Genomic DNA, 57,671 nt, shown 5'->3' on the forward strand with positions numbered 1-57,671 from the left:
GGCCAGGTCTATCATCGTGGAATTGGCCAGGCAGCGGAGTTTCTCCTGGGCCAGTTCCTTCTTCAGGCGCTTCAGTTCTGCTTCATGCGCCTTGCGCTCCTCGAGCAGCTGGGCGCGAAGCTCGTCGAGCGTGGTTGGCAGTTCTTCGTGTTTCATAAGCAAGGGAATTGATGAGTTGTCGGGGTGGCCGTACGCGCGGAGGTATCCGAAGAATGTCGCCACGGGAATGCCGGCACTCGCGGAAAAGGCGCGTATCGACAGGCCACTCGTGAGGTACCGACGTAATAACTCTAATTTTTCGATTTCATTGTACTGTTTCATGACTTTTTACTTCTTTGGGTTGATGTAAACTGTCAACTTATTCAGTACAGGTCAAGGTCAGGCGGGGCTAACGGCAAGGCCGGAGCGGAGGCGGAGGCTTCTGTAACGGAAATGAGAAGAAAAAACATATAGGAAATTACGTGCCGTCCGAAAAAAATCCGTAACTTTGCTTTCAGTAAACATGCAACTGCGGCGGCTGCCTTGGCTGCCAACGGGATGAGTATCGGGCTTTGGAAACAGCAGCTGCGAGGCTTTTGGCCGCTGCTGCAGGCAGGTCGGCAACGCCCGTTTAACACTGCATGGAGAGTGATAACCCACAATGGCAACAAACGATTCTGACAACCTGAAGCCCCAGACGGATATTGACGATGCTGCTTGTTTCGACAATATCTACCGTGCTCACGTACAGGATATGTACAGCTACGGCATCAGGCTCGGCATACCTGCCGACACGGCGGAGGACTTTATCCAGGACATCTTTGTGAGACTGCTGCTCAACCCAGGCCGCATCAGCGAGGTAAAGAACATGAAGGCCTACCTGATGTTTGCCATGAAGAACCACTGGCAGAACCACCTGCGCGACTCGAAGCACCTTGTTGACATTACGGACAAGGGCGCCGACTTCAGCGTAGAGGAAAGTGCGCTTGACTGCATCATCGACAACGAGGAGCGCGCGAGGGTGTCGAAGCGGCTGAACCGCATGCTCACGGCACTTACCCCGCGGCAACGCGAGGCCGTGTTCCTGCGCTACATCTACGGTTTGCCTTACGAGGACGTGGCCCAGTTGCTGGAGATGTCGATACCCTCGGCCCGCAACATCGTCTCACGTGCACTCCGCCAGATGAGGAACTGCGACAGTGAGGCGCTGATGTTTTTCTACTTTTTCTTTCATTTTTTCATGCGCGGATGATGATGTTTCTGTTTTCCGGTGTCTTTATAGTAGTATACCATTATTTCTACTACGCCGATGCCAAGAGAAAACAAAGACCAACATACGTCCGTATTCGGATTGCTCCGTGACGGGAAACTGCGGCAATCCATCCGTAAAAGCAAGAACATGGACAGCCGCGAGGCCGAAGAACTGCTGGCGCGTATCAAGCGTCAGTACGCCGAACGGCGGCACAGGCGCACGCTGCTGCGGCGCTGGATTTCGGCTGCAGCCGTAGTCATAGTCGTACTTGTGGGCGGTGCAGGGCTTTACCTTACGCGTTTAAACACGCCGTTGCCCCTTACGAGCATGGCCGGACTGCTGCCCGGATCGCCCGATGTGCAGCTCATTGTGGGCACACAGCGCTACCTCTTCGCCCGGAATACTGACTTCAGCATCAGCGGCAACACCATCATAGCCCGTTCGGCACAGCAGAGCAAGACCATAGAGATGGACCCCAGGCTGGCCATGAACAGGGTGTACGCGCCGCGCGGACGCAAGTCGAACCTCGTACTGGCCGACGGCACGACGGTAAACATCAACTCCGAGTCATCGTTCACCTTCCCTTCCTCATTCCCGGACGTACGCCGCGACGTGAGCCTCGCCGGCGAGGCCTTCTTCAAGGTGGCCAAGAACGCCGCGAAACCGTTCACCGTGAGCACCGCCTCCTTCAACGTGCAGGTTACGGGAACGCAGTTCAACGTGAACGCCTACACGGCCGACAAGGTAAAGACGGTTGTGCTGGCGGAGGGCGGCGTGCGCATAACATCGAAGGACCTGCGCCGCACGGTGAACATGAAACCTGACGAGTTGCTGACCATGCAGGTCGGCGAGTGGAGCATCAGCCACGTATCGGCCCAGGACTACACATGCTGGAAGGACGGCTACATGCTGCTGCAGGACATGACGCTCTCGGAAGTTCTGCACCATCTCTCGCGCCACTACGGCACCAACATCAGCTGCAGCAGCAAGATAGAGCGACTGAAATGCTCGGGCAAGCTCATGCTCTTTGACAACGAGGAAAGCACCGTGGCCTCACTGGCCACCATCTTCAACCTTAAATACACAAAGAAACAAGGAAAGATAATCATTTATATGTGAAAAACAAAACAAAGCCATGAATGAAAAAATCAGATTCTTAGCGCAATCCATGAGATGCAGAGAGAGTTTTAAGTTCGCCAAGGTGCTTCTTGTGCTGTTGCTCATGGCCAGTGCCATCCAGGCCCGGCCCAACGACAAGCCCGAAACCTTTACCCTGAAATTCACCAACACCGCCATCATTGACGTGCTGAAGAACATCGAGAAAAACAGCGACTACGTGTTCCTCTACTCCTCGAGCCTGAAGAGTGCACTGCAGGAGAAGGTAAGCCTGAACGTAAAGAACGCAAGCATCAGGGAACTGATGAACCGCGTGCTGGGCGGCACGGCACTGAGGTACCGCATAGACCAGCGACAGATAACCATCACCCGCACGGAGCACGCCCAGGCCACCCAGCAGCACCCCACGCTGAAGGTTACGGGCGTGGTGACCGACGAGAACGGGGACCCTGCCGTAGGAGCAACTATCAAGGAAAAGGGAACTATCAATGGTACCGTGACGGATGCTCAGGGTACATTCTCCTTGAATGTGCCTGGTGATGCAATCTTGACTATTACGTATGTTGGATATCAAGAAAAAGAAATTCGCTTGAAAGGGAGAACTTTGATAGCTATCTCCATGATACCAGACAACAAAGTCTTGGACGAAGTAGTTGTCGTAGGATTTGGAAAACAGAAAAAGGAGTCTCTAGTAGGAGCTGTACAGGCTGTAAAGCCGGAGGATTTGAAGATAACCTCCAGCAATCTCTCAACTTTTTTTGCAGGTAATGTTCCCGGTATCATTGCAAGGCAGACCACTGGAGAGCCTGGATATGATAATGCCGAATTCTATATCCGAGGCGTATCTACTTTTGGTAGTAACAAAAGTCCGCTGATAATTCTCGATGGTGTAGAAATCAGCACTGAGATGCTGAATAACATTCCGCCTGAATCAATAGAGTCTTTTTCTGTCCTGAAAGATGCCACAGCTACATCACTATACGGTTCGAGAGGTGCAAACGGTGTCATTATCGTTAATACCAAACATGGCACGTTATCTGAGAAAATGAAGATAGATGTCCGTTTGGATAACACTTTCTCTTCGCCAACAAAGATACAGGATATGGCAAACGGGTTAACCTTTATGCAAATGTATAATGAAGCTATCTACAATGAGGCCAAATTTACAGGCCAAGATTACGTGCCCTATTATAGCAATGACAAAATAGAAAACACTCGAAAGAAAGCAAATCCCTATCTGTTTCCGAACAACGATTGGTATAGCAAGCTGTTCAAGGATGTGGCGATTAGTCAAAACTTGAATCTTAGTATTAGAGGAGGTAGTAAACTCATAACCTATTTCCTGAATGCGGGTATCTTTTATGAGAATGGCATAGTCCGTCAACCTACAGAGAACACTGCATTAGATGTGACTATGCGAAGCAAAAAGTACCTGTTCCAAAGCAACGTGTCAGCTCATATCACGCCAACTACGAAGATAGAACTGAATATGAATACGCAACTATTCTATTACCATGCGCCGAAAGAGAATATTACAAATCTCTTTTACTATACCATGCGTGTGAATCCCGTTGGTTTTCCGGTTACACTTCCAACACAAGATGGTGACACTTTTACACGCTATGGAATGAATACGCGACAGGGTGTGGGCGGATTACAGACAAACCCTTATGCTCTTTTAAGTTCGGGTTATACAGAGCGTAATTATGTGTATTCCACAACAGCCTTGAACATTGACCAGGATTTGAAGTTCATTACACCGGGACTGAAAGCGAATGCTTTAGCCTCGTTCTATAACTATAGTTATAACTGGCTTGACCATTGGATGGTACCATTCTATTATAAGGTCGCTGATGAATACCAAAATGGCGAGAATGGAGATTACATATACGACACAGAGTCCATCGGAGCACCCGGACAGCCCTACTTACAGTCAAACTCAGGTCGTGACCCTACGCAGACCGTATGGTCTCTACAAGCCAAACTGGACTATGCCCATACCTTTGGCAAGCATAATATCGGAGCTGCTTTGGTTTACCACATGAAAGAAATTAAAAAAGTAAAGGATAGTGGTAATGAGTATGATTTGCTTCCATATCGTGAACAGGGACTTGCCGGCCGCCTGACTTATGACTATGCTCATCGTTATTTAATGGAAGCGACATTTGGTTACAATGGTTCTGAAAATTTCAAGAGAGGAAATAGATTTGGCTTCTTTCCTGCTTTGGCATTGGGATGGACAATATCCAATGAGTCTTTCTTTAGGACTTTAAAGAATGTAATTCACAATTTCAAGATACGTGGTTCTTATGGACTGGTTGGTAATGATGCCCTGGCTACACGCTTTCCGTACATAACAACTATAGACATGTCTTCAGAAGGCGGATGGTGGATAGGCGATAACTATTCAAATATAAGAGTTCCTTGGGTAACGACTTACGGTAATGAGAATGCCACATGGGAAAAATCAAAGAAGTTTAATATCGGAGCAGATGTAAATGTATTGGGTAGCATAGATATCTCTTTCGATTATTTCACTGAACATCGTACTGGGATATTCATGCAACGCCAGTCAATCTTGTCAACTGCAGGCTATGGCGGGAATCGTCCCTTTGCCAATATAGGAGCTGTAAAGAACAAGGGTGTTGACATGAGTGCTGTTTATACGAAAGTATATTCTAAAGATTTCACCATGAAATTTAATGGTAGCTTTACTTATGCGCATAATGAGATGACGGAAGTAGACGAACCTAAGAATGTTGAGACATATTATTCGCGGATAGGACATCCCATCAACAGCATTCGTGGACTTGTGGCTGATGGTCTTTTTACATCTCAGGAAGAAATAGATAAATCACCAAGGCAAGAACTGGGAACCTATACCCTAGGAGATATCAAGTATAAAGACCTTAACGGTGACAATAAGATTGACTTGAATGATGTAACAACTATAGGAAATCCGGAAATTCCGGAAATTATCTATGGTTTTGGTGGCACGGTCAAGTATAAGAAGTTTGATTGTTCGTTCATGTTCCAAGGAGCAGGAAAGGTTAGTTTAATGATGACAGACATCCACCCGTTTGTTGATAAATCGGGTGACGGCTATGGCATTTCGCAATACATTGTCGACAATCATTGGTCAGAGACTAACAACAATGCTCGTGCTGCCTACCCACGATTGTCTTCCACTTTCGTAAACAATGATGTACAAACCAGCTCTTTTTACTTACGTAACGGGAGCTACATGCGCCTTAAAAATGCAGAATTCGGCTATACGCCACTCTCTTGGATGCGTATATACCTCGCAGCTACCAACATTTTTACCATTTCTCCTTTCAAGACATGGGATCCCGAAATGGGTAGTGGCAACGGATTGAGATATCCGTTGCAACGTACATTCAAGATAGGAGTGCAATTTCATTATTAATTTATGGCAAACAATATTCAATCATGATGAAAAGTATATATATTCAAATATTGGAAACAACGGCAATGGGACTGATACTTGTTTCTTGCAACTTTCTGGATGTTGTGCCAGAAGGCAGTGCCACTACGGAAGACATTTACAAGACACAAGCTCAGGCAGAGAAAATGGTAATAGGTTGTTATAGTGAAATACCCAATTACTTCCATCCTCAAAATTTTCCTGATGTAACGGGCTCAGATGAGATGGTTATGGGACACCGTGCAACAACGAGATGGTTCCATTATAAAAGCCTGATGAACGGAGATGAGTCGTCAAGTACAACTTATTATGGGCTGTGGAGTAATACGGCAAGTTCCTATCCTACGGGTGCTGTTAAGAAAGATATATGGAATGCCGTCCGTTACTGCTATAATGTAATTAATAATTTGGACAAGGTGCCTGATATTACAGAGGAGAACAAGAAAACCTGGAAAGGAGAAGCTCTCTTCCTAATAGCTTACTATCATCAGATTATGTTGGAATACTATGGTCCCATATTTATGGTAAAAGAAGAAAAAGCATCCGACATGCCTTCTAATCTCATGCGTTCACCTTATGATGAATGTGTAGATTTTATAGCTGACAAATATGATGAGTCTGCCAAACTTTTACCTGCAGTACGGGCGAGCGGAGAGAAAAACAGAGCAACTTCAGCTGCAGCCTTAGGCTATAAAGCTCGTCTCCTGCTATATGCCGCTTCGCCACTGGTCAATGGTAATGCTGAGTTCTATACGGATTTTAAAAATCCAGATGGGAAATCGCTTATGAATCTTAATTATGACAGGGAGAAGTGGAAAAAAGCCATGGATGCATCAGAGGAAGCTATTAAGTTGAGTGAAGCTAATGGATACAAGCTCTATGGAGGCGACGCTGCAAATGCCGAGCGGGGTAGGAAAAACTATCATGAGGCTTTTGTCGGTGGTAATTCTGGAGCTTTCAACAACTGGGATGAAATTCTTTTTGGCCTTGCCGATCAAGGCACCATTTCTTATTGTATCAAAAACATGGCTCCTCGTATTGGTTTCAGCTCATACAGTTCCAAGGGATTCAGGGGATATATGTTCCCTACATGGAGCTGCGCCACACGGTATTTTACGGACAAGGGGCTCCCTTGGACCGATGATCCCGATACAAAAAACCTAAAGCCGGAGATGCTTGTTTCTTCTCCCGATTATCCTGCCGAGAAGACTTCATGCTTCTATCTGCACAGAGAACCACGTTTCTATGCTTCTATTGGTTTTGACCGCGGTAAGTTCGAAATACAGAATGGTACCATAATGTTGAAATGTCGGAGAGGAGAAACGCAACAGGATGACGGTGTAGAAAGCCACGAATACCAGTGCGATAACGGACTTTATTGTCAGAAATGGATTTCAAGCAAAGACTCCTATAACGCAACACAGGATAAAATAACCTATAATAGCTGGGTGTTCCCTTATCTGCGGTTGGCAGAGTTGTATCTTGATTATGTCGAGGCCGACTTCGAATATAACAAGGAGCTGAGTGCTAAAAGCCTGTCTTATTTAAACAAAATCCGGAGTCGCTGCGGACTCCCAAGTTTTCAGGATTCATGGAGTTATGTTGGTGGCATTCCTACTGATGAAGCTAAATTGCGGAATGTCATTCATGACGAGCGCTCTAACGAACTGGCTATGGAGGGAAGAAGATTCCACGATATACGCAGGTGGAAGATTATGGAAAAGGTGCTATGCCGAAAAGAGAAATCCTGGAACATTGCCGGAAAGACCGCGGAGGATTATTACAAATTAACGGAAATGAATGATGGCTCCTACATAGACCGATCCAAGATAATGGCTCCTAAGAGTTATTGGCTTGCTATACCTATAGACCAGATGCAGATTGACTATAATTTAGTACAAAACCCTGGCTATTGATGAATATTCGCATTTTTATTGAGTAGATAGTAATTACATATTTTGTATTATTACTGTCAGCTATAACTCTTTTAGCTTAAAATAAATTAGGGTTGAACTCCATGCATGGAATTCAACCCTATTAATTATTGTTTTTACAGCCTCCGCCAAGTGGCGCTGCAGGGTGTGAGAAAAAACTTTCTTGCCGCAAAGCGACTGGCAATCGTCAGTTTTGTGTATCTTTGTCGCAGAGATATATTTGAGGCTGACAGTACAGCCGGAACAAGAAAACGAACCAAACGAACTGAAAGATGAAACTGCAGAACATCAAGTACGCGGGCTGTGTGGCAGCCATTGCCGGAGGTTGGGCCATCCTGCTTAATACCGTTCTGGGCTATATCAAATACGTTAATTCATACGGAATTCTTTTAATCCTTACGCTGATGGCTGCAGCTTTCCTGTCGGCCTGGGCAAGCGTGGTTTATACGCCAAAGGCCACCAAAATGCAGCGCATCGTGAACCTACTGATGCTATCGGTGGTTGTTTCGTTCGTACTCATGGTGTGCTTTCTCAAGTTCAGTTTTGTAGATGTGCTGTTCATCTTGCCCTACTTCGTTCCGATATGGCTATGCCTCAGCGTGCCGCCCGCTATCCTCACGGCCTTCATTCTGAAAGCACCACCCGAAAAGGAGGATGAAGACAACGGGAGCGAATAAGGCCGCAGCAACGAAAAAACGGGCATCCGCGTGGTGGCGGATGCCCGTTCAGAGTTTGGTGGCGGTGATGTTTTACTCGTACCGGATGGCCTCTATCGGGTCCAACTGTGCGGCTTTCTTGGCCGGATACCAGCCGAAGAACACGCCCGTAAACGTGCACACAGCAAAGCTCATGATGAATGTCGATGCCGCGGGCGACCACGCCGTCGAAATTCGATTAAAAATCGCGTCCCGTTAACCGAGGTTAAAGCCCAAAGGAAAGAAGCCTTGACATAGCTCATTTACACAACCTTTTATCTATTCCTTCCGGGTTCAGATTTGGTCCACCTCCAGCTGTATAGCCACAGCTTTCGCCCGTTATCCAGGGAGAAACCCAAAATGAGTATAATTCTCCTTGTTTAAGATAAAACTTAAAATGGACATTCTTCTTATTAATTGATGCAAGATTCTTCTTGTTTTTCCAAGTAATGAGCCATTTTGTACTATTACGCCCTTTCATTGCAATGCAATCTTTATGAGAGAATCCAGGAATTATATTGCCTTCTTCGTCGAGAATTTCAATTTTAAGTACTCCTTCTCTCATATCAGCGTTTACAAAAAGATATTCTCCGTTGAATGTAATAGTTTCTGTCTCAAGAAATCCTTCTTGATTTCCTGATTGCATAGAAACAAATCCATCTCTACGCAGAGTGGCAAGTCCTGTAGAACTATATCCATCCCAAAATATCTTATTTAGTCTTCTACCACTTGAATAAAAATAGAGCGAGTCTCCAACGATTAAAGGAACGCCATTGATGCTTTGCATATTTCCCCAGTTCCAAGCTCCTTTTTTTTCATTTACGTTCATAAAAGGAGCATGGGTAGGACGTGAAAAATGGAATCCGTCTCGACTATATCCTAAAGATATAACATTTCTCTTTTGTATACTATCTCTAGCACATATATTATTCTCAGGTCCTTGCCATGCAGAGTAGAATCCTAACATAATACTTTCATAGGGGATACAATCAAAATTATATATACCAGGTTTGGTCTCTGTATACTTTTCATGATGTAATTCCTTATCGTCTGGAGTAAACCAAAAAACTATATTTTTGTCTTGTACATCTTTTCGGGTTCTATGTGCGATACTGACCAGCATCTCAGGGTCAGGATGTTCTACGTAAGCTCGTGAGCGTGATGATATGTCGGTGCTATAACGCATACTCAATCCCCATTTGTTTGTAAATGGATTATAGAAGGCTGTTGTCCTATCAAAAAGGTCTCCACTTTGGGCCACGCCTTTACTCCAATGAATACCATCAGATGAGTACTTTAAGACCATTTGCCATCGTCCATCGGTAGCCCTTCTTTCGATGTTAAAGAACTTCCAGCGTTTATTGAAGTCTTTTTCATTTCTATCTAACCATATTGTTGCAGCGTCTCGATTGCAAGTATCCACAATATTTGTATTGCCGTATAGCCCTAGATTAGGTTTTATCCATTTTTTTCCGTCGTTTGATTCAGCATAACATGTATGGAAAGTTTGGCGTCCATTATCGTACTCGTTATTTGCTCCGGCCAAATACCACATTTTGTATTTATTATCAAGCTCGTCATACCAGATACCATCGCTGAAAGGAGCTGCGTATGGTACTCCATTTCTTGTTTTTTCCCATTCCTTATCTGGCTCTAAAACAGGATTTCCCTCATAAAAGTGAGGAGTATGGAATATTCTTTTTAAGTTAGTGGAACTAATGAGAAAATCATCGACAAATAATTGCCGGCCGACATTAATAGGTATAACTCGTGGTTTTGTTTGCAGATATGGAACAGGCATTTCTACTCTTTTTGTCGGGATTTCTATTCTAGGAGGCCATTGTTTAGGCAATTCTATTCCATTGCTTAAAGTTTGCGCATACGCACTTTCAAGCGTTGATAATAATAAGAAACTTATGAATACTAATTTCATTTTTCAAAATTTAATAGAGAGGAAATTTTATAAAAAAAACTCTCTTACTTTATATTTAATTCCAACCAGGATTATTTGAGGTGATGTATGGATTTCCTTCTACTTCATCGACTGGTATAGGTAACCATTCATCTTTATTTTCTTGGAAACCTAGATACTTTGATGTTGTATACTGTTTAAAGTTAGGATCATTAGCCTCTAAATAGTGGAAACGTGATACGACCTTTCCCCAACGAAGCAAATCAAAGAACCGATGACCTTCACCCGTCAACTCTAGTATACGTTCATTTTCAATATCATCCATATTCAGGCTCGTAAGAGCAGGAAGATTTACACTTTTCCTTGCGCGTACTCGATTAACAGCTTCTAATGCGCTTATAGACCCTTGTTTTCCTCCAGAGAGTACGGCCTCGGCATACATAAGAAGTACGTCTGCATAACGGATATATACATAATTCAGACCATTTGCCCGGAGATTCCACAGATACATGTTGTTACCGGGATTTACAGTAGGTAGAGTCCAGTCGATACCCTTGCGACATGCACTTTTATATTTCCCGGCTTGGGTATTGACAGATGCGAAGCCGTTGTTTCCATAGAAATCCCTGAACTTCTTACCGTCAAAAATGCGGACTGTATCTCCGGATTTAGCATTGATGGCACTGTTTGTATCATCAAAGATTAAAGTGCCGAACATTCGAGAATCTGTCTTGCCATTTGCATCTTTGGATGCAACGAACGTATTATAAACCCAATCATGTATTACATGATCTGCTGTTGTTTTGTTTGATGGTGGATTCCATCCTCTAGGGTCTCTCCATACACCAGAGCTTGTTGTTCCTGGATTGAATCCGGTATTTACAGCATCCCCCATAAATTGAAGTTCGAAGATGGATTCATCGTTGTTTTCTGTGGCAACTTTGAAGTTATCATTATAATCATCCATTAATTTATATGTCCCATGCTTACCACTTATTATTTCATCGAAGCATTCAGCGGCTTCATTATAATATGTCTTCTCTGAATGGCCATAGTATTTCTCAATACCACTCCTATATAGGTATGCCTTACCCAACAGCGATGTAGCAGAACCACTAGTTACTCTGCCAATATTGTCGCCAGTCCAGTAACCCTTTTTAGGTAATAATTCTTTTGCCTTTTTCAGGTCACTGATAATAAAATCCCAAGTTTCCTCAGGTTTAGCCTGTGGTCTGTAATCTTTTGTTGAAGATGGGAATCGGTCCATTAGTGGAATATTACGGTATTCTAGAAATAGAAACCAATGAGCAAAGGCCCTTAGGAAATACGCCTCACCCAGATAGGCTTTTTTAAGTTCCTGATTAGTAAAATCCACCTTGTCTACAGTCTCTATTATCTGGCATGCCTGCGATGCTGCCGTATAGAAAAGGCTATATGGCTGTACGATGGTATAGTATGAAGATGTCAGACTGGCATTATACTGGCCTGGCAATCCGTAGTCAGATCTGTCACTACTTTCGTCACTACGATTTGCTAAAATCCTTGTACCTGAAGCTCCCATACATCTAGGAGTGGTGATATACGAATATATTCCTAGGACTCCTTTATTCACACTTTCTGGAGATGTATAGTATGAGGTAACATCTTGTTGGTTGGGATTTATAGCTAAATTATCAAATGTGGATTCGCAGCTTATGAGTGCTAAACTTACAACTACTGTTATAATATATATTATATGTTTCATAATGATGTCGTTATTAAAGGGTTATGTTAATACCGAAATTCCATGATCTGGCATTGATGCGCGGTGCATTTCTGTACAAGCCGTCGATACCTCTGTCAAAAAGAGTATTACTACTTACTTCTGGATCGTAAAGAGGATATGATGTTATGGTAAAGAGATTTAGTACCCCTACATATATTCGGCATGCAGAAATAAAGTTAGTTTTTTGAAGAAGTTTCTCATTGAAGTTATATCCTAATTGAATATTCTTGCAACGGAGATAAGAGCCATTTTCTACGTAGAAGCTACTAGGCAGTGAATTACCACCATAGTAATTATCTGTTTTGGCTATCGGTAGATTGCTGCTGCTATTTGTTGTGCTCCAGGACTTTAGCGCATCAACTAAGCAGTTATTATCATAGTTGAAGTAGAAATTATACTTCGCTGCTGCGAAAATATCATTGCCATGTGAACCTTGGAAAAACATTGTTAAGTCCCAGTTCTTATATCCTAAATTGATATTCAAGCCATAGGTAAAGTCTGGAGTAGGATTACCAATAACCTGCTTATCATTTTCAGCAACATCTTTGGCTGTTTTAGATGTTTCATCTGCGGATTCATATAGGAAATCGCCATTCTCATTGATGCCTGTAACCTTGTATCCCCAAAACGAACCGATGGGTAATCCTTCTTTCGTTATAGTCGGACGATCGTTGAATTTGGAACTCATCAAAGAGCCTCGGATAGGTTGTACTCCTTCGCCAAGTTTGATAACCTTGTTTTTCATGAATGTAATATTCCCTAGTATGTCAAACGACCAGTCTTTCCAGTGGTTTCTGTAGCCTAAGGTAAATTCCCATCCTTTATTTTCAACCGAAGCTGAATTATAGTAAGGCACATCAGGATTGTTTATTACAATCATTTGTCCGGATGACGGTAACGCCTCTAATGGGGCAAGTAAGTCATTATTGCGCTTGTAATAGTACTCTCCTGTGAATGTCAAGGTGTTGTTCAAGAATCCCATCTCAATACCCATATTCGAAGAGATAGCCTTCTCCCACTTTAAGTCTGATTGTGCGAATCTTGTTACATATCCAAATTGACGCTTGTTGTTGAGTATAGTGGGAACAGGACCGTAGGCTGTAGACACGAAAGAATAGGGGGTTATAAAATTCGCTCCCAGAACACCATAACTTGCACGTAATTTCATTTTTGAAATCCATGGGATGTTAAAGAACTTCTCTTCACTGACATTCCATCCAGCAGATACTGAGGGAAACCAGCCTGTACGATGGTTTTTCGCGAATTTAGAACTCTTATCACTACGTACACTTAACGACAGCATGTAACGATCCATATAGTCATAGTTCAGTCGTGCGAAGAAAGAGAGCAGTGCTGCGTCATATTCGTCAGACCCTACTACACCTACTCCATTATAAGTGGTAACACTTGCAGCCCCAAGGTCGTTAGTACCCGAATTAATCGACATTGTCCTATTCCATTCTTGCATCCAGCTTGTACCTAGCAGGGCATCAAAGGTGTGTCCGCTCATTTCTTTGTTATAGGTCAACAAGTTATCAATGGTGTAATTGAACTGCTCATTACGCGATTCTGCCAATGAAGTATATGGTTGACTGAACCTTGAATCGGCAACACCATTAGCATCCCAGTATGATGCGTATGCCGGAGTGTGGGTATAACCATGTGCATTAAGATAGCTTCCGGCAAACCCTATCTTATAAGCGAGTCCTTTAAAAATATCATACTTTACACTTACACTTCCTGTTATATCAGTTTTTTTCGTCCACTGATTTCGGTTATATATTTGTGCTAAACTATTGTCAATATCAATGTTTGTAGTTGCATAACCAAGTTCTGCCGGTGTAGAGATATACCGTCCATAGCTGTCTGTTACGGGGACTGTAGGTATTTCGATGGGGCGTGCAGTCGGAGGAGTTTGTTTCTTTGTAAATGCAACGGCAAGATTCTCAGCTACTGTGAAACGACCTTTCTGGTATGTACCATTGACACGTCCATTATATTTCTTGTAGTCTGATTGGATGATGATTCCTGTTTGATCTTGATACCCTAAGCTGGTGCTGAATGTAGAATATTCTCCTCCACCAGATACAGAAGCCCCAAAAGAATACATGGACGCATTACGATAATACAGGTCTTGCCAGTCTGTATCGGCATTGGGATTTGTAGGACTTGCATTTTCCTTAGCCACTTCGTATGCGGGGCTGTTGTTTGCCACGGTGGTGGCAAATTGTCTCCATTGGCTGGAATTCATGAAATCCAGCATGTGCATGGGAGTCTGGTAAGAGAAGTCAGAACTTAGTTCTACCTTTGTTTTACCAGCTCGTCCTGATTTTGTCGTAATTAGTACCACACCGTTGGCTGCACGTGAACCGTAGATTGCAGCAGCAGAACCATCTTTAAGAATCTCTATAGATTCAATATCCTTTGAATTCAAAGAGTTCAATCCGTTGTTGCTGAAAGCACCGTCAATAACATATAGTGGTTCTGTCGAGCCAAACGAACCAGCTCCACGTATCAGGATGCTTACATCACCTCCAGCTTCACCACCGTTCTGAAGAATTTCAACACCAGGTGCACGCCCTTGCAGTGCAGATGCTACATTTGTTGTTACCTGCTTAGCTAAATCAGAAGATTTAACTGTTGAGATAGATGCTGTGAGACTTGATTTCTTCTGCGTACCGTAACCCACAACCACCAATTCGTCGAGCGATTGTGCGTCTTCATTCATGACGATGTTGAGGGGTGCGCCACCTTTTGCCTCCACAGCCTGTGCTGTATAGCCGATGTAGGTCACTTCCAACGTGGCATTGGCAGCTACATTGTTTAGAGTGAAGTTGCCATCGAGGTCGGTAACGGTAGCTGCCGAGCTTCCTTTCACTTTGATAGCTGCGCCGATGAGCGGTTCTCCCTTAGAGTCTACCACCCGGCCCGATACCTTTTTAGTTTGCTGTGTGCTGTTAGTGCTGTGTGTTTGTCCGCTTGTCGCAGCGTCGGCAGTAGCGTCGCTGATGATAATGTGTTTGTTGCGTATTTCATAACGCATCTTCTGTCCTTTCAAAGCTGCGGTCAACAAATCGCTCATACGCATTTCGTGTCCTTTTACTCTTACTGGAGTATTCAGGTTTAATTTGCTATTGGAGTAGACCACCGAATAATCAGTCTGCTCTTCAATCAATTGGATAGTCTGTTTACAGGTCAGTCTGTTATTTTGCAACCTGATGGTCTCGTTTTGTCCAAACGCCATGAGCGTCGTAGCCAGAAACAATGCCAGCAAACCAAGCTTTCTTGTCTTGTGATGGAACATGGATTTTAGGTTTTGATAGTGTTATTAAATAAATGTGATTACATGATTATATAAAGTGTTAGGAGAGGATGTGTTTTCGTGGGTGATATGCTTGGGCGCACATCATCATGTGCCACCTCCTTTCCTATAGATACGGATAGTGTCGCCCCGGCGCTGGTACGAAGTTTCGCCCAATGCCCTGCATAACACATCAAGAACCTCTGTGAGCGATTCTTGGTTTGTAAATTTCATCGTGTAAGTATATGCTGTATTAATGTCTTGGTCAATGTTGATGTCTATTCCGTAGCGTCGTTCCATCGCACGTATAATCTCGCCGAGCGACTGGTCACTGAATACTAAATAGCCCTTGCGCCATGCTGTCTCGTCGGCCGTTTTGGCATGCAATACGCTGATAAGCTTGCTGTTACGGTTGAATACGGCTTGATAATGAGGGGCTATGCGCACCTGATTGCTCTTGTTGTCGGTCTCACTTACATTCACCGTCCCCTCAACCAGTGTCGTGACGATAAACTTATCTTCGGGGTAAGCCTTCACGTTGAAGTGCGTACCCAGCACGCGCACGTCTACTCCTCCGGCTTTGACGATGAATGGATGTTCGGCATCTCGTTGCACATCGAAGTAGGCTTCTCCGCTTACGTGCACCTGGCGGAGCGACTGATGGGCAAATGTGCTGGGATAGATAAGTGTACTTCCGGCATTGAGTTGCACGTGGGTACTGTCGGACAGGGTTATTGTTCGGGTTTCACCTTTAGGTACACGGATTTCTATCAAGGCCAAATCGTTAGTCTGCCAATAGCTCATGTAGGCCCACACGGCAAAGGCCGAGAGCAACGGCAACAACAGCATGGCAGCATATTGCAGCCATGCCGGCCGACGCTTCGAGCTGTTCTGCCCATTATCTATGCCTAAACTTATGTTTTGTTTACATAGGTTTAGCTGCTCTACAGTGTCTATATCAATATCTGTCGGAGTACGGTCCCAAAAATATCTTAGTGCCTCGTCGGTCTCTTCTTGATGTGCTTCGTCGGTGAGCCACATCATGACCTTGAGTCTGAAATCTTCAGGAAGCAATCCGCATGTATAGCTATTGAGAATGTGAATTAGCTTCTCTTTTGTCATTTTGTTAGATTATGAAGAACGTATCTTACAATTGTAAGAGTACAGGAATTTGTGAAATGCGTAATCACAAAGCGTTAATAAATGCCAAAGCCAAAGTAATGGTTATCTTTCTGATATCTGCAAGAGCCAAAGAAAGAACGTATCTTACAATTGTAAGAGTACAGGAATTTGTGAAATGCGTAATCACAAAGCGTTAATAAATGCCAAAGCCAAAGTAATGGTTATCTTTCTGATATCTGCAAGAGCCAAAGAAATATGCTTGTCCACGGTTCGTTTGCTGATATTCAGTTTGTCAGCAATTTCTTGGTGGCTCATATTTTCATATCTACTCATCTCGAAGATGCGCCTGCGCTGCCCCGGCATTTGGTCAATAGCTTCTCGAATACAGGCTTCCAATCGGCTTGTAAATTCCGGAGTATCAAGCTCAGGTACATCGGCTATTTCTGTATGCTGATTGTTAAGCCTCTCTATAATAATATGGTGTCTGATGCTGCGCAAAGCTGCGTTTCGCGCTGTGATATAGAAATAGTTATCCAGGTTTTGGATATTCCCCATACTTTGTCTCTTCTGCCATAGGTGTGTAAAAATATCCTGCGCTACGTCTTTGGCTTCGTCTTCGTCTCCTATAAACATAGTTACGAAGCGCAGCACCTTTCCATGGTATTTTAGGAAAAGTTTTTCAAACGCCTGCATACTATTATTGCTCAATTCTTGCAGTAGCGTTTCATCGCCCGTTTCGTATAGGCTCTTCACTTTATGCAAATAAAGAAGTGAAGCAAAAGTACTAAAAATGTTTGAAAGGTTATAAGAAATTCAGGAAAAATATATTGTGCTCCACATTTTTTAACGGCTTAACCTTTGTTTAATTATCAAATTTCTTATTCATTCACTCGCCATTGCAAAGATAGGTAATATATTCTTATCGCGCAAGCAAAAGCCATGAAAAACACTAGGGCACGTCTTGCGGAAAGGGGTTTGTGACTCCGACAAGCGTACACCCAAGTTATGCTACTGGCTCATAAGCTCGACAAGACAGCAGGCACTTCAAACTCTGATACAGTCTGTGATATTGTAGAAATGGACTAAGTAGCGTATGTTGTTTCTTTGTTTCTCCACTAATGAGATGGGACTCAGGCAGATGTATTCCTATTGATGGTACGTCATGGGTGCTCTCAAATACATAAATGCTTTCGGAAATCTTTTCATCCTTACGTTGATGGCCGCGGCCTTCCTGTCGGCCTGGGCAAGCGTGGTTTATACGCCAAAGGCCACCAAATTGCAGCGCATCGTGAACCTGCTGATGCTGTCGTTGGTTGTTTCGTTCGTACTCATGGTGTGCTTTCTCAAGTTCAGTTTTGTAGATGTGCTGTTCATCTTGCCCTACTTTGTTTCGATATGGCTTTGCCTCAGCGTGCCGCCCGCTATCCTCACGGCCTTCATTCTGAAAGCACCAGCCGAAAAGGAGGATGAAGACAACAGGAGCGAATGAGGCCGCAGCAACGAAAAAACGGGCATCCGCGTGATTGCGGATGCCCGTTCTGAGTTTGGTGACGGTGATGTTTTACTCGTACCGGATGGCCTCTATCGGGTCCAACTGTGCGGCTTTCTTGGCCGGATACCAACCGAAGAACACGCCCGTAAACGTGCACACGGCAAAACTCATGATGATACTCCACAGCTCGATGTAGATGGGCCAGTGGGCAAAAGCCTTGACCGCATAGCTTGCCCCCACGCCCAACAGCACGCCGATAACGCCGCCCGTGACGCTTAGCAGGATGGCCTCGATGAGGAACTGGTTGAGAATGTCGATGCCGCGGGCACCTACACTCATGCGCAGACCTATCTCGCGGGTACGCTCGGTAACGGAAACGTACATGATGTTCATGATGCCGATGCCGCCCACAACGAGCGAGATGCCGGCTACGCAGCCCAGCAGAATGGTGAGCATGTTGGTGGTTGAGTTCATCATCGACGAGAGTTCCTCCTGCGAACGGATGTTGAAGTCGTCGGCATCGGCCTCCGTCTGGTCCGTTGCTTCCTTAAGTTTGTGGTTGCGACGCAGCAGGGTGGTAATCTCGGCCGTGGCCTTCTCCGTTACTCCTTCGGTAATGGCAGAGCAGTTGATGCCGCTCAGATAGGTCTGGGCGAGGATGCGCTTCATGACCGTTGTGTAGGGGGCAAGCACCAGGTTGTCCTGGTCCATGCCCATGGAGTTGTATCCTTTCTTCTTGAGTACGCCCACCACGCGGAACGGAATGGAGCCGAAGCGCACCACCTTGCCTACAGGGTCGGCGCCATCGGGGAAGAGGTAGCCCACTACTGTTTGCCCGAGCACACACACCTTGGCACTGGCCTTGATGTCGGCATCGGTAAACATCTCGCCGTCATCAACGCTCAGCTGGCGTATTTCGAGGTAGTCGCGGTTCACGCCGTAGATGGTCGACTGGGTATTGTTGTTGCCGTAAATCCACTGTCCGCTGCTGTTTACAGTCGGCGATACGGCCTTCACGTAGCTGCACTCGGTGCTGATGGCCTCGTAGTCGGCTATCCGGAGGGTCTGCATGGCCGAGGGGTCCTGCCTCACTCCGCCCCTCATGTCGGCTCCGGGACTTATCATAATCATGTTGGAGCCCATCTCCGAGATGTTGGCCTGTATGCTGCGCTTGGAGCCCTGGCCAATGGCCAGCATCGTGATGACCGATGCCACGCCTATAATGATGCCCAAGGCAGTGAGAAAGGAGCGCATCTTGTTGGAGAAGATGGCCCGCAGCGCTATTTTAAATAAATTGGAATAGTTCATTGTTTCAGTGCTTGTTGCTAAAACGGTGCATGCCTACTCGTCGCTGTTAGGCGGCAAGGCAGCCAGTCCCTGGGCAGCACTCTGGATGTTGCCGTTATAGGTATCGCTGATTACCCGGCCGTCGCGCAGCTGGATATTGCGGCTGGAATAGTTGGCGATGTCGGGGTTGTGGGTCACGAAAATGATGGTGCGACCCTCGGCATAGAGCTTCTGGAAGAGCACGAGTATCTCAAACGAGGTACGCGTATCGAGGTTTCCGGTGGCTTCATCGGCCAGAATGACGGCCGGATTGTTTACCAGAGCGCGGGCAATGGCCACACGCTGCATCTGTCCTCCCGACATCTGATTTGACTTGTGGTAAAGTCGGTCGCCCAGTCCTACGGCTTTCAGTGCCTCTATCGAGCGGTCGAAGCGCTCCCTGGCCGAAACTTCTGCGTTGTACATCAGCGGCAGTTCCACGTTCTCAACGCTCGTTGTCTTGGGCAGCAGGTTGTAGTTCTGGAAGATGAAGCCTATCTTCCGGTTGCGCAGTACGGCCCGCTGGCTCTTCGACATGGTGCGAACCGAGGTGCCATCCAAGTAATATTCGCCGCTCGAGGGCGTGTCGAGACAGCCCAGCTGGTTAAGCAACGTAGACTTGCCGGAACCCGATTTGCCCATGATGGTAACGAATTCGCCTTCGTAGATTTTAAAGGACACGCCGCGCAACGCGTGCACCGTCTCGTCACCTACAAGGAAGTCGCGCTTCACGTCCTGCAGTTCAATGACTGCTCTCTTATCCTTTTCCATGCCTTACTTTCCTTTGTTCCTGTTGCGGGGGCCGGGTGCAAAGGGACTTCTTTCGCCCTCGGCCGATGCCGTAGGCTCCTCGCTGCTCTTTACATCCACGCCCGTGATGACCTCCTGCCCGGCCTTCAGCCCGCTGAGTACTTGCGTGTGGGTGCCGTCGGTCATGCCTATGTTCACGCGGTGGGCCACCACCGTGTTGCCTTCTACCGTCCACACTTTGTTCTTGGCGCCGTTTATATCCTGGATTTTGCGGTTACCCACGGTCTCTTTTTGCGGCGTATAGCGCAGTGCCTTGCTCGGAATGCTGAGCACGTCGTTGTTCTCCTGCGTGTAAACAGTTACGTTGGCAGTGAGCCCGGGCTTGAGTTTAAGGTCGGCATTGGGTGCGTTGTATGGGGCACAAAACGAAGCGTATAGAAAGACAGAGGGTTGAAAAGTGAGTGAAGTTGTTGGTTTACAAAGAGTTGTGGTTAGTTTGATGGTTGAGGCTCCACAAAACGAAACGTTTACATTGGTTTAATTTTGGTTTACATAGAGGGGCTTTTCGTTTACATGAGGCTGACGGAAGGTTTACACATATAGGGCTGCACGCTTACGCGTGTGGCCTTTTTTGTTGGTATACGTGCAAGTTCTTTATACACGGGCGTTTCTGGCGTGTAGAGGCTTTATATGCGCCCTGATTTGAACGGTGGGAGAATAGCATAGGAACGACCTTCAAATGCGGTTTGAGGGAGGGGTAACAAAAGGGCGAAAAAGGCGATTTTGAGGAGGTGGGGTTACAAGTGGGGTTACAAAGTGGGGTTACATTTTCAGAAAAGTGGGGTTACAAAACTCTTGCCAAGCCCCCCCATGTACATGGGTAGAAACGAGCCAAAAAAAGGGGGATATATGCAAGAAACTGACACTTTGCGAGCAACTTTTAGAGGGCGGTACACCTTATTATATATAGGGATTTAGGGCAGAAAGGGGGCATTTAGGGGGGGGACACCCCACCCGAGGGGTGCGTTTTGTTGTACGGGGGCGCGCTTCGTGGCACGAGGGGCCTTAGACGAGACTGGCGAGACCGAAGATGGTGCAGAGGAATGGATGTCGGGCTTTTGAGGGGGGTTATTCCAAACCGACATATCCGACAACGATGGCAATACCGGTAATTTCTTCCTGAGGTATGTCGAATGGGGGATAATCTTTATTGTCACTAACCGCCGTCAGGCAGTTTTTCTTATTGCTTGGCATGAGTCTTTTTATGAGGAGTCCTTGTTCGCGAGTAGCGATAACGTGTGGCTTATTCCACTGAATGAACCTGGACTCGTAAAGTATAGAGCATCCAATGACTTCTCCCGGATAGTATTTAGGCTGCATAGAATCGCCTGTAACCTCTATGATGAAGTCTACATGCTGCCTTCTCCATTTGGGAATGATATAATAATCTTTAATATCTTTCTTGCTAATTGCGAAGTCGGGCGAACCGAAGCCTGCAGCCACCTGGGTGGAGACAAACGGAATGGGGTCAATGTCCTTAACATCCAAGCCCAATAGCCGCAGAGCCTCGATTTCCTCCTCGCGGGAAGGAGAATGAGGCATCCGGATAGCTTCTGGGGTATTATTGGGGAATACGGGGCCTGAAGGGCGCCCATCAGCGGCAAGATGCCCTGCTGTCTCTGCCACTTTGAGCATCTCACCCCTACCTGTAAGAAGCCATTCTGGAGACAAATCATCATAAACTGATAGGATATTTTCTAATTTATCGGTACCTATTGCCCCTTTATTTCTCAAAGACTTTCCAAAGGAGGCATTGGACATGCCAACACTTCTTTCAAAGGCAGCTACGGTAATGCCTTTATAGTCGATATACGTCTTAATCCTGTCTAATATCATAGTCTATTTCCTATTAAAATGCACTTTGATAGAAAATAATCTCTAAAGCACTTGGTTCGTATTAGAAAATATCCTATCTTTGCAACGTATTCCTTTTGGAAGCGCGGCCAAATATACGAAAAAAGGCCGAGATTAACGAATTTAAAGGATTAAAAATTATGGCAACGAAAAAGTACAGCCACCGCAGTGGCGGCAGAAAAGGCGAAGTGGTAATCAGTATTGATGTAACCCAAAGTCTCAAGCAGATGCTCAGAGAGCGTCAATCAGAGGGAGCATCGTTTCCTCAGAGTGGTCAGACTGCAGATAGACTTGTTGAGCTTGAGCAGCAGCGTAAGAATCTACTTTTCTTAGTATGCCGTATTCTTCAAGCCGCCCCTGGATATAGGCTACGTCCATCAGAACTTGCAGCTGATGTCGTCGGTGACTTATCCTGTCTTTCTCAGGAGTCGGAAGCGTATCTGCGAAGTCGAATGGTGCGAGATTGTCCCTTTCAAACTTCCAAAGGCAATATTTAGCAAGCCAAACCTTACTGTTTTTCTCTTTGTCGTTTTGAAAGATAGTTGGCAAGAGCGACGTGAAATAATTGCGGAAAGCCTCTACTTGGGCTTTGAGCATAATGAGTTCTGTATCCATGTTGTTCTATTTTGAAATTCGGCTATAAAGTTATTAAAAATAAACGAATTAAACTAAGTGAGATTATGAAAAAGTACATTCACATTCAGAAAGCGGATCGCAAATTTCTTGCAGAAGCGTTCGAGGTCACAGAGCGCACGATTTTCAACGCTACACATTTCGAGGATCTGAACGAGGGAACTGACCTTATGAAGAAGATACGCTCGCTTGCGTTGCAACGTGGGGGTATCGTGATGGTGAAGGTTCCGGAGATGGAGACATTGCATGATGCTGACGGTTATATGAGACAGTATCTGGGTGATGTTATGCTGGAGTTCTCGAAGAAAGAGCCCGTGTGCGATGTGTTCAAGCACGGCGAGAAGGTGCGCCATTACGACAACGTGATGACAAGCGATATACAGGGCATTCAGGACTGGGCAGCAAAACTGTAAGGAGGTGTGCGATGGAGTACTACGAAGGCAGACTATGTGTATCCTACCAAGAGCTGGTGAATGGTGGCATCATGAGTGCCGCCAACTACAAGCAGACAGCGGCACGCGGCAAGATGCGTGTGGTGCGTCGCGGTGGTGGCAGTGGCTGTTGTGCTCTTGTCGCTGTAGACAGTCTTCCGAGCAGGTTCAAATCCAAGGTTCGTGAGCTCTATCCCGACGGCGCACAGACCCACCTGCGGCTGTGGGTGATGGAGAACTACGAGACGGACCAGGAGGCCGTGGCGTTCTTCCGCGACAAGGAGAACACGGGGGTGGATCTGCAGCAATATCCCGAGAAGATAAGGGAATATGTGACGAACGCGAGTGTGCTGAACACGTGTATCAAGCTATACAATCGTGCCGCAACGGCGAGGAAGCTGATGGGCGAGAAGTACAACTGGGACGAGATGGCGGACACTATCGAGGCCTTGCGCAAGGAGCTGGGCCACACGCTTCCGACGAGCACGCTGCGTTTTCGGAAGAAGGTGAACGAGTACAGGTGCGAGGGTTACGGCTGCCTTATCAGCGGCAAGTTCGGCAACCAGAACAAGCGTCTGGTGACGAAGGCCGTGGAAGAGGCCGTGCTGAGCCTCTCCTGTCTTGAGAACAAGCCCTACAATACGACCGTGTGGGAGCAGTGGAACATGTTCCTCTGCGGCGAACTTGACATCTTCCACCTCGATACGGGCGAGCTGCTCAACCCCGACGACTTCACGGACAAGAACGGTGAGCCGCTGGTGCTGAGCGAGAGCACCATCAGCAACATCCTGAACCAGCCGGCAAACAAGCTGCGCATCAACCAGCGGTTGCTGATGCCCGTGACGCTGATGCACGAGGAGCTACCGCACATGCACCGCCACAACGGCCGTTACTCACTGAGCCAGATTACGATGGACGACGTGGACCTGAGTCGTAAGCTGAAGGACACGAAGAAGTGGGTACATGCCTACTATGCCTACGATGATGTGAGCGAGTGCGTGCTTGGGGCGAGCTATGCCAGGGAAAAGGACACCCCGCTGGTGGTAGAGTGCTTCAGGGACATGTTCCGGCTCCTTGCCGCCAACGGCTGGGGCACGCCGAAAGGCATTGAGGTGGAGAACCACCTGATGTCGCAGTGGCGCGACACCTATCTGAGCCCGGGCGTGGTATTCGAGTTCGTTCGCTTCTGCGCCCCGCAGAACTCCCAGGAGAAGCGTGCGGAACACTATAACGGCGCGAAGAAGACCAGCATCATCCACAAGAACCATGCCGGCATCGGGCGTCCGTGGGGCAAGGGAAAGCGCAGGGTTGAGCAGAAGAAGGTGAGCGACGCGAGCAACGAGCTTTATGAGGAGAAGAAGTATTACAGCTGGGACGAGCTGGTGGCCGATGACCGGCAGGACAACTGGGAATGGAACCACTCGCTACACAGCGACCAGAAGAAGTGGCCCGGCAAGACCCGCTGGGAGGTGCTCGTGGAGAACGTGAACCCCGACCTGTGGCCACTTGACCGCCGCATGCTGGCACGCTGGATAGGCGTGAGCGTGGAGACGAGCGTGCGCAGGAACTCGACGGTGCGCGTGAACTATGGCGACTGGTGGCTGAGTGGCCCGGAGGTGCTGGAGCGCCTTGCCCCGAACAACTACAAGGTAACGGCGTGCTACCTGCCCAACGAGGAGGGCCAGCCCCAGGATGTATACCTCTACCAGGATGACCGATACATCGACACGGTGGAGAAGGTGGAGACCTACAACCGTGTGATGGCCGAGCAGACAGCCGAGGACAGGGAGAAGTTCGAAAAGCAGCAGAAGAAGGTGAGCCACTTCAACAAGTATCTGAAAGAGCGTGCCATCAGCAAGGTGGGCGTGATGAAGACCACGAAGGCACCAGTGCTGGAAGAACCGAAAGAGCTGGCCGTTACCCCACAAGAGACAAAAGCCCCGACGCTGCCACGGATCAGTGCGTCAAGCCACGCTTTGGCAGATATGTAAGAATAACGATTAAACGCCATTAGAATATGATTAGTGAGACTCAAAAACAGCGGATACTGGAGGCGATAGCCGCCAACCGCAGGAACTATCCGAGCGACGCGAAGCACGCGTCTGCGCTGGGCATATCGGCCAGCGTGTATAACGGCCTAAAGAAAGGCCAGACGGAGAAGACGCTGAGCGACGCCAACTGGGTTAGCATCGCCCGGCGGCTGGACGTGAACCTGCGCGAGACGATTGAGTGGAAAGGCGCACAGACCGAGACCTTCAAGTACATCAGCATTCAGCTGGAGGCATGCCAGGAGCGCAGCCTTAGTGTGATACTGTGCGACCTGCCGAACATCGGCAAGACCTACACGGCACGCTGGTATGTGCATGAGCACAGGAACGCCGTGTATGTGGACTGCTCGCAGGTGAAAACGAAGCGTGCGCTGGTGAGGAAGATAGCCAGGGAGTTCGGCGTGGACGCTGCGGGCAAGTACCAGGACACCTACGAAGACCTGGTGTATTACCTGCGCTCGATGGAACGCCCGCTGGTGGTGCTCGACGAGGCCGGCGACCTGCAGTACGAGGCCTTCCTGGAACTGAAGGCCCTGTGGAACGCCACGGAGATGTGCTGCGGGTGGTACATGATGGGGGCTGACGGCCTGCGCGCCAAGATAGACCGCATGGTGGAGTGCCAGAAGGTGGGCTATGCCGAGATATTCTCGCGCTACGGCGGCAAGTACAGCAAGGTGACACCCGACCAGGCAGAAGACCGCAAGGCATTCCTACTGGAGCAGGCCCGTGTGGTGGCGACGGTGAATGCCCCCGAGGGGATGGACATCGGCCAGATCGTGCGCAAGAGTGGCGGCGGACTGCGACGTGTATATACGGAAATTGAGAAACTGAAGAAAGGAGCTTGATGTGATGACAAAAATAGAAATGGAGGCTATGGAAGCCGTTATCGGCATGCGTAAGGAAATGGCCAAAGCTAATGAGATAGACTGGGAGCAGCGCCGGTATGAGATAGCGAAAGACCTTTATATCCAAACCTGCCAACAGGTAAAATTAGAGGGTGATAATACTGCAGGAGATGTATTTCGAAGTGCGGCGTGGGTATCTCGTGTGGCTGCCGATTACTTAATAGAGGTTTTGAAAAAGTAGTTATGGCAAAGCGCGCATACAGCCCGAAGGAAATAGCGGCGAAGACCTACAAGACGCTGCCATGGGGTGGTCGCTGGGCGGAATGCTTCGGCCTGCCTGAGGAGAACTCCACCTGGTTCATCAGCGGCGCGAGCGCAGCCGGCAAGAGCAGTTTCGTGATGCAACTGGCGCGCGAGTTGACCCATTACGGGCAAGTGCTCTACCTAAGTTATGAGGAGGGCGTGAGCCAAAGTTTCCAGGAAAGAGTAAAACTCTTCGAGATGGAGAAGTGCCAGGGCTGGTTTCGCGTGGTGACGGAGGACACGATAGAAGACCTGACGGCAAGGCTGAAGAAGCGGCATTCGGCAAAGTTCATCATCGTGGACAGCTACCAGGAGAGCGGCTGGGAATGGCCGGAGACGAAGAAGCTGATAGAGTCCTTTCCACGGAAGAGTTTCATTTTTATCAGCATGGAAGCCAAGGGACAGCCACTGGGCAAGCCTGCGCTCAGACTTCGCTACAAGGCAGGCGTGAAGGTGAGGGTCGTGGGGTTCATGGCATACTGCCAGGGACGCTTCAATCCCGATGCGGGCAACAGCTTTGTGGTTTGGGAAGAAGGTATTTTAAGAACATCAAACAAAGTATGACATGGCAAGCAAGCGGGACAACCTACTGTACAGGTTACGGAAGAAGGGTGTGAGGGTCCATACACGTGAACGGACGATATACTTCGTGTTTGACGGAGAACCTTTTAAAATCAGGCAGGTGAAACGCCTGTGCCGGGAGTTTGATTTTCATGTACAATTAGAAATAGAATAAGGAAATGAGCAAAGTTGACCGAATGGTGGTGCTCACCCCACCAAGAATGAAAGCTACCCTTGAACGGCTGGTGAGCGAAGGGCATACATGTGGCTATTGTCATGGCAACGGATTTTTCTGGGGGCTGGACGAATACGGTGAGAATGAAAAGACTCCATGCCCGATGTGCAAGGGCAGCGGCAGGCTCGATGCGGTGATAACAGTTGAGTGGAAAGCAGCGACCTCCCCCGACCCCCCCGAAGGAGGGGGGTGCCTGGCGGGAACTTTTTCCGAAGGAGGTGGGCAATGAGGATACTCCGGGACTTTTTGCTGGCCATACGGACTGTTGTAGCGCTGCCTTTCATCATTCTTTTACTGGTTGTTCTCAAAATCTTTTTGAGGGACATGGATATCGCCGAGGATTAACAACGGAAAAAATGCAACCTCCCCCAACCCCTCCGAAGGAGGGGGGTGCCTGGCGGGACAATTTGCAATTATACTAATCATAATTATCAATTTAAAATAAGCAAGAAACATGGGAAAACTGAGATACAGGTCGATGATACCTAATGACAAACCGGAATGGCTGCTGCGGCTGCAGCTGGAGATTAGCCAGGCATACAGCATCCGCGGCATGGAGGACACGCCGGAAGACTGGCAGTGGCTGAAGGACTTGGTGAACGCGAATATCATGGAGTTCTACAACCGGCGAGACATCACCGTGATGAGTGAGATAGAAACAGCCGTCGTCACGGATGAAGGGAAGACGGTGCTGCAGATTAAACGTAACAAGAAAGTGGTACAAACGTATTCAATCACGGATTGATTATCGGCTGCATTCGGCAAAACAAGCGAGCTTGATTGCGCTCATTTGCACGACAATTTACATATAAAAATAAGAAAAGCGTATGAGTAATTTTTTTGAGGAGTTGAAGAAGCGGTTGCAGGTGTGGCACGAGGAGCGTGCGGCACGCATTGAGGACCGGCGCCAGGCAGAGCTGGACGCAGAGGCACGGGTAGCCGTGCAGGTAATGGAATATGGCGGTGAGCTGTTTGCCTGTGTGAACGGCATCCCCTTGTTCGGTGTGAGCGACCTTAAGGGCACTTTGCCCGAAGCGGTAGCCCATGCCCGGCGGAACTATAAAGACTGGAAGGAGGAGAAGCTATGGGAGCGGAACGGAACTACGCGCGTTTCTACTGTCTCTTGAAGCGCCTGCCGGGTGCAGATAAGGAGACGCTGGTGGAGCAGTTCACGAATGGGCGGACAGTACACCTGCACGAGACCACCGAACGTGAGTACCGCATAATGTGCGACCAGATGGAACGTGTGGCGGGTTACGACGAGCGAAAGGCTGCGTGGAGGGAAGAGATAAGGAAGAAGCGCAGCCTGTGCCTGAAGCTGATGCAGCGTCTGGGCGTGAACACCACGGACTGGCCCACGGTAGACAACTTCTGCCAGAACCCACGGGTGGGCGGCAAGCCCTTCGCCAGATTGAGCATAGAGGAGCTTGATGCGTTGCAGCGGAAGCTGCGAGCAATAGAGCGGCACGGAGGACTGAATAAGAAAACCTCCTCCAATCCTGCCTCCCCCAACCCATTGCTTTCCCTCGCTTCGCGAACAGCGACCTTCGGTTCCGAGGGGAGGGAAACCAGCCAAGGAAAGGGAGCTTTTATTGTATTTCCAATGTATAACATAAAAGAGAATTAGCAAAATGGCAACAAGAAAGAAGAAAGTGATTATTACGGGCGTGAGCCGTGAGCAGGCCGACGAGGCGTTTGCCACCTACGCCAAGAACGACGCCCAGCTGCAGAAAATCAATGCGGACATAGAGCTGCAGTGTGCGAAGATCCGCGAGAAGTATGCCGACCGGATAGCGACGCTGACGGGTGACAGAGACCAGGCCTTTGACACGCTACAGGCTTTTGCCACGGAGAACCAGGCAGAACTGTTTGCGAAGAAGAAGAGCTTGGACATGGCACACGGCACCATCGGGTTCCGCACGGGCACGCCGAAGCTGAAGACGCTGAAAGGCTTTACCTGGGCAAGCGCGCTGGAACTGGCGAAGCGGTTCCTCCCGATGACCTACATTCGCCAGACTGAGGAGATAGCTAAGGACAGGCTATTGGCAGACCGTGACCTGAAAGAAGTGGCCGTGTACGACACTCCCAACGGCGACATGCGCGAGGTGAGCATGACGGAGGCGATGGCTGTATGTGGCATCCAGGTGGTGCAGGACGAGGCTTTCTATGTAGAACCGAAGAAGGAGGAGACAACATGAAAAAGGAAGTGACCAAATCGCCGAAGGTAGCCCTGTGCCGTGAATGCCACGGCACGGGGCTGATGCGGAACGTGTACGGAGCCACGGTCATTCCCTGTCCGCAGTGCGAGGGCAGCGGCAGGGTGATGGTGAGCTGCACGATGACCCTCGACATCCGTCCTTATAAAGAGAAACGATAACCCCATAAACCTGACCAGCAAGGTGAGCAAGAGGAAAGGAAAGAGCTATGCGAAGCGTGTTGCCGACATCAACCAGATATACGATACCTACATCAAGACGGGCCTGACGAACCGCGAGATATGGAAACGGTATGTCTATCCGAAGTACGGCATCAGCGAGCGCACCTTCTACAATCTGCTGAAGGCATCGACAACCTCCCATGTGGAGGACCTGTCGGAGCTTTCAGCAGAAGGTTTTTTGTTCCCCGAACTGTTATTTCCCGAAGATGAGACCCGAGACCCGACGTATTTTAGGAAACATCCTTAACGACATCCGTGTGGAGATGTCGGACGAGTTCGACCAGAATTTCGAGCGCGAGGCGTTTTTCAGCGAGGCGTGGGAGCGGCGTAAAGGCCCGATAAACTCGGACTATAAACTGCTTGCCGGCAGGAACGAGCGCCTGCGCAAAAGCATCATGAGCCGGACAACAGAGAACAGCATCACCTTCTATACCACCGAGCCTGATGCCCGGTACCACAACGAAGGCTGCGAAATCGTGGTAACGAAGAAGATGAAGCGTTTCTTCTGGGCGAAGTACTATGAAGCCATAGGAGCATTCAGCCGCAAGAAGGACGGGACGACGCGGAAGACCAAGCAGAACGCGGTGATAGCCGAGCAGTCGGAGTTCTGGAAGTTCATGGCGCTGAAGAAAGCCGGCACGACCATCAGAATACCCCGCCGCCGTTTCCTGGGCACGAGCCCGGAGGTGGAGAAATCCGTGCGTGAGATCATCGAGAGAAACATCACTGAATATATAAACTTAGAATTTGAGATTAACGAGAAATGAGAAAGGAACTGTACGGACTTATTTGTGAGCGCCTGTCGCGCCTGTATGAAACGGCGGATGGACAGCATGTGTATGTGGACGAGGGCGAGCCCGTGCCTGAGGGTGCGCAGCGCCTGGTGAAACATATAGACCTGTGGAACCACAACGTGGAGTTCATCGAGCAGGAGGAGAACTGGGAGCGTCCCGCGGTGTTCGTGGAGTTCGTGCCCATCCGCTGGAACGCCATACAGCCGGGCGTGGAATACCGTGCCGAGGCACAGGTGAACCTGCATGTGGTGACCGACTGGCAGGGCAGTACCTCACTGGGCAGCGAGTTGCGCGAGGACGGGCTGCGTGTGTTCGACCTGCTGGACACCATTCACAGGGAATTGGCCTGTGCCGAGGGAGAGACCTTCATGGAACTTGACCTTGTAGGCAGCCAGACGAACCACAACCACGAGGAAATCATCGAAAACATCGAGATGTACCAGTGCGTGGCCATCAGAAGCCTGTAAATGGTGAAAATCGAGCGAAAAGACAAAAAATCCGCTACTTTTGTTTGGAAGTAACGGATTTTTTCGTATATTTGCGGAAAGAACGATGCGGAATTTCACATGTCGGCGTTTTCAACGTGCAGGCTTCGGAATTTACAGCATCGTTTTTTTATTATATAAACCTCATGGTATAGAGGATTTCGCCGGAAGTCAGTTTACACTTGAACTCGATGGTCTGACCTTGATATTCCACGGTGTAAACGCTGAATTGATAGTCGTGGTCAATACCATCCTCAACCCTTACCCTTTCTGCGAAAGGAAGCCACTGTTCAAATTCCGTAGCGCTTTTCAAGACATGCACCAAGTCGGGATTCCTTTTGTTCTTGGCGGCAGTTTCTGAAAAGAATTTCTTTCCCACTTTTATCTCATGCTCGTCTGCCGTCATCACCAGCGTGCGTTTGGCCGGGGTGCCATTTATCACTGTTGGCGTCAGATGCTCATCAGCCCATCGGTTGGCAATGCCTGTGGCTTCCCTGAACTCCTGCGGTGTGAGCCTTTGGTTTGTTCTCTCGGCCTGTTGCTGACGAATTAGCCGACACACCGCGCAAAGTTCATTGTCGGGGATAAACACGAGGTTTGTCTTTCCTTTGGCCAGGTCGCAGTCGTTGCACCGTCTGATGGTATAGGGGTTGTAGTCGGGCACGGCCTTTTGCTCCAGCCCAGCATTGAAATGGAAGATTCCCTTAGTGTCCTTGCCCGTTGCCTCCTCTCCCAGTGCCATAGCCTCGTCGTGCGACGTAGCAGGATACTTGGACTTGAGCACCTGTACGACGGTACAGCGGCAGTTCCAGCCGTTGGGCGGGTAATACTCCTCCCAGAACGGGTCGGTGATGGGTAGCGTCACCCTGTCGAGGGCGGCATGTTCCGGCCTTACCTTCTTGTCGCCGGCCGTGCGGTACTGCAGGTTGTATCGGTCGCCGTCGCGCATGAAGCCTTCCCACTTGGCCGCCATCTGCGCCGAGGCCTGCACGAAGTTGTACTCGGCACGCAGGTAATTGGCGTTGTAGGTCTTGTCTATCCTTTGAACGTCATTCAAGAACTGTTTGAACGGCTTTCGATTGCCGTTCTCATCAAGGAGCGACGGGAACGCCTCGTTGAGTTCGTGGAAGGTCTTCATGCCGGAGAAGATATAGTTGGAGCGTTCCAGGCGACGGCGCATGGCATCGGACATCTCCACCTTCTTGAAAGATGTATCCAGCGCCGCGGCATGTGCCTCTATGAACTTCCGTATCCTGGGCGCTTCCAGTATCTCGATGCGGAACTGCGCTCCCTCCACCTTGTGGAGCGTCTTCATCATTCCCTCAAAGAGCGTGGAGAGTTCTTTCCTTATTTCCTCCTCACGGCTGAAAGTGGCTTGCAGTCGGCTGCTGCCCAGCAGACGTGCATAACGCTGGTGCAGCCCCTCGTAGTCGGAGGGGCTCAGTCGAAAAAAGGGCGTTTGCTTTGCTCCTGTCGCTTCTTTTTATCAGGCTTGGGCGTTTTATTGTCCTTGGGGTCTTCATCGCCACCGTCGGAACCTGTGGGGGCGAGAACGGGCACCTGCTGCCTACGCTCGCCCACGGGCATGTTGTATTTTTCCTCGAAATAGGCAGGGTCCACCTCGTAGTTGTTCAGTACGAGCTGCTCGTAGGCCACCTGCTGTTCCGGCGTGTAGTCCACGCTGTAGTCCCAGTCGAAGTGTATTCCTGCGAGCGGGAAGCCATGACGAATCATGATGGGCAGGAGCTGGTTGTTCACCATATCCCTGATAGTGTCACAGTCTGCCTCGATGATGTTCTGGAACACCTCCAGGTGCGTCTCGGACTGCGAGAGCGAGGAACCGTCCTCAATGGTCATCGTCTGACCGATGATGAGTTTGGAGAGTTCGGAATTGGCCCTGTCAATGCGCCGGTCATAGACATTGAAGGCATCGCCCTTGCTGGACTCCACCACTTCAATATTCGTACCCTCCTGGAATATGCCCCAGCCCTCAGTGCCCATCTCCGACATCATCTTCTCCATCTTGGCGAGTTCCTTGTCGTCGCGCGTGGTGGTACGTGCGATGCGCATAGGCATTCCGAATATCTCGGCAAAGGTGTCCCAGAAGGCCAGCGCGTTCTTCTTCGATATGGTCTGCGTGGCCGCCTTGAGATAAAGGCCGAGACTGTCCGGCAGCCCCACCTCGATGTACCAGTCGGCGAGTGGCGGCTTACGGTAGTCGAGACCGTCCTTCCAGTCCTGCCCGAGGTCAGTGATGATCCTGCCGTATTCAGGTATGACATGCTTGCGGGGTATCAGTTTGACACCGTCGTAGGTCATGCGCCCGTTGATGTCGGTGGTGATGTTCCCCAGTTCAATGAGCGAGTGTCCCCAATAGTTGGCATCGAGGCTGTATTTCATGAGCTGCTTGAACCATGCCGTGTTGAAATAGTTCACAGCCTCCTCGTCCTCCTCCCCATTCTCACCCGTGAGTTTGAAGGAACGTGCCATGACGAAGCCCTCACGCTGCTGGATACATCCGGAGAGGTGTAGGTCAATGTCCACGTCGCGGTAGATGTCATAGAGAGGCTGCCGGTTGGGGTTATCCACATTGATGGCCCGCTGCCATGCCTGACGCCAGTCGCCCAGATCCTTTCGTATGAGCGCATCCGTGGTGCGCTGGAGCTCCACGACCGTTTTCTTGAAGCGGCCAATATCTTTCTTGGCAAGGTGCAGTGTGCCGTAGGGCGTCTGCACAGTCGCCGGTCTTGCTGCCTGTTTTCTGTTCTTTCCCATGATAGTTACCAGTTATGCCTTATCTTCTTCTGACTGCCATATACCAAAGGTATTCCGACAGGGTTTCCCTGCTCGTCTGTGGCCAGCGGCAGGTCGGGCACAATCCTTCCTGCCTGTACCCCCTCCAGCCACTTGACCGCCCTCTCGTAGCGTTCCTTGCGTATCTCCATACCCATTTTCTGAGGTGTGGAGGCAGCCATGTGGTAGAGGGCGATGTCGCAGGCATACATGACGGCGAGCCTGTTGCGCCGACTTCCGGTGGCAGAGAATATGGCCTCCGTGTCGTATTTCGGGCGGAGGTAGCCGGCCATTTCCTCGATGGCCTCCGCCTCCGCATTCTCCCTGTTATCGGTACTGACCTGTGACACCACCTTGAGTGCCTGGTCGCCGATGACAACTTTGTAATCTTCGTCTGTGATAAACATAAGCCACGTTTTACATTGTTATATACAAAGCCTTGGCTTCAATATCCCCGATGGTTGTCCCTTTGAGGAATATCCCGTTTGATACGAACTTCTTGAGTTCCTGTTTGGAGAGCACCTCAAGTTTACCCTTGACCACGATGACCATGTACTTGCGGTGCGTGATGTGGTGGAAATAATCCGCCTTTCTGACCGCACGCTTGAAGCGGACGGCAAAAACGATGTCTTTAATGAGTTTGAACATATCACCATAAGTTTTTAGAAGTCGGACGGTGCCCGAACCTCGGTTTGTAAATCTGCTGTCTTGTATTCTTCTGGAGAATATAGATGGCTCCCTCGTCGGCATCGGGCGCGTCGTCATTGCCGGACATGCCTTTCTCAAAGGCGAGCGTCTGCGCTACCCCGGCCAGCATGTCCGGATCTTCCTTCTGCGTCTGGTCGTAGAAGACGAAGCCCCGTTCCCATAACGGGCTGATGGCCTCAACGCGCTGGAACTTGTCCGGCTTCTTGCGTGTGTCGCCCGTGATGGGAAGCTGGTATCCCCGGATGTTGCCCTCTATGGTGAAATCGTCGAGGATGATGTCCTGCATGAAGTTCGCCTCCATGACAAAGCGGATGGCGATGCCGACTTCCTGGCTCCATTCGTAGAGGTCGTAGCACCAGCGCACCATCTCGGCGACGGAGGCCTTGCGGACGAACGCTCTGAGATGCCAGAGGTTGGTCTTGTGCTTTCCCCACAGCTTGGCAGCCTTGGTGTCATTGGTCTTCTTGCTTTTCCACGAGGGGTCGATGTAGAGGACGAATTCGGTAAAGTCCTTCCATGCCGGACGCTTTGCCCAGCATATCCATTCCTGCCGGAATACCGTGCCCTCGACGATGGGGTTGTGCATCATCTCCTTGTTCCAGGCGCGGTACCCCACGAAGTCGGCATACTCCCGTGCCTCCTCCTTGGTCCATTTCTCCTTCCATACGGGATTGCCCTCGTTATCGACGGCCTTTATCTCGGACACATGTACACCCTTGGTGGCGCAGATGTTCGCCAGCACGGAAGTCTTGGAGATAAGGTTGCCGACCATAAGGAAACGACCGCGCCCCACGTCAAGCGCACCGAAGAGCGCCTCCTTGACCCAGTCGGTGAGCTCACGGACACGGCGCTCGTTGCGGCAGAGTTCGTCGTCGTCGAGGTCGTCGATGACGATATAGTCCGGACGCGCCTCACGCTTGCGGAGACCACGCGGCGACTGTCCGCGTCCGCACGCCAGGAAATATACACCCTCCTTTGTGGTGAACTCGCCCTCGGTCCAGTTACCCATAGACATCTGCTTGCCGAAGTCTGCGATGATACGCTTGTTATATTGCAGTTCAGCCTGAATATCTCCGAGCAGACGATCGGCACTATCCTCGGATTTACCCACCAGCACCATGAAATTGATGAGCCGCTTTGGCTGGAACATGAGCCAGAGCGGCATGAAGATGTCGAAATGTGTGGACTTGGCATGACCGCGCGGCCACTTGAACACCGCCTTGAGATTGGGTGTGTCGTGTACCTTGCGCGCCGCCGCGTTGTGGAACGGCGCATTGTGGATGGTGCGGATGACCTCTCCCGTCACCTTGTCGCGGAGTTGCAGAAAGTGCGGAAAATAATACTCGCAGAAAGCGGCATAGTCCTTCTGCAGGCGGCGTATGCGCTGCTCCTTCTGCGTTGCGGTTTCCCGGACAAGGCTCCTGGTGTCGGTAATGGACTGTATCTGCCGGCAATGCTCCCTCCACTCCTCCTGTATCTGCTTGAGTTCTGTGATTGTTGCCATAGAATATGTGCTTTATAGTTCCGATGGGTGCTGCATGCGCTCCATGAGGAACTTGTTCTGGTACTTATTGATAGCCTTGATGAGCTCCGGCGTAATCTCCGGGTCGTATGAAGCCTGGTCCTGAATCCAACGGTTGAATGCCATGAAAACCTCGATAGCGTCGATGACGTTTGCCTTCTTGTCGAGTTTCTCTATGGTAGCCGAAAGTTTGGAGAGCTTGTCTGCCAGGGAACCGATGGCTTCCGGGTCTCCTGACGCGTTTACCTGCCCGATGAGGTTGTCTATGGCGAGGAGCAGTTTGTTTACGAGTTCCGGGCGCGTGATGTTCTTGGCCGCACGTGCCTCCTTCCAACCTTCCGAAGCGCACCATTTGGAGACGGTGACGCGCGACACTCCTAACTGGTCAGCAATCTCCGTCTGCTCCATCCCGGAGAGGTAAAGCGACCTGCCGATGTTCTTTTTTTGTTCTATCTCTGCCTTTGTCATAAAATGAAATGGATTAAAAAACAGTGCAAAGATGCTGTTTTTCAGCCAATCCGGAAAAGAAGTGTGCATTGCTTGCATAGAAGTGTGCAACCGTTTCACACTTTTTTTGACGGGCGATGAAAACACCGCATCTTTGCATCAAAAAAGCGATGATATGAGCAAGACAAATCGAGTGAGAATCAGCAATGAGAGCCTGAACAGCTACGGTACACGCGTGCTGACGGCGGGAATGAACGTCGAGCAGTACAACCGCAACCCCGTGCTGCTGTACATGCACGAGCGCGGTCAGGTCATCGGCGTGGTGAAGGACCTGAAGGTGGAAGAAGGTGAGGTCACCGGTGAACTGGTGTTCGACGAGGCCACGGAACTGAGCAAGCGCTGCAAGAAGCAGTGGGAGTTCGGCTCCCTGAAGATGGTGAGCGTCGGCATAGACATTCTGGAGACCAGCGAGGAGCAGAAGTTCCTGGTACAGGGACAGACCGCCCCGACCATTACAAAGAGCAAGTTGTTCGAGGTGTCACTGGTGGACATCGGAGCGAATGATGACGCCATCGCGTTGCACAAGGACGGCGTGCGACTGACATTGGGCAAAGATGCGGCAGATGTGTTGCCGCCACTGCATAGTAATAACAAATCCAAAAAGCAAAAGACAATGGATCAAGAGAAGTTAGCCCTCATGCTGGGCTTGCCGGCTGATGCCGACGAAGCGGCCATCCACGCCGCCATCGGCCAGTTGCTGGCGAAAGGAAAAGAGGTCGATGACCTGAAGAAGGAGAAGGATGCGCTGCTTGCCGCCCGCATCGAGGCGATGGTGGACGCTGCCGTGGACGAGAAGAAAATCCTGCTTGCCAAGAAGCAGCAATTTGTGGACCTTGGCAAGAAGATCGGTGCCGAAGAACTGAAGGCCACCCTTGATGCGATGGCTCCCGTAGTGAAGGCAAGCGAGCTCATACACGGTGGTGCGCCTGCCGGCAATACCGCGGAGTATGCCAAGTTGAGCGACGTCCCGGCCGACAAACTAGAGGAAATGCGCAAGAACGACCGTGCGCAGTACTGCAGACTGTACAAGGCCGAGTACGGCTTCGACTGTGAGATTTAACCAACCCTGTAATAACAACAAAACGAAAAAAGCAATGACAAGATTGATTGCAATGTTTGCGGCAGTCCTTTTTAACTGCCTCATGGGCGGCACCCTTGCCGCCGTTGCCGGCCTGTCGCCCATGACGGGTGCCGTCGGCATGAATGTGCTTGCTGCCGTCATCGGGCAGGCCGCCCCTGTCGGAAGTCTCCGCGCGGGTGTTTATACCGAGATATGGACGGGCGAGCTGGTGAAACACCTTCGCCGTGGACTGGAGGCTACCTTCCTCGACGGTATCCCCGACAGTTCGAGTATCGTGAACAACGATGTCATCCACCTTGTGGAGGTTGGCGTGGACCCTGACGTATTGATCAACAACACGACCTATCCTATTCCCCTCCAGGCACTGGATGACAAGGACATCGCCATCAAGCTGGACAAGTTCCAGACGAAGGTAACTCCTATTACCGATGACGAACTCTACGCATTGAGTTACGACAAGATGGCCCGCGTGAAGGAGAGCCACGGTAATTCTATAAACGACTCGAAGTTTGCCAAGGCTGCCCATGCCCTTTGCGCACAGAAGAACACCGCCACCACGCCCGTGCTGAAGACCACCGGCGAGAAAGACCCCGTAACGGGTCGCCTGAAGATGACGGCAAATGACCTGTTGAATTTGAAGCGTGCGCTTGATAAATTGAAAGTGCCCGCCCAAGGCCGTCGCCTGGTGCTTTGCAGTGATCATGCCAACGACCTGTTGGAGGTTTCCCAGGTGTTCAAGGAGCAGTACAACATCAACCGCAACGACGGAACGGTGGGCAGACTGTATGGCTTTGACATCTATGAGTTCGGAAATAACCCGCTGTACACCACAGCCGGCGTGAAGAAGGATGTCGGCGCGACAGCGGAGGCAGGTGAGTTCCAGTGTTCCTTCGCCTTCTACACCCAGCGCGTGTTCAAGGCCACGGGCTCAACGAAGATGTACTACAGCGAGGCTGCCACCGACCCCGAGTATCAGAGAAACAAGATCAACTTCCGCCACTACTTCATCTGCATGCCGAAGAAGGCAGATGCCGGTGCCGTGATGATGAGCGGTTACAAGGATCCAAGCATTCCTGAAGGATAAGTATAACCCAAAAAGCAATACAAATGAAACTGAAAGTAACAAGCATATTTCGTGACCGTGACGACCATGTTACGGTGTATGAGTCGGAGACCATTCTGGAAGTGAAGGACAAGGAACGTGCCAAGTCGCTCATTGAGCGCGGGCTGTGCAAGGAATTCAAGGGCAAGACAGAACCTGCCTATATCCTCGGAGAGAAACAGGAGGAGGTGAAGCAGACTCCGGAACCCGAAACAGAGCCAGAGGTATCCACCAACACGGAAGGCGATGAGTAAGCCGATGAAGTATCTTGTAATCCACTGCACCGCCACGCCTGAAGGCCGTGAGGTAAGCTCCAAGGAGATACGCCACTGGCACACCGACCCGGTAAGCAAGGGTGGGCGTGGCTGGAAGCAGGTGGGCTACACGGACCTATTCCACCTTAACGGCAGCGTGGAGCGTCTGGTGGACAACAACGAGGACGCGCAGGTGGATCCGTGGGAGGTTACCAACGGCGCAGCAGGCTACAACAGCGTGAGCCGGCACATCGTGTATGTGGGCGGCTGCGACAAAGACATGAAGCCCAAGGACACGCGGACGGCGGTGCAGAAGGAAGCCCTGAAACGCTATGTGCGCGACTTCCACGAGCGTTTCCCCCAGATACGAATCGTGGGACACCACGACCTGAACCCCGGCAAGGCCTGTCCGAGCTTCGACGTCAAGCAGTGGCTGCGCGAGATAGGAGTTCATAATTCATAATTTACAATTCACAATTTACAAGCAATGGCAGACACGATATTACAGATTCTGCAATGGGCAATCCCGTCTGGCGGTATCGGTGCCGCCATTGCGTGGATTGCGAACCGCAAGGCGCGGGAGGCCAAGACCGCCAAGGAGGTGCACGACACCTACAAGACGATGTACGAGGACATCTCGACGCTGCTGGTTGAAACACAGAAGAAATATGAAGAGACAAAAGAACAGATTGAGGCCCTGGGAGCCGAGAACAGCCGCACGCGGCGTGCGCTCAACCGTCTCTCCCGCGCTATCGAGGCTATCCAGGTTTGTCCTCATCGCGCTAATTGCCCTGTCAGCGGCGAGCTGTCGCTCGACGAAGAGGCTGACGACGGAAAGCCGGGCCGTGCAAAGCACTCTCGAGGCAAGGGACAGCGAGGCGGTGAGCATCACCGAAACGAGCCTGACACCCGTGAAAGTGCCGATGTCGGCGGTAAGCCTGACGCTGAACCTGGACAGCCTTCGCCTGCTACCTCCCGGGGCGGGCTACACGGCGAGGCAGGGCCAGGCGAGCGTGAAGGTGAGCCACAAAGTACCGACGGCACAGGAGCCGGAGCGGATAGTGATTGAAGCCGGATGCGACAGCCTGGAACTGGTATGCGCCAGATATGCCAAGACCATCAGCACACTGAAGCGGCAACTCAAAATTGCGAGCGACAGCAAGGCTGAGCACAAGGAGGAGGCGAAGGAAAGTACCGGTAACGGCTTCCTCATGCGACTCAAATACTTCCTGGCCGGGCTGTTGGCGGGAGTTATCGGAATAGTATATACATTCATAAAACTGAAAAAGAAATGAGCAAGAACAAATTCATCTACGGCATCGCAGCCGTGAAATTCAACTCAACCCTGATGGGTTACATCGAGAAGGGCAGCTGGGACTGGGGCGGCACGAAGCCGGAGAGTACGGACGTGGAAGCCGAGCAGGTTCCAGATGCGCCGGTTCTGACACTGATGCAGAAGAACGGGCAGATTGCCCCGACCTTCAACCTCATCCAGCTTGACTACGAGAACTTCAAGAACGCCATGGGCGGTACGCTGGTGGAGACCGGCAACGAAGGCAACAAGAAGGTGACGGGCTGGAAGGCCCCGACCTCACTCGTGGATCTGCACGGCAAGTGGGAAATCGACTTCGTGAGCGGTCAGACCATGACCATTCCTAACGGCACCATTCTTGCCAACCTCGGCGGCAAGCTGACCCTGACGGAGGTGTCGAAGATAGAGTGCCAGCTGAAGGTGAACAAGCCTGAGGACGGCGGCGCTCCCTATGAGATCAACGACACTCTTGATGAAGGCTGATGGACGAGCAAGTAATCAGGAAAATCCAACGGGAGGGAGCGGAAGCCTTGCTTGATGCGGGTGTTTCCCTCCCTCTCAAAGATTTGAGGATACCCTTCAGGAAGCAGCCCTTGCGGCTGCGCCTGACAATGAAGCGCCCGACACTTGCCCGGCAAATCAAGATTGCGCATGCCTACCTGTCGATGGACACGACGGCGGAGGAACTGGAGGCTATGGACCATGAGGGGCAGATGGCGTTCTTGGCCCGCCACGGCAAGACACTGAGCCGTATCATCGCCCTGACTATGGAGCGTTGGTGGCTTCCGGTGTGGCTGCTGTCGTGGCTCGTGAGGCACAGGATGAAGTGGGAGTACCAGAAGGCCGCCTTCTCGCAGTTCGTGCTGCTGATGGGCACGCAGTCTTTTATACCTATTATCAGATCAGCCGAGATGACGAACCCGATGAAGCTGAGACTGAGCCACGGAAGGAAGGGGAGTTAAAGAGCCGGTGGGAAGGCTCCCATAGCCCCTTCGGATTTGTCTGGCAGATAGCGAGCGCGACAGGCTGGAGCGTGGACTATATCCTGAACGGCGTGAACTACCAGACGCTCATCATGATGCTGAGCGACGCGCCCCGCTATGTGGGCAGCAAGACGAAAGAGGACGACAACCGTACCGCCGAGGAGGAAGCCGGGGACATCGTGGGCTTTTTCCAGAGCAAACTGAAAGCATAACACACCTTGCGACCGAGTCGCAAGGCACCAAACACCGAGTAAGCAAATGAAACCAGTAGAGATAGAATTCCTGATGCGCGACAACCTGACCGCCGGTCTCGACAAAAGCAAGATGAGTGTCGAGCAGCTGCTGGGTGCCGCCCGTCGTGCTTCCCTCATCATCAACACCAAGATCGAGGAGCAGCGGAAGGTCATCGACGGCGTGAACTCCGACCTGGACAGGATGCAGCGGAAACTGCAGACGATGAAACCCGGTGCCGGTCAGCAGGAATTGCTGGCGGAGATAAGTGCCTGCAAGAAAGTCCTCGCAGAGGAAACGGGCGCGCTGCAGCAACTGGAGAAGGAACACCAGCAGGCCAAACAAGGAGTGGCCCAACTGGAGCAGGAATACCGCAAGATAAGCATTTCAGAAGAACAGGCAGCAGCGGCGAATAAGAGCCTTACCGACAAGATACGGGAGCAGAAAGCCGTTGTCAAGCAGGTGGAGGCCGACGTGCGTGCCTTGCAGAAGGCCTACGAGCAGGCCGCACCCGGTAACGCGCAAGGTGCGGCGCTTGCGGAACTGAACGCCGCCAAGAAAGCCCTGCAGGAGGACAAGAACATCCTCGCCTCGCTGACCGAGGAGCAGGAGCGCAACAGGGAGAGCAACAAACGCCTGTCGCGCCAGTTGCGCGAACTGCAGAACGACATGGCACGCATGCGCCTGAACGGCGAGCAGAACACCGAGGAGTACCGGCAAATGGCACAGAAGGCCGCGCAACTGTCCGACACCCTCGGCGATTTGCGTGCCCAGACCAATATCCTCGCCAATGACGATGCGAACCTGCAGGGCTTCATATCGGGTGTAAACGGCCTGTCCGGAGCGTTCACCACGGCTACCGGCGTAATGTCCCTGTTCGCCTCAGAGAATGAGAACCTGATGAAGGTGCAGGCGCGTGTGCAGAGTGTCATGGCCATCACGATGGGACTGCAGCAGGTGTTCAATGCCCTGAACAAGGACAGCGCCTTCCGTCTGGTTACGGTAACGAAAGTAAAGAACCTGCTGACGGCAGCCAACTACCGCCTCGCCACCTCGCTGGGTATCTCCAATGCGGCGGCTACGGCACTCATGGCCACGCTGACGCTCGGCCTGTCCGTTGTCATTACCGGCCTTATCGTGGCGTGGAACAAGCTGTCCGACGCACAGGAAGAGGCTGCACGGAAAGCCCAGGAGCGTGTCGAGATAGAATCACAGGGGCGTGCGGAGATGATCAAGACCCGCTTCGAGATAGACACCACCCGTGAGAGCCTGAAGAACTTCACCGGCTCTAAGGAAGAGGAAAAGAAGAAGTGCGAGGAGATGAACCGCAAGTACGGCGAGGCTTTTGGCTATTACGACACCGTGGCCCAGTGGTACGACGTGCTGACACAGAAAGCCGAGCAGTATATCCAGATGCTGTTCCTTCAGGCAAAGGCACAGGCACTTGTGAACAAGGCCGTGGAAGCGGACGAAAAAGTAAACAAGCACAAGGCCACCAAACCAGGCAATGCCGACAGCGATATGGGGTTCTTCGCCCGTATGGGTCATTATATGATGACTGCTGAATCCCACGGTGCCTACGATGGCTATGCCGCCATTGAGAGGTACAACAAGGAAGCCTACGATAAGAGGACTAAAGAACTGGAAGCTGAACGCGACGGCTTCCTCAAACAGGCAGCCGACCTGGAAAAACAGGCTGCTTCCATCGGTAAGAGCAACAATATCGGTGGACATTCCGCCCCCGACAAACCCAAAAAGACAAAAGAAAAGAAGCCTAAGGACGCCAAACGGGAAGAAGAACGCCTTGCCTCTGAACTGCTCGCCCTCCAGCAGAAGAACCGTCAGGAGGAGATAGACCTGCTGAAGGAGGGCTCGGAGAAGAAGCGCCGACAAATCAGGGAGAACTACCAAAAAGAGATGGAAGAACTCGCCACCCAGGAGAAGAAATGGCGCGATGCCCAGAAAGGACACCTTACCCAGGAGCAGAGCGATGCGCTGGTGAAAGGCCGCACTCTCGCCGCACAGAAACAGAAAGACGGCGAAGCTGAAATCGCCAAGGAAGAGGCTAAGAAACGCCTGGAGCAGCAAAGGGACGAGGTACAGGCCATGAGCGACTATCTGAAGGCCTACGGCTCGTTCCAGCAGCAGAAACTGGCCATTGCCAAGGAGACGGCACAGCAGATAGCGGAGGTGGACGCAAGCGAGGTAAGCGAGGCGACGAAGAAGTGGCAGAAGGCAAAGATACTGAAGGAGCAGCAGGAGCGTGAGGCAAGCCTGCGGTTCGAGGAGATCAGCCGGGGCATAGACTGGAACGCCCTCTTCAGCGGCGTGGGCAACCTGACGAAGGAGATGATGGAGCCGATGATGGAGCAGCTCCGCGCATACGTGGAAACGGAGGATTACCGGAAGGCCGACGCCGAGACACAGCAGAAGGTGTCTGACCTGATACAGGAGATGCGGAAGTATGTGGGCACGGACCAGAGCGCGACCTGGCAGAAACTGGACGAAGCCATTAAGCAATTCACGGACAGCGTGGCTGCCTACGACCGCGCTGTAAAGGCTGAAGAGGCTGCCGTGAAGGCACGGGACGAGGGCAAGAAGCGCCTGGCTTCCGGGGACATCACGGAAGAGGAGTACAAGGCACTTGAGCAGAAGGCAGAGGAACTTGGCGCAGCCACAGCACAGGCCCGCGAGAACATGGAGGACTTCGGCACGGCGCTGAACCGCACCTCCGACGAGGTGGCGAACTTCACGAGCGGCCTGACTACGGCGCTCAGTAATGCCAAGGGCTGGCAGGGCGTGGAGGGCTTCGGCGGCCTGCAGCAGAGCGTGGGGCAGATAGACCAGTTGAAGGGCACACTTGACTCCATACTGCCCCAGATGGGCGAAGGGATGGCGAAGACAATAGGCACGACGCTGTCGGGAACGATGGGCAGTGCTCTGGGCAGCATCGGGGGCGGGCTACAGAGCGTGCTGTCGAGCGGTATGGGCAGCGTGATAGGCATCGTGGCTCAGATACCGAAACTGATACTGGATCTTGCGAACGGTATCAAGAGTTTCGTTACGGGCGTGCTGGACTCCATCACGGAACTTATCTCGCTCAGGTGGATTGATGACCTGGTGGTGAGCATACTGGACGCCGTCGGCAACCTTATAGACGCCATCTTCGACCTTCCGGAGAACCTCTTCAAGGTGCTGGAGGGCATCGTGGTGAACGGCGTGGGCGGCCTGCTGGACACAGTGCTGGGGCGCGTGGGCAACATCCTCTCCTTCGGCGCGCTGAGCAGCAAGGGGCCGAGCGACTGGTTCACGAACAGCAACGAGAGGGAGGTGGCTGCCGCCATCGACCGACTGAGCAAGCGGAACGAACTGCTGGAGCAGGCCATTGAGGACCTGACGGACGAGATGAAGTCGGCACGGGGCGCGACGGCGATACGCATATCGAGCGACGCGGAGAAGCTGCAGCGCGAGACGAACGAGAACTACAAGGGCATAGCGCAGGCGCAGGCCCGCTACCACTCGTCGCACCACAGTTTCAATTATTATTGGGGTGGTTACAGCGACGAGCAGATAGCGCGGCTGAGCCGCCAGATGGGCAGGCAGTGGACCGGCGACCTGTGGGACCTGAGCCCCGAGGAGATGAAGATGCTGCGCTCCAATGTCGATATGTGGAAGCAGATCGAGGACACCGGCAAGGGCGGCTACGGCGGCCGTGTGGCGGAGAAACTGAATGCCTACATCGAGCAGGCGGGCAAGCTGGAGGAGATAACGGCCACGCTCTATGAGAACCTGACCACGACAACGAAGGCGAACGTGTTCGATGACTTCCTGGGCTCGCTCTACGACCTTGCGGACGGCTCGGAGGAGGTGTTTGATGAGATAGCCGAGAACTGGCAGGCGATGGTGAACAAGATGGCGGTGAACAACCTCGTGGGTGCGAAGTTCCAGAAGAACCTGGAAGACTGGTACGAGAACTTGGCAAAACTGAACCAGGCGCGCACGAACGGAGAACTGACGGACGCGGAGTACCGGAAACGGCTGGACGATTTGAAGGCCGAATACGAGGGCTATGTGAACAGCGCAAGAAACGACATCGACCAGCTGCGCCAGGAGGGTATCATCAAGGAGACCGACAAGGCCGGCGGTACGACACAGAGCGGCAAGGCAGGTGCCTTCATGGCGATGAGCCAGGACCAAGGCACGAAACTGGAGGGGCTCTTTGTTTCAGGACAGATGCACTGGGCAAGCATCGATGACCGTGTGGAGGACGTGGTCGGGAAGATGGATGCGGCGCAGCAGCACCTGAAGAAGATAGAGGACAACACGGGAAGCAGCGCGGCGTCGCTGAGCGCCATCAAGGATGAGATTAGGAAAATAGTACGCGACGGCATAAAAGTGAAGTGATATGGACAAGATATTAGGCGGACTGGTGCTGATCAACGGCACGGACATCTGGAAGGAGTACGGCGTGTTCCTGACGGAGGAGAAGAAGGGCGGCAGGGAGAACCTGAACGCCATCCTCACGCCGAGCAAGGCCAAGGAGCATGTGGGCGTGGACATACGGGAGCATGACGGCAGGAAATACTCCCGGGCGCTGGTACCCGCCAACGCGGAGCGCGACATCACGCTGCACTTCGCCCAGTATGCGAGGTCGCGGGAGCAGTGGCTGGCCAACTACATGGCCTTTATCCGCTTCCTGAAGACGGGCAAGGACGGCTGGCTGACGATGACCTTCACGGAACTGGGGCTGACGCTGAAGGTCTTTTACCTGGACTGCAGCGCATACCGGTCGCTGACCTACCTGTGGACGGAGGGTGTGCAGGCCAGCCGCTACAAGGTAAGGTTCCGCGAGCCAGAACCGATTATATAAACGCTGTTTTATCACCATTCAAACACCATTCAAATACAAGTAAAAAATGCTTCTGACACTATATGACAGTTACGGCAACGTGAAGGCACGGATAGCGCCTGACGAGAGCAGCACGCAGGACAAGGAGATACAGGGGGACAACCTCCTGAAACTCTCGTTCACGCTGTACGAGTTCGTGCCCATCGACGTGAACGACTACATGGACTATGGCGGCGAGCGGTATTGGGCGGTGGCGAAATATGCCCCTGCCCAGAAGAGCACCGTAGAATGGGAATACAGTCTCCAGCTGTACGGCATAGAAAGCCTGATCAAGCGTTTCCTCGTGCTGAACAACACGGACGGCGGGAACGAGGCGGTGTTCACGCTGACAGCGCGCCCGGTGGACCATGTGCGGCTGATTGTGCGGAACATCAACGACGGCATGGACGGCACGACGAACTTCAAGGCGGGTGCCGTGGAGGGTACGGAGAACGTGGTGATAGACTACACCGGCAAGTACTGCCACGAGGCACTAAAGGAACTGGCGGAGGCCGTGGGCACGGAATGGTGGTTTGACGGCGAGACGCTGAACCTGTGCCGCTGCGAACACGGCGAGGAGGTGGCGCTGGGCTACGACAAGGGGCTGACCTCGCTGGACCGCGACACGGCCGACGGGGCGAAGTTCTACACGCGGCTGTTCCCGATAGGCAGCACGAGGAACATCGACCCTGAGAAATACGGGCACAGCCGGCTGATGCTTCCTGACGGCGCGCGGTATGTGGACGTGAACGTGGAGAAGTACGGCATCATCCACCACTACGAGCAGAGTGCCTTTGCCGGCATCTACCCGCGGCGCGTGGGCGTGGTGGGCAGCGTGCGCCACGAAGAGGTAAAGGACAAGGACGGCAAGCCCTTCACGATATACTACTTCCGGGACAACGACCTGCCCTTCGACCCGAACGACTACGAGATAGGCGGGCTGGTAAAGCGCGTGTCGTTCCAGGAGGGCAGCGAGCTTGCCGGGCTGGGTACGGACAATGACCATTACTTTGAGGTCAATTTCAACAGCGACACGAAGGAGTTTGAGATCATCACGATATGGCCCTACGATGACGACACGCAGCTGCCGGGCGGCACGCTGGTGCCGAAGGCGGGCGACAAATACATCCTGTGGAACATCCGCATGCCGGACGAGTACTACGGGCTGGCGGAGAAGGAACTGCGCAGCGCGGTGGACGAGTACAACCGCAGGCACGCCTTAGACGTGAGCCGCTACAAGGCTCCGACGGACCATGTGTGGATGGAGGACACGGGGACGGAACTGTTTATAGGCCGGCGCATACGATTAGAGAGCAAGGAATACTTCCCCGAGACGGGCTACCGGCAGAGCCGTATCACACGGATAAGCCGGAAGGTGAACCTGCCGGGGCAGATGGACCTCGAAATCAGCGATGCCCTCTCGACGGGGGCGATGGCGAAGATTGACGATGCCATCACCGACGTGAGGAATTATACGGGGACGATGGTCGGCTCCATCAACGTGCCGGATATTATCCGCAGCTGGGACACGACGAAGCCGGCGGACACGAACCTGTACAGTGCCAGAAGGACGCACAAGGAGTTCCTGAGCAAGAACAGCGAGGATGTTGCGCAGAAGCTGATAACTTTCCTTGAAGGCATCGCTGTCGGCAAGGACGGCAGGTATTACCTGAACGGCGACGGTGTGGCGCAGCTGGCAAAGCTCATGCTGGGTACATTCGTGAAAGGCTCGACAGGTGCGGGCATCTACGCTGATGCCCAGGGCAACTGGCATATCGAGGGCGACTACATCGACGTGCGCAAGAAGATAACCGCCGAGGAGGTGGAGATTATGAAGACCTCGCATATCAAAGGTAAAATCATCAACTCTCCCGGCAGCTTCACCATCTCCAAGGTGGAGAGGACGGACGGTGGGTGGCGGTGCTACTTCACGCAGAAGGACGGTGATGGACGCATGGTCAGCAACACGATGGCCGTGGATGACCTTGCCTACTGCGAGACTTTCAACCTCGTGAACAAGGAGGGGAAGCTGAGTAACCACTACTGGCACCGCCGCGTGTCCGGGCTGGGCACCGACTACGTGGACATCTGTGACAACACCGATGCTGACGACTATGCCTCGGGCAGCGATGAGCCACAGGTGGGCGACGAGGTGTCAACCCTTGGCAACAGGGCCAATCCCGACCGCCAGCACGCCATCATCCAGTCGGCAGCGGGTACGGGAAGTCCTTACTACCAGATGTACGTGGGCATTGACTCCTTCTCCCTTCCCAAGCCCAAGATACAGATGAGCCCTACCGAGGGCTCATGGTGGATGGTAACTGATGATAACGGCAACGAGCTGACCATGGAAGAGTACCTTTCATCATTGAAATCACAGATAAAGGCCGTACAGGAGCAGAACGACAAGCAAATCGTAATCTGGTTTGGCGATGCCGTCCCGACATTGGATACCGCACCCTCAGCCGACTGGCAGGACGAGTTTACCCGAAAGGATCACCTGCACGATATCTATTACAACAAGAGCTATGCCAAGACAGGCGGCGGACGTGCCTACTCCTTCGAGCAGACAGCCGACGGAAACGGTTACGAATGGCGAGAGATAACCGATGGCGATGTGCTGAAATCGCTGGAAGCCGCCAACCGCGCCCAGGACACCGCTGACGGTAAGCGCAGGGTGTTCGTGGCCCAGCCGACACGCGAGCAGGAATATGACATCGGAGACCTGTGGGTCAATGCCACCTACAAGGACGACACGGTGGACTACAGCAACGATGCGCTGCGCGCCATAGTGACCAAGAAAAAAGGCAGGGACTTCAGCATTGCCGACTGGAAGCCCGTGCAGCAATACACAACGAAGCCTCTCTCCGTGATGGAGCAGCTGGCTGACAAGACGGTGCAAGCCATCGCCGGTAACGAGGAGACGCTGGAGCGGCTGCTGAACGCTGTAGCCTCCGGACAGGAAGGCTCGCTGCTGACCATGCAGGGGCGATACAATACTGTCATCTCCTCCCTGACGGGCACCACTGACCTGCTGCACAGTGCGATATGGGACGACGAGGGTAACCTGACCGGATATAAGAATGTAGGGCTGTTACGCTCCGTAGCAGAAGAGGATGGCTCGCTGACGCTCTTCTCTGACTGGTATGACGCAGAGGGTGAGAGAAAAAAGTCAGCCGGAATAAAACTGACGGCAAGCCAGGACGGCAGCTCGCTGCTCTTCGACGCGGACCACATCAACTTCCTTGGCAAGACGGTCATCAACGACAAATTCACGGTGGATACGGACGGAAACGTTACCATGGACGGCTTTACGGCCACCAATGCCAACATCACGGGTACAATCAATGCCCATGAAGGGAAGATCGCCGGATTCAGGATTTCCGACAACGGGCTGACCAATACCCCATTTCAGAACGATGCCTATATCATATTTCGAAATGATTACCATAAGTGCTTTGCCGGTATCGGTGGCAATGTGCTTCCGGCGACAACCGGCGCACGTGCCGTTGCCAGATTCGAGAACGAGGACGAGGCAGACCAATGGGGACTCGGCTACAATGTGGCCATGGTCGTATCGGCAAAGGGTGCCCATGTCGGCGATGAATATACTGGTAACTGCGCAATAGACATACTTGGTGGCTATGTCGCCGGTTTCGGCATCAAGCCCAAGGTGATAGGTCTGACAACGACCACATCAGACGCAAACCTGGGCAAGTTGTCTGTGACACTTCAAAAAAGCGTAGGAGCCGTATGGGCAAGTACACAGTATTACTATGAGCATACGGTAAACGGACAGACCGTTAAAGACACTAAGACACGAGACGTGGAAATTACTCTACCCAGCATGACAGAGGCTGATGAGGGCAAGATGATATGGATAAAGCGAGGCAGTAACGACAAAGGCTATCTCCTTGTAAAATCAAATACATATAGCTACAAAGAATATAATGGCAGCAGATGGGTAGAAAAGTCCGCAAAATCATACTTTTTGATTAATAATGACGAAGAGGTCGAATCCTTATTACTCAATAGCGAGGGCGATGCGATGTGCTTCGTTTTCTTCCCCACGCTGTCAGTAACAATGAACAATTATACATACTATGGATGCTGGATACAATGGAAGGCACCGAGAAATTGGTAAAACTATGAAGATTATAGAAAACAACATTCTCCCTCCAAAAGGGTACAAAGCGATAACACTACTGAACTGCATCTTTGTCCGCAGGGGTGTGAAGTTGGCTGATACTAACCTCAGACATGAGGCTATACACTGGGAACAGGAAAAAGAGCTGCTGATAGTGGGCTTTTATCTGCTTTATATAGCAGAGTTCCTGCTTGCACTGCTTTGCTTGCGCAACTGGCACAAGGCTTACAGAAGCATCACTTTTGAACGTGAGGCTTACGACTATCAGGACGCATGGTTCTATCTTGAAGCAAGAAAGCATTACACTTGGACCAGATACATCAGACATAAATCAATATAAGTAATATGAGAACTATCAATTTTAAGGAAGTGGAGATCAAGGGCATTGACGGCACGCCCAAGACGGTGGACATCGCAAGAGACATGGCCAACGTGCTGTACTACCAGACGAACAGTATCGCCGCGGTGAGCGTGGCACTGGACATCTACAAGACAGGCTGCGCCGAGCTGGACGCGGAGACGGCTGTCGCGGTGAAAGCGGTGGTGAAGCAGAACTTCACCGCAATTGTTCAGCTGGCATTAAACCCCATACTGGAGGACATCATCAATGGCAGAGCTGACGCACATACGGTTCAGAATCTGTGAGAGCGAGCTGGACGCCGGTGGTCGCTATCGGCTGGCCAAGGTGCGCATGGTGGAGGACACCACGCGTGAAGAGCTGGGCGAGCAGTATCCCAAGTATCTGCACGACCTTATCATGCACGCCCTGACGCTCACCGGAGGCGTGAAGGTGGAAGCTGGCAACCATTTTACTTATACATTCCCGTTCAAACTCGCATAGAATATGGCAAAGGATATAGACAGACTCTACATAGAGACAAAGGCCACCGGCGGACGGCTCACCGCCGAAGAGTTCAACAAAATACCCGATAAGGTGAATGAGCTCATTGACGCTCAGAACACCGAGGAGGAACGCGTCAAGAAGATCGTGGCGAAGAACCCGCCCACGCTGGGGCAGCTCTCCAACGTGAACACCGAAGCGGACAACCTACTCTCCGACACCTGCGTGCTGGTGTGGGGCGGCGACCAGTGGCTGCCCATGAAGCTTTCCGAGCTCGGCATCGGGCAAGGCGGAGGACAGCAGCAGACGATGCTCTACTACCTGCGCGCCGTGAACCAGTCGCCGTCCACCACACTCTCGGCTTCGAAGTCGGCGGGCGAGTGCCCCATAAGGTTCATGTTCATCTCACGCACCAAAGACGTGGGACAGACCGACTACTCGGACACGGGCGAATGGGGCACATATGAGATATTCGCCAAGGCGGGGGACGGAACCTTTGTGAGCAAGGCGCGCGGCCGCTGCCAGAGCAACACCGCGACCACGGTGGACGTGTTCAAACATCTTGAGTCGGGGCAGAACAGCATCATGGTCAAGATAACGGGCGAGGTGACGGGGCAGACTTCCCCTGCGCTGGTCTACTCCATCACGCTCTCGGCACTCTATCTCTCCATCTCGGAGTTCAACTGGTGGAAAGCCTACCAGGGCGACATCGTGCTGCCGTGCTATATTTCTGGCAACATCGCCAAGACGCTGCATGTCAGGGTCACCGGCGAGGGCTACCAAAAAGAGTATGAACGGCAGTTCGGAACGGCGACCTACACGTCAAGTCCGGTTGCCTATACCGTGCCGTTCACGAACAAGACAGGCGTGTTCCACCTGTCCGCATGGCTCTCCAACGAGGACGGCACGGTGCGGACAGATCCTGTGGGCTATGACTTCATGGCCGTGGCGAAAGATGAGGACGTGAAGCTCATCGTGGTGAACAACAGGGCGGAGAAGCTGCTGAACTGGTATGAAAACAAGGTGCTGGAGTACTCGGTCTATGACGGAAAGTCAGTCATGACACCGCTCGCTATCGCCATGAAGAAGGACGGCGAGGTGGTCTATGAAAGCGTGTCGGACAACACGCTGACGCAGACACGTCAGCAGTACAACCTCTCATTGGAGGTGGAGACACTCGACAACTCGGACTTCACGGCCCGCATCGGCTTCCGCACCCACCCCGACGACACGGCGAACCTGCGCGAGGCCATTGACTTCCCCGTGGACAATTCTCAGGGCTATTCGGCAACGGCGGGGGCTGTGTTCTACTTCAACGCCAAGAACCGCGCCAACAGCGACAACGACCATGCCGTGCTGAAGAACCTCATCACGGGAGAAGCGGTTGCTACCGAGTGGCGGGGCGTGACGTGGAGCCGTGACGGCTGGGTGGCAGACGAACAGGGGGTACGCACGCTGCGCCTGACAGCCGGCAGCAAGGCGGTGATAGACTACCGCCCCTTTGCCTATGAGACGGCGCAGACGGGCAAGACCATAGAGACAGACTATCAGGTGAACAACTCCTCCGACTTCGACAGCGACTGCATCACGATAGACATGCCGTACCAGGACGGTTATATCGGACTGAAAATAAAGGCGGCAAGCATCATGTTCGCCACACGCAGCGAGCATAATGCCGACGTGCAGGCCATTGATACGGACGACGGCGTGCGCATCCGTCTGGCACTGGTCATCAGCCCGAAGAAGTACACCTACGTATTCAGCGGCAACACCTACTATCTGAACCTCGTCTATCTGTACATCGACGGCGTGGAGGCGCGCAAGTTCGCCTACCTCCTCACAGACTCGATGCAAACCGTGGACGGGGGCAGGATTGTCGTAGGTTCCGATGATGCCGACATCGATCTCTACTCCGTGCGTGTCTACGACAGCGCGATGGATGCCGCCAACATACACCAGGACTATATCAACGCCCTGGCCACCGTGCCGGAGAAGAGCGCGGAGAAAGCTGACAACGACATCTACGACACGCTGGGCACCGTGGTGGACTTCGAGAAAGTGAAGGGCAAGGTGAACGTCTTTACCTTTGACAAGCCGTTGCCGTCATACGAGTACGGCAAAAGCTACAAGCCCAAGGGAACGCTGGAGATATATCCCAGGGAGGGCAGCACCACGCTCAACCGTCTGACCATTACCAATATCCAGCTGGCCGGGCAGGGAACCTCGTCCATGCTCTATTATATCTGGAACTGGAAGGCAAGCGGCAAGGACGACACGGGCATCGTCTACGAGGACGGCAGCACGGCAACGAAGAAGTTTGAGCTGTACAGGCACCTGCCGAAGGTATCGAAGATAACGGCAAAGAAGAACATCGCCTCGTCGATGCAGTATCACAAGCTGGGAAGCGTGAACGCCTACACCGACCTCTGGAAAGCCGTGGGGCTGACCAACGAAGGCATAGAGCAGGACAGCAAGGCGCGCGTCTCCATCTATCAGGAGACCTTCGTGGGCTTTGAGAAGGTGACGGCCGAGGACGGCTCTGTCAGCTACAGATTCCTCGGGCTCTACACCATCGGCCCGGACAAGGGCGACAGCAGGACGTTCGGCTATGATACCGACCGGTTCCCCGACCTGTTGGCATTGGAAGGCTCGGACAACTCGCCGCGCATCACGCTCTTTCAGGTGCCGTGGGACAAACGGCGCATACGCTACAACACCGAAGAGGAAGCATATCAGTACCAGGTAAGCGAGCTGTCATGGGAGAACTGCCTGGACCTCGGATATGCCGACCTGCCGGAGGATGACGGCTCAACGACCGTGGACGAGACACGGCAAAGGGCGGAGCAGCTCATTGAGAGCTATGTGCCCGCCTACAACATCGTCTACCAGTGCAGCACCTTCATCGCACCCTTCGACGGTACGCTCGATGAGCTGAACGCAAATCCGAAAAGCACGAATATCGAGTATTGGATCGCGACGGAGGGCGACCCCAACCGCTTCAATCTCTACTATTATGACACGCTCTACCGCAGGTTCTGCCCCTCCACGCTCGACAGCGGGGCTACGACGGTTAATCTGAAGAGGCAGCTGGTCGGAGACAGGTACGGACTGACAGACAGCATATTCAATGCCACGACCGACATGGATGCGCTCAATGAGCTGTTCAAGAAGGCTCGGATTCAGAAGCTGCGGGCAGAGCAGTCCCAATATTGGGACATCAATGATGCCCTGTACCATGCGTTGTTCTGCGAGACGGTGGCGGCCACCGACAACGCAGCGAAGAACACCTATCCTTATAATTTTAATTCATAATTCACAATTCATAGTATGGCAAGTTTATGGAAATGGAGGGCGGATGACCTCGACACGATATTCAAGGTAATCAACCAGGGCTTGATGAAGAAGCCCTATTGGGTGGAGTATCACGATGTGTATGACGACGGCACGCCCGTATGGAACGGCGAGAAGTCTGTGTTCTGGAACATGCTGGAGCAGGCTTATCCGGAGGAGTGGAGACAGATGATGCGCCGCATGATGTCGAAGATGGAGGAACTTGGCGGTCTTCAGAAAGGCACGCACCAGGAGAAGCTGATGGCTTTCTTCGACAAGTATTACTTCCAGGTCATCGGTGACTTCTCCTCCATGCTGTACAATGAGGACGGCAAGAACTACGAGCAGATGAAGCTCGCTATGCTGCAGGGACGTTATGCCAACGACACCGACCCGCTGGGTCAGAGTCTGGGCAACGCCTCGTCGCCGGAGCGGGCATGGGTGAAGAAGCGCATACAATATATGATGAGCAAGTACAGCTTCGGCGACTACGATGCCACTACTGCCGACGGGTCTATCACCGTGCGTACCTCTGCGCAGGCGGACGGCAGCTCCAATTCCATCGTGCTGCGCCTCACGCCGGCTCTGAAACTCTATCCGACCATCGGCTATGGCACCACGGCCATACGTGGCGCAAGGACGGACGCGGGCAAGCCCTGCGAGATAACCGTTGACATCAACGGCACCAGCGACCAGCAGCTCTCCATCAAGTCGGCGGACTGGCTCCTGGACATAGGCGACTGGAGCGGCTATGTCATCAACGGCGCGCTGTCTGTCATCGGCAAGCGGCTCAAACGGCTCAAGCTCGGCGACGCGGATGCCTCAAAGGTAAAAATTCTCATCTCATCGCTCACATTAGGCAACACGGTATCGCTCACGGAGATTGACGTACAGAACATCGCCACGCTCGGTGGCTCGCTTGACCTGCGGAATAACTACCGCCTGCGCTCGTTTCTTGGCAAGGGCACAAAGCTCACGGAGGCGCACTTTGCCGATGGCGGAGCGTTGGAGAAGGTGGAGTACCCTGAGACCGCAAGCTATATCGAGCTGAAGAACCTCGACAACCTGACGAATGACAACTGTGACATCAGAGACTGCAAGGGAAACGTAATGAGCTACTTTGTTGCAGGGTGCGACCAGTTGCAACCGATAAAGAAGCTCACGGAGATACTCGACGCGCAGCAGGGACAGCCAAACCACGCCCTGCGCTATGTGCGATGCGTGGGCTTTAACGAGACCTTCAGCGACGGCACGATGTTTGACAAACTGGTAAGGCTTGTGGACGGCACTTACCAGGGAATAGATGCCGAGGGACAGTACGGCAACGACCAGTACCCTGTGCTCGACGGCACCATCAACCTCACCACCGGTGCCTATCGTGACTCATACGATGCACTGATGGTACACTACCCAAAGCTGAAGCTCAACATCGCAAAATGGTGGATTCGCTTTGAGGATCCGGAGGTGAAGCGTATTTGCGTGGAAAACTGGGATAAGGACGGTGACGGCGAGCTTTCCACGGAAGAAGCTGCAACGGTTAGTTCCATCGGGACTAATTACTGGAACAATATAAAGGCCCCATCAGAACCCACATGGTTATTTTACTTTAAAAATGTCCGAATAATGCCATCTTCTTGGAACAAAAATCTAATGCCATTGTATCTTGGCCCAGGTGTCAGCAGATTCTCTGGAGACTATGCCTTTCGATTTCAAGATTCTATTGACCATTTAGTTCTTCCAGCAGTATACAAAGGCGGGTGGAGAGACTTCGAATATACTCCTAATACACGGTATTTAGTTATACTCAATCCTACGCCTTGGAATCTGTATGGCCTTGGAAACTGTATGGAGGGTCCTTCATGCATATTCGTGAAGGACGAGTCGTACGATTTATACATCACTGAAGAAACTTGGAAGAATAAAAAAGACCGGATACATAAGTTATCGGAATTTTCAAAATTATTTCCAAGAGATGACATCTCCAAAGAAATAGCATTTTCTACAGGGTTACTATCTTTCTAATGTGCATATCTGATGAAATAATGCCGTGCATCAGGTAGTAATAGGATATATCCTCTATCGTGACGAACAGACAATTATTACAACGGTTCGTACATCCTTTCTGGCTCATGAGGGAAGTCTTTTGCAAACTGAGAAAAAGGATATATTTTATCACTTATATTCTTCCAAACAGGAGCTGTCTTGTAACTCTCAACCACGGAGTCAGGTATATAGTATCTCTTTGCAACAAAAGCGGCACGGTTCATTATTGGTGGAAGTAAAGACCCTATAATGCAATATTCAGGTGCTCCAAGCTCAAAAATATCATATAAGGTCTTGAGATTATTGCCGAACCGAACACCTCTGGTATGAGCGTTAATAAACGAATAAAACATTCGTGCATTCACGACAGCAGGGAAATACATATATGTAATATTCGTATGCTGAAAACACCCATCTTTATTTAATTCTTTAATGTTGTCAAAATTTGCTTCTGTTAATTTGCTACATCCTGCAAAATCAGGAATGTCGGTTATTAATGGAAAATATTTTAGCTCATTACATTTTGCTATATCGGTTCCTTTGAATATAGTCCCGATGGGATTAAAATGAGAAAAATTGTTAGGCACACGGATTACTGTCCAGTATATTTGGAAACCAGCTTAACACATTCCTCATAATATTCAGGATAATCGGTGGCAAGTCTGCTGAACCTCCTGAGCCGGTCACCTCCATAATTGAGATACAGATCGTTTATCCATCCTGTATTAGCGTACTCATCGTAGTTCCGATCCAGTACATACAGTTTTATAGTTTTCTGAGTTGTGAGCATATTCGTGTTTTCAAAGCGTGGTGGTTCAGAACTGGTAAATACAACAAAATTCAAAGCCTTATTGTTGTTAAAAGCGTGGAACTTTATTGTATTAACTCCAGTTGGAAATACGACAAATTCCAATGAAGAGCAATTATAAAATAAGCCCTGTGTTTCCATTTTTATATCGGGTAGTGTTACCCGGCGCAAGCCAGTACACCCCGAAAATGCGCCGACCATGCTATATATGTTGTTTGGCAGAGCGTCTGACAATTCTGGAAATGTCTGTATTTTTGTATTCCCGGCAAACACAGTCCCGATGGGATTAAAACTACATTCAAACACTATTTTAATCCCATCGGGACTGCATTCAAGGACTTGACAC

At 51.3% G+C, this 57,671-nt stretch carries 56 protein-coding genes and 1 pseudogene (1 of these 57 running past the window's edge); 37 read left to right on the forward strand and 20 right to left on the reverse strand.

Annotated elements, in window-relative coordinates:
- A partial coding sequence (locus BMW31_RS05335) for a transposase (RefSeq protein ID WP_091822481.1) occupies window positions 1-321 on the reverse strand: 321 nt, incomplete at its 3' end.
- 319 nt (window positions 322-640) lie between these two features.
- Between BMW31_RS05335 and BMW31_RS05340 the strand changes: the two genes are divergently transcribed.
- The 5 genes from BMW31_RS05340 (at window position 641) to BMW31_RS05360 (ending at window position 8,403) form a co-directional block, all read left to right on the forward strand.
- Entirely contained in the window at window positions 641-1,231 is a 591-nt protein-coding gene (locus BMW31_RS05340) for an RNA polymerase sigma factor (RefSeq protein WP_091822140.1), read from the forward strand.
- Between the two features lie 57 nt (window positions 1,232-1,288).
- On the forward strand, window positions 1,289-2,350 hold the full coding sequence (locus BMW31_RS05345; RefSeq protein ID WP_091822143.1) for a FecR family protein: 1,062 nt from the start codon (window positions 1,289-1,291) through the stop codon (window positions 2,348-2,350).
- 16 nt (window positions 2,351-2,366) lie between these two features.
- Entirely contained in the window at window positions 2,367-5,774 is a 3,408-nt protein-coding gene (locus BMW31_RS05350; RefSeq protein ID WP_143049154.1) for a TonB-dependent receptor, read from the forward strand.
- Between the two features lie 23 nt (window positions 5,775-5,797).
- Window positions 5,798-7,708 (forward strand): RagB/SusD family nutrient uptake outer membrane protein, encoded by a 1,911-nt coding sequence (locus BMW31_RS05355; RefSeq protein ID WP_255404831.1) that lies wholly within the window; start codon window positions 5,798-5,800, stop codon window positions 7,706-7,708.
- A gap of 290 nt (window positions 7,709-7,998) precedes the next feature.
- Window positions 7,999-8,403, forward strand: coding sequence for a hypothetical protein (locus tag BMW31_RS05360; RefSeq protein WP_091822145.1), 405 nt, complete (start codon window positions 7,999-8,001; stop codon window positions 8,401-8,403).
- Window positions 8,404-8,475: 72 nt separating this feature from the next.
- On the opposite strand, the pseudogene BMW31_RS13680 reads toward BMW31_RS05360, so the two are convergent.
- From BMW31_RS13680 to BMW31_RS05385, 6 genes and pseudogenes are all read right to left on the reverse strand, one after another.
- Window positions 8,476-8,577: pseudogene (locus BMW31_RS13680) on the reverse strand (ABC transporter permease); the annotation flags it as partial.
- Window positions 8,578-8,680: 103 nt separating this feature from the next.
- Window positions 8,681-10,354 (reverse strand): hypothetical protein, encoded by a 1,674-nt coding sequence (locus tag BMW31_RS05365; RefSeq protein WP_091822148.1) that lies wholly within the window; start codon window positions 10,352-10,354, stop codon window positions 8,681-8,683.
- Window positions 10,355-10,409: 55 nt separating this feature from the next.
- Window positions 10,410-12,077, reverse strand: coding sequence for a RagB/SusD family nutrient uptake outer membrane protein (locus BMW31_RS05370; RefSeq protein WP_091822151.1), 1,668 nt, complete (start codon window positions 12,075-12,077; stop codon window positions 10,410-10,412).
- 13 nt (window positions 12,078-12,090) lie between these two features.
- Window positions 12,091-15,402 (reverse strand): SusC/RagA family TonB-linked outer membrane protein, encoded by a 3,312-nt coding sequence (locus tag BMW31_RS05375; RefSeq protein ID WP_091822154.1) that lies wholly within the window; start codon window positions 15,400-15,402, stop codon window positions 12,091-12,093.
- 105 nt (window positions 15,403-15,507) lie between these two features.
- Entirely contained in the window at window positions 15,508-16,521 is a 1,014-nt protein-coding gene (locus BMW31_RS05380) for a FecR family protein (RefSeq protein ID WP_091822157.1), read from the reverse strand.
- Window positions 16,522-16,704: 183 nt separating this feature from the next.
- Window positions 16,705-17,274 (reverse strand): RNA polymerase sigma-70 factor, encoded by a 570-nt coding sequence (locus tag BMW31_RS05385; protein ID WP_091822160.1) that lies wholly within the window; start codon window positions 17,272-17,274, stop codon window positions 16,705-16,707.
- Window positions 17,275-17,683: 409 nt separating this feature from the next.
- Between BMW31_RS05385 and BMW31_RS05390 the strand changes: the two genes are divergently transcribed.
- Window positions 17,684-18,010 (forward strand): hypothetical protein, encoded by a 327-nt coding sequence (locus BMW31_RS05390; RefSeq protein ID WP_094149003.1) that lies wholly within the window; start codon window positions 17,684-17,686, stop codon window positions 18,008-18,010.
- 72 nt (window positions 18,011-18,082) lie between these two features.
- Here BMW31_RS05390 and BMW31_RS05395 read toward each other — a convergent pair whose 3' ends face one another.
- From BMW31_RS05395 to BMW31_RS05415, 5 genes are all read right to left on the reverse strand, one after another.
- Window positions 18,083-19,321, reverse strand: coding sequence for an ABC transporter permease (locus BMW31_RS05395; RefSeq protein ID WP_091822165.1), 1,239 nt, complete (start codon window positions 19,319-19,321; stop codon window positions 18,083-18,085).
- Between the two features lie 33 nt (window positions 19,322-19,354).
- Window positions 19,355-20,110: an ABC transporter ATP-binding protein gene (locus tag BMW31_RS05400; RefSeq protein ID WP_091822168.1), complete on the reverse strand. Its 756-nt coding sequence runs from the start codon at window positions 20,108-20,110 to the stop codon at window positions 19,355-19,357.
- Between the two features lie 3 nt (window positions 20,111-20,113).
- Window positions 20,114-20,422, reverse strand: coding sequence for a permuted SH3 domain-containing protein (locus BMW31_RS05405; protein ID WP_091822171.1), 309 nt, complete (start codon window positions 20,420-20,422; stop codon window positions 20,114-20,116).
- A 795-nt stretch (window positions 20,423-21,217) separates the two neighbouring features.
- A complete protein-coding gene (locus tag BMW31_RS05410) occupies window positions 21,218-21,985 on the reverse strand; it encodes a S24 family peptidase (protein WP_091822175.1) in 768 nt (255 codons plus the stop codon).
- A 249-nt stretch (window positions 21,986-22,234) separates the two neighbouring features.
- Window positions 22,235-22,618 carry a hypothetical protein gene (locus BMW31_RS05415; protein WP_091822178.1) on the reverse strand — a complete coding sequence of 128 codons (384 nt, stop codon included), beginning with the start codon at window positions 22,616-22,618 and terminating at the stop codon, window positions 22,235-22,237.
- A gap of 65 nt (window positions 22,619-22,683) precedes the next feature.
- Here BMW31_RS05415 and BMW31_RS05420 point away from each other — a divergent pair, with 65 nt between their 5' ends.
- The 13 genes from BMW31_RS05420 (at window position 22,684) to BMW31_RS05485 (ending at window position 30,757) form a co-directional block, all read left to right on the forward strand.
- Window positions 22,684-23,049 carry a hypothetical protein gene (locus BMW31_RS05420; protein WP_091822494.1) on the forward strand — a complete coding sequence of 122 codons (366 nt, stop codon included), beginning with the start codon at window positions 22,684-22,686 and terminating at the stop codon, window positions 23,047-23,049.
- Window positions 23,050-23,060: 11 nt separating this feature from the next.
- Window positions 23,061-25,058, forward strand: a complete 1,998-nt coding sequence (locus BMW31_RS05425; RefSeq protein ID WP_091822181.1) for a hypothetical protein — start codon at window positions 23,061-23,063, stop codon at window positions 25,056-25,058.
- Window positions 25,059-25,084: 26 nt separating this feature from the next.
- Window positions 25,085-25,960, forward strand: coding sequence for an AAA family ATPase (locus BMW31_RS05430; protein WP_091822184.1), 876 nt, complete (start codon window positions 25,085-25,087; stop codon window positions 25,958-25,960).
- Window positions 25,961-25,964: 4 nt separating this feature from the next.
- Window positions 25,965-26,201, forward strand: a complete 237-nt coding sequence (locus BMW31_RS05435; RefSeq protein WP_091822187.1) for a hypothetical protein — start codon at window positions 25,965-25,967, stop codon at window positions 26,199-26,201.
- Window positions 26,202-26,203: 2 nt separating this feature from the next.
- Window positions 26,204-26,827 (forward strand): P-loop NTPase family protein, encoded by a 624-nt coding sequence (locus BMW31_RS05440; protein WP_091822190.1) that lies wholly within the window; start codon window positions 26,204-26,206, stop codon window positions 26,825-26,827.
- A gap of 686 nt (window positions 26,828-27,513) precedes the next feature.
- Window positions 27,514-27,804, forward strand: a complete 291-nt coding sequence (locus BMW31_RS05450; RefSeq protein WP_091822193.1) for a hypothetical protein — start codon at window positions 27,514-27,516, stop codon at window positions 27,802-27,804.
- 82 nt (window positions 27,805-27,886) lie between these two features.
- A complete protein-coding gene (locus BMW31_RS05455) occupies window positions 27,887-28,186 on the forward strand; it encodes a hypothetical protein (RefSeq protein WP_091822196.1) in 300 nt (99 codons plus the stop codon).
- Complete coding sequence (locus tag BMW31_RS05460) at window positions 28,144-28,686, forward strand: hypothetical protein (protein ID WP_255404832.1); 543 nt, start codon at window positions 28,144-28,146, stop codon at window positions 28,684-28,686. The genes BMW31_RS05455 and BMW31_RS05460 overlap by 43 nt, the downstream gene beginning before the upstream one ends.
- 4 nt (window positions 28,687-28,690) lie before the next feature.
- Window positions 28,691-29,257 (forward strand): host-nuclease inhibitor Gam family protein, encoded by a 567-nt coding sequence (locus BMW31_RS05465; protein ID WP_091822199.1) that lies wholly within the window; start codon window positions 28,691-28,693, stop codon window positions 29,255-29,257.
- Window positions 29,254-29,436, forward strand: coding sequence for a hypothetical protein (locus BMW31_RS05470; protein WP_091822202.1), 183 nt, complete (start codon window positions 29,254-29,256; stop codon window positions 29,434-29,436). Before BMW31_RS05465 ends, BMW31_RS05470 begins: the two co-directional genes overlap by 4 nt.
- Before the next feature lie 22 nt (window positions 29,437-29,458).
- Window positions 29,459-29,743, forward strand: a complete 285-nt coding sequence (locus BMW31_RS05475; RefSeq protein ID WP_091822205.1) for a hypothetical protein — start codon at window positions 29,459-29,461, stop codon at window positions 29,741-29,743.
- Window positions 29,703-30,263, forward strand: coding sequence for a phage virion morphogenesis family protein (locus tag BMW31_RS05480; protein ID WP_091822208.1), 561 nt, complete (start codon window positions 29,703-29,705; stop codon window positions 30,261-30,263). Before BMW31_RS05475 ends, BMW31_RS05480 begins: the two co-directional genes overlap by 41 nt.
- On the forward strand, window positions 30,260-30,757 hold the full coding sequence (locus BMW31_RS05485) for a hypothetical protein (RefSeq protein ID WP_231477595.1): 498 nt from the start codon (window positions 30,260-30,262) through the stop codon (window positions 30,755-30,757). Before BMW31_RS05480 ends, BMW31_RS05485 begins: the two co-directional genes overlap by 4 nt.
- 151 nt (window positions 30,758-30,908) lie before the next feature.
- Here the strand turns inward: BMW31_RS05485 and BMW31_RS05490 are convergent, their stop codons facing one another.
- The 6 genes from BMW31_RS05490 to BMW31_RS05515 all read right to left on the reverse strand — a co-directional run bounded on the left by BMW31_RS05490 (window position 30,909) and on the right by BMW31_RS05515 (window position 36,266).
- Window positions 30,909-32,093, reverse strand: coding sequence for a phage head morphogenesis protein (locus BMW31_RS05490; RefSeq protein ID WP_255404833.1), 1,185 nt, complete (start codon window positions 32,091-32,093; stop codon window positions 30,909-30,911).
- A 122-nt stretch (window positions 32,094-32,215) separates the two neighbouring features.
- Window positions 32,216-33,550 carry a phage portal protein family protein gene (locus tag BMW31_RS05495; protein ID WP_091822212.1) on the reverse strand — a complete coding sequence of 445 codons (1,335 nt, stop codon included), beginning with the start codon at window positions 33,548-33,550 and terminating at the stop codon, window positions 32,216-32,218.
- 5 nt (window positions 33,551-33,555) lie between these two features.
- Window positions 33,556-33,975: a phage protein Gp36 family protein gene (locus BMW31_RS05500; protein ID WP_091822215.1), complete on the reverse strand. Its 420-nt coding sequence runs from the start codon at window positions 33,973-33,975 to the stop codon at window positions 33,556-33,558.
- A gap of 10 nt (window positions 33,976-33,985) precedes the next feature.
- Entirely contained in the window at window positions 33,986-34,216 is a 231-nt protein-coding gene (locus BMW31_RS05505) for a hypothetical protein (RefSeq protein WP_028897505.1), read from the reverse strand.
- A 1-nt stretch (window position 34,217) separates the two neighbouring features.
- Complete coding sequence (locus tag BMW31_RS05510; protein ID WP_091822219.1) at window positions 34,218-35,780, reverse strand: hypothetical protein; 1,563 nt, start codon at window positions 35,778-35,780, stop codon at window positions 34,218-34,220.
- Window positions 35,781-35,792: 12 nt separating this feature from the next.
- A complete protein-coding gene (locus BMW31_RS05515) occupies window positions 35,793-36,266 on the reverse strand; it encodes a terminase gpP N-terminus-related DNA-binding protein (protein WP_028897507.1) in 474 nt (157 codons plus the stop codon).
- 154 nt (window positions 36,267-36,420) lie between these two features.
- Between BMW31_RS05515 and BMW31_RS05520 the strand changes: the two genes are divergently transcribed.
- The 17 genes from BMW31_RS05520 to BMW31_RS05600 all read left to right on the forward strand — a co-directional run bounded on the left by BMW31_RS05520 (window position 36,421) and on the right by BMW31_RS05600 (window position 56,496).
- The gene (locus BMW31_RS05520; protein ID WP_091822223.1) at window positions 36,421-37,365 is read left to right on the forward strand and encodes an HK97 family phage prohead protease; all 945 of its coding nucleotides are present in this window, start codon (window positions 36,421-36,423) and stop codon (window positions 37,363-37,365) included.
- A 34-nt stretch (window positions 37,366-37,399) separates the two neighbouring features.
- Window positions 37,400-38,470, forward strand: a complete 1,071-nt coding sequence (locus BMW31_RS05525) for a hypothetical protein (protein ID WP_091822226.1) — start codon at window positions 37,400-37,402, stop codon at window positions 38,468-38,470.
- Window positions 38,471-38,493: 23 nt separating this feature from the next.
- Window positions 38,494-38,742 carry a hypothetical protein gene (locus tag BMW31_RS05530; protein ID WP_091822230.1) on the forward strand — a complete coding sequence of 83 codons (249 nt, stop codon included), beginning with the start codon at window positions 38,494-38,496 and terminating at the stop codon, window positions 38,740-38,742.
- Complete coding sequence (locus BMW31_RS05535; protein WP_091822233.1) at window positions 38,735-39,205, forward strand: N-acetylmuramoyl-L-alanine amidase; 471 nt, start codon at window positions 38,735-38,737, stop codon at window positions 39,203-39,205. Before BMW31_RS05530 ends, BMW31_RS05535 begins: the two co-directional genes overlap by 8 nt.
- 138 nt (window positions 39,206-39,343) lie before the next feature.
- Window positions 39,344-39,811, forward strand: a complete 468-nt coding sequence (locus tag BMW31_RS05540; RefSeq protein WP_255404834.1) for a hypothetical protein — start codon at window positions 39,344-39,346, stop codon at window positions 39,809-39,811.
- A complete protein-coding gene (locus BMW31_RS05545; protein WP_255404835.1) occupies window positions 39,804-40,037 on the forward strand; it encodes a hypothetical protein in 234 nt (77 codons plus the stop codon). The genes BMW31_RS05540 and BMW31_RS05545 overlap by 8 nt, the downstream gene beginning before the upstream one ends.
- A complete protein-coding gene (locus tag BMW31_RS05550; protein ID WP_091822245.1) occupies window positions 40,034-40,537 on the forward strand; it encodes a hypothetical protein in 504 nt (167 codons plus the stop codon). Before BMW31_RS05545 ends, BMW31_RS05550 begins: the two co-directional genes overlap by 4 nt.
- On the forward strand, window positions 40,537-41,016 hold the full coding sequence (locus tag BMW31_RS05555; RefSeq protein WP_091822249.1) for a hypothetical protein: 480 nt from the start codon (window positions 40,537-40,539) through the stop codon (window positions 41,014-41,016). Before BMW31_RS05550 ends, BMW31_RS05555 begins: the two co-directional genes overlap by 1 nt.
- Window positions 41,017-41,087: 71 nt before the next feature.
- Complete coding sequence (locus tag BMW31_RS05560) at window positions 41,088-41,249, forward strand: hypothetical protein (RefSeq protein WP_177166276.1); 162 nt, start codon at window positions 41,088-41,090, stop codon at window positions 41,247-41,249.
- Between the two features lie 46 nt (window positions 41,250-41,295).
- The gene (locus BMW31_RS05565) at window positions 41,296-45,672 is read left to right on the forward strand and encodes an SHOCT domain-containing protein (protein ID WP_091822253.1); all 4,377 of its coding nucleotides are present in this window, start codon (window positions 41,296-41,298) and stop codon (window positions 45,670-45,672) included.
- A 1-nt stretch (window position 45,673) separates the two neighbouring features.
- Window positions 45,674-46,138, forward strand: a complete 465-nt coding sequence (locus BMW31_RS05570) for a hypothetical protein (RefSeq protein WP_091822258.1) — start codon at window positions 45,674-45,676, stop codon at window positions 46,136-46,138.
- 46 nt (window positions 46,139-46,184) lie between these two features.
- Window positions 46,185-50,300: a hypothetical protein gene (locus tag BMW31_RS13580; protein ID WP_255404836.1), complete on the forward strand. Its 4,116-nt coding sequence runs from the start codon at window positions 46,185-46,187 to the stop codon at window positions 50,298-50,300.
- Window positions 50,301-50,304: 4 nt separating this feature from the next.
- A complete protein-coding gene (locus BMW31_RS05580; protein WP_091822261.1) occupies window positions 50,305-50,643 on the forward strand; it encodes a hypothetical protein in 339 nt (112 codons plus the stop codon).
- A 5-nt stretch (window positions 50,644-50,648) separates the two neighbouring features.
- Complete coding sequence (locus BMW31_RS05585; protein ID WP_091822265.1) at window positions 50,649-50,948, forward strand: hypothetical protein; 300 nt, start codon at window positions 50,649-50,651, stop codon at window positions 50,946-50,948.
- Window positions 50,911-51,144 carry a hypothetical protein gene (locus BMW31_RS05590; RefSeq protein WP_091822269.1) on the forward strand — a complete coding sequence of 78 codons (234 nt, stop codon included), beginning with the start codon at window positions 50,911-50,913 and terminating at the stop codon, window positions 51,142-51,144. Before BMW31_RS05585 ends, BMW31_RS05590 begins: the two co-directional genes overlap by 38 nt.
- 3 nt (window positions 51,145-51,147) lie before the next feature.
- Window positions 51,148-54,456 (forward strand): hypothetical protein, encoded by a 3,309-nt coding sequence (locus BMW31_RS05595; RefSeq protein WP_255404837.1) that lies wholly within the window; start codon window positions 51,148-51,150, stop codon window positions 54,454-54,456.
- Between the two features lie 15 nt (window positions 54,457-54,471).
- Window positions 54,472-56,496 (forward strand): hypothetical protein, encoded by a 2,025-nt coding sequence (locus BMW31_RS05600; protein ID WP_255404838.1) that lies wholly within the window; start codon window positions 54,472-54,474, stop codon window positions 56,494-56,496.
- A gap of 77 nt (window positions 56,497-56,573) precedes the next feature.
- Here the strand turns inward: BMW31_RS05600 and BMW31_RS13270 are convergent, their stop codons facing one another.
- Both BMW31_RS13270 and BMW31_RS05610 read right to left on the reverse strand, forming a co-directional pair.
- Window positions 56,574-57,104, reverse strand: coding sequence for a hypothetical protein (locus BMW31_RS13270; protein ID WP_143049155.1), 531 nt, complete (start codon window positions 57,102-57,104; stop codon window positions 56,574-56,576).
- Window positions 57,105-57,109: 5 nt separating this feature from the next.
- Complete coding sequence (locus BMW31_RS05610) at window positions 57,110-57,526, reverse strand: leucine-rich repeat protein (RefSeq protein WP_143049156.1); 417 nt, start codon at window positions 57,524-57,526, stop codon at window positions 57,110-57,112.
- 138 nt (window positions 57,527-57,664) lie between these two features.
- On the opposite strand from BMW31_RS05610, the gene BMW31_RS05615 reads away from it, so the two are divergent.
- Window positions 57,665-57,671 carry the 5' portion of a leucine-rich repeat protein gene (locus BMW31_RS05615; protein WP_177166277.1) on the forward strand. Its footprint extends 398 nt past the window's final position, so 7 of the gene's 405 nt are visible here — the first part of the coding sequence; its start codon is at window positions 57,665-57,667; the stop codon falls past the right edge of the window.

This window comes from Prevotella sp. kh1p2 (assembly GCF_900111525.1).
Lineage (GTDB): Bacteria > Bacteroidota > Bacteroidia > Bacteroidales > Bacteroidaceae > Prevotella.

Excerpts from the sequence above, each read along its gene's own strand:
- BMW31_RS05610 (WP_143049156.1), bottom strand. The coding sequence starts at position 57,526 with ATGGTCGGCGCATTTTCGGGGTGTACTGGCTTGCGCCGGGTAACACTA.
- BMW31_RS05415 (WP_091822178.1), bottom strand. The coding sequence starts at position 22,618 with ATGGATACAGAACTCATTATGCTCAAAGCCCAAGTAGAGGCTTTCCGC.
- BMW31_RS05535 (WP_091822233.1), top strand. The coding sequence starts at position 38,735 with ATGAGTAAGCCGATGAAGTATCTTGTAATCCACTGCACCGCCACGCCT.
- BMW31_RS05350 (WP_143049154.1), top strand. The coding sequence starts at position 2,367 with ATGAATGAAAAAATCAGATTCTTAGCGCAATCCATGAGATGCAGAGAG.
- BMW31_RS05440 (WP_091822190.1), top strand. The coding sequence starts at position 26,204 with ATGGCAAAGCGCGCATACAGCCCGAAGGAAATAGCGGCGAAGACCTAC.
- BMW31_RS05585 (WP_091822265.1), top strand. The coding sequence starts at position 50,649 with ATGAGAACTATCAATTTTAAGGAAGTGGAGATCAAGGGCATTGACGGC.
- BMW31_RS05455 (WP_091822196.1), top strand. The coding sequence starts at position 27,887 with ATGAGTAATTTTTTTGAGGAGTTGAAGAAGCGGTTGCAGGTGTGGCAC.
- BMW31_RS05365 (WP_091822148.1), bottom strand. The coding sequence starts at position 10,354 with ATGAAATTAGTATTCATAAGTTTCTTATTATTATCAACGCTTGAAAGT.
- BMW31_RS05390 (WP_094149003.1), top strand. The coding sequence starts at position 17,684 with ATGGGTGCTCTCAAATACATAAATGCTTTCGGAAATCTTTTCATCCTT.
- BMW31_RS05355 (WP_255404831.1), top strand. The coding sequence starts at position 5,798 with ATGATGAAAAGTATATATATTCAAATATTGGAAACAACGGCAATGGGA.
- BMW31_RS05450 (WP_091822193.1), top strand. The coding sequence starts at position 27,514 with ATGGGAAAACTGAGATACAGGTCGATGATACCTAATGACAAACCGGAA.
- BMW31_RS05360 (WP_091822145.1), top strand. The coding sequence starts at position 7,999 with ATGAAACTGCAGAACATCAAGTACGCGGGCTGTGTGGCAGCCATTGCC.
- BMW31_RS05570 (WP_091822258.1), top strand. The coding sequence starts at position 45,674 with ATGGACAAGATATTAGGCGGACTGGTGCTGATCAACGGCACGGACATC.
- BMW31_RS05340 (WP_091822140.1), top strand. The coding sequence starts at position 641 with ATGGCAACAAACGATTCTGACAACCTGAAGCCCCAGACGGATATTGAC.
- BMW31_RS05410 (WP_091822175.1), bottom strand. The coding sequence starts at position 21,985 with ATGATATTAGACAGGATTAAGACGTATATCGACTATAAAGGCATTACC.
- BMW31_RS05555 (WP_091822249.1), top strand. The coding sequence starts at position 40,537 with ATGGACGAGCAAGTAATCAGGAAAATCCAACGGGAGGGAGCGGAAGCC.
- BMW31_RS05430 (WP_091822184.1), top strand. The coding sequence starts at position 25,085 with ATGATTAGTGAGACTCAAAAACAGCGGATACTGGAGGCGATAGCCGCC.
- BMW31_RS05595 (WP_255404837.1), top strand. The coding sequence starts at position 51,148 with ATGGCAAAGGATATAGACAGACTCTACATAGAGACAAAGGCCACCGGC.
- BMW31_RS05495 (WP_091822212.1), bottom strand. The coding sequence starts at position 33,550 with ATGGGAAAGAACAGAAAACAGGCAGCAAGACCGGCGACTGTGCAGACG.
- BMW31_RS05345 (WP_091822143.1), top strand. The coding sequence starts at position 1,289 with ATGCCAAGAGAAAACAAAGACCAACATACGTCCGTATTCGGATTGCTC.
- BMW31_RS05370 (WP_091822151.1), bottom strand. The coding sequence starts at position 12,077 with ATGAAACATATAATATATATTATAACAGTAGTTGTAAGTTTAGCACTC.
- BMW31_RS05530 (WP_091822230.1), top strand. The coding sequence starts at position 38,494 with ATGAAACTGAAAGTAACAAGCATATTTCGTGACCGTGACGACCATGTT.
- BMW31_RS05400 (WP_091822168.1), bottom strand. The coding sequence starts at position 20,110 with ATGGAAAAGGATAAGAGAGCAGTCATTGAACTGCAGGACGTGAAGCGC.
- BMW31_RS05395 (WP_091822165.1), bottom strand. The coding sequence starts at position 19,321 with ATGAACTATTCCAATTTATTTAAAATAGCGCTGCGGGCCATCTTCTCC.
- BMW31_RS05485 (WP_231477595.1), top strand. The coding sequence starts at position 30,260 with ATGAGAAAGGAACTGTACGGACTTATTTGTGAGCGCCTGTCGCGCCTG.
- BMW31_RS05480 (WP_091822208.1), top strand. The coding sequence starts at position 29,703 with ATGAGACCCGAGACCCGACGTATTTTAGGAAACATCCTTAACGACATC.
- BMW31_RS05380 (WP_091822157.1), bottom strand. The coding sequence starts at position 16,521 with ATGACAAAAGAGAAGCTAATTCACATTCTCAATAGCTATACATGCGGA.
- BMW31_RS05470 (WP_091822202.1), top strand. The coding sequence starts at position 29,254 with ATGAAAAAGGAAGTGACCAAATCGCCGAAGGTAGCCCTGTGCCGTGAA.
- BMW31_RS05565 (WP_091822253.1), top strand. The coding sequence starts at position 41,296 with ATGAAACCAGTAGAGATAGAATTCCTGATGCGCGACAACCTGACCGCC.
- BMW31_RS05460 (WP_255404832.1), top strand. The coding sequence starts at position 28,144 with ATGGGAGCGGAACGGAACTACGCGCGTTTCTACTGTCTCTTGAAGCGC.
- BMW31_RS05510 (WP_091822219.1), bottom strand. The coding sequence starts at position 35,780 with ATGGCAACAATCACAGAACTCAAGCAGATACAGGAGGAGTGGAGGGAG.
- BMW31_RS05520 (WP_091822223.1), top strand. The coding sequence starts at position 36,421 with ATGAGCAAGACAAATCGAGTGAGAATCAGCAATGAGAGCCTGAACAGC.
- BMW31_RS05515 (WP_028897507.1), bottom strand. The coding sequence starts at position 36,266 with ATGACAAAGGCAGAGATAGAACAAAAAAAGAACATCGGCAGGTCGCTT.
- BMW31_RS05435 (WP_091822187.1), top strand. The coding sequence starts at position 25,965 with ATGACAAAAATAGAAATGGAGGCTATGGAAGCCGTTATCGGCATGCGT.
- BMW31_RS05425 (WP_091822181.1), top strand. The coding sequence starts at position 23,061 with ATGGAGTACTACGAAGGCAGACTATGTGTATCCTACCAAGAGCTGGTG.
- BMW31_RS05600 (WP_255404838.1), top strand. The coding sequence starts at position 54,472 with ATGGCAAGTTTATGGAAATGGAGGGCGGATGACCTCGACACGATATTC.
- BMW31_RS05525 (WP_091822226.1), top strand. The coding sequence starts at position 37,400 with ATGACAAGATTGATTGCAATGTTTGCGGCAGTCCTTTTTAACTGCCTC.
- BMW31_RS13580 (WP_255404836.1), top strand. The coding sequence starts at position 46,185 with ATGCTTCTGACACTATATGACAGTTACGGCAACGTGAAGGCACGGATA.
- BMW31_RS05580 (WP_091822261.1), top strand. The coding sequence starts at position 50,305 with ATGAAGATTATAGAAAACAACATTCTCCCTCCAAAAGGGTACAAAGCG.
- BMW31_RS05420 (WP_091822494.1), top strand. The coding sequence starts at position 22,684 with ATGAAAAAGTACATTCACATTCAGAAAGCGGATCGCAAATTTCTTGCA.
- BMW31_RS05550 (WP_091822245.1), top strand. The coding sequence starts at position 40,034 with ATGAGCAAGAACAAATTCATCTACGGCATCGCAGCCGTGAAATTCAAC.
- BMW31_RS05590 (WP_091822269.1), top strand. The coding sequence starts at position 50,911 with ATGGCAGAGCTGACGCACATACGGTTCAGAATCTGTGAGAGCGAGCTG.
- BMW31_RS05490 (WP_255404833.1), bottom strand. The coding sequence starts at position 32,093 with ATGATGAAGACGCTCCACAAGGTGGAGGGAGCGCAGTTCCGCATCGAG.
- BMW31_RS05505 (WP_028897505.1), bottom strand. The coding sequence starts at position 34,216 with ATGTTCAAACTCATTAAAGACATCGTTTTTGCCGTCCGCTTCAAGCGT.
- BMW31_RS05375 (WP_091822154.1), bottom strand. The coding sequence starts at position 15,402 with ATGTTCCATCACAAGACAAGAAAGCTTGGTTTGCTGGCATTGTTTCTG.
- BMW31_RS05500 (WP_091822215.1), bottom strand. The coding sequence starts at position 33,975 with ATGTTTATCACAGACGAAGATTACAAAGTTGTCATCGGCGACCAGGCA.
- BMW31_RS05465 (WP_091822199.1), top strand. The coding sequence starts at position 28,691 with ATGGCAACAAGAAAGAAGAAAGTGATTATTACGGGCGTGAGCCGTGAG.